This is a genomic window from Pseudomonas grandcourensis, assembly GCF_039909015.1.
GTDB classification, from domain to species: domain Bacteria; phylum Pseudomonadota; class Gammaproteobacteria; order Pseudomonadales; family Pseudomonadaceae; genus Aquipseudomonas; species Aquipseudomonas grandcourensis.
On record NZ_CP150919.1, the window covers coordinates 2,565,051 to 2,621,271 of the forward strand.

At 60.7% G+C, this 56,221-nt stretch carries 53 protein-coding genes and 1 pseudogene (2 of these 54 only partly in view); 18 read left to right on the forward strand and 36 right to left on the reverse strand.

Features of this window, described 5'->3' with window-relative positions; translation table 11 throughout:
- From AABM52_RS11525 to AABM52_RS11565, 9 genes are all read right to left on the reverse strand, one after another.
- Positions 1-901, reverse strand: partial view of an O-antigen ligase family protein gene (locus AABM52_RS11525; protein WP_347911863.1) — the 5' portion only. 467 nt of this gene lie to the left of the window's left edge; 901 of the gene's 1,368 nt are visible here — the first part of the coding sequence; the start codon lies at positions 899-901; its stop codon lies off the left edge, out of view.
- Entirely contained in the window at positions 898-1,992 is a 1,095-nt protein-coding gene (locus tag AABM52_RS11530) for a glycosyltransferase family 4 protein (protein ID WP_347911864.1), read from the reverse strand. Before AABM52_RS11530 ends, AABM52_RS11525 begins: the two co-directional genes overlap by 4 nt.
- Entirely contained in the window at positions 1,989-3,581 is a 1,593-nt protein-coding gene (locus AABM52_RS11535; protein WP_347911865.1) for a Wzz/FepE/Etk N-terminal domain-containing protein, read from the reverse strand. The genes AABM52_RS11530 and AABM52_RS11535 overlap by 4 nt, the downstream gene beginning before the upstream one ends.
- 17 nt (positions 3,582-3,598) lie before the next feature.
- Positions 3,599-4,633, reverse strand: a complete 1,035-nt coding sequence (locus tag AABM52_RS11540) for a polysaccharide biosynthesis/export family protein (RefSeq protein WP_347911866.1) — start codon at positions 4,631-4,633, stop codon at positions 3,599-3,601.
- A 22-nt stretch (positions 4,634-4,655) separates the two neighbouring features.
- Positions 4,656-5,303, reverse strand: a complete 648-nt coding sequence (locus tag AABM52_RS11545; protein ID WP_347911867.1) for a CpsD/CapB family tyrosine-protein kinase — start codon at positions 5,301-5,303, stop codon at positions 4,656-4,658.
- A complete protein-coding gene (locus tag AABM52_RS11550) occupies positions 5,303-6,049 on the reverse strand; it encodes a sugar transferase (RefSeq protein WP_347911868.1) in 747 nt (248 codons plus the stop codon). Before AABM52_RS11550 ends, AABM52_RS11545 begins: the two co-directional genes overlap by 1 nt.
- A gap of 166 nt (positions 6,050-6,215) precedes the next feature.
- Entirely contained in the window at positions 6,216-7,220 is a 1,005-nt protein-coding gene (locus AABM52_RS11555; protein ID WP_347911869.1) for an NAD-dependent epimerase, read from the reverse strand.
- On the reverse strand, positions 7,217-8,569 hold the full coding sequence (locus AABM52_RS11560) for a UDP-glucose/GDP-mannose dehydrogenase family protein (RefSeq protein WP_347911870.1): 1,353 nt from the start codon (positions 8,567-8,569) through the stop codon (positions 7,217-7,219). Before AABM52_RS11560 ends, AABM52_RS11555 begins: the two co-directional genes overlap by 4 nt.
- Positions 8,570-8,999: 430 nt before the next feature.
- The gene (locus AABM52_RS11565) at positions 9,000-10,079 is read right to left on the reverse strand and encodes an AraC family transcriptional regulator ligand-binding domain-containing protein (RefSeq protein ID WP_347911871.1); all 1,080 of its coding nucleotides are present in this window, start codon (positions 10,077-10,079) and stop codon (positions 9,000-9,002) included.
- 71 nt (positions 10,080-10,150) lie between these two features.
- On the opposite strand from AABM52_RS11565, the gene AABM52_RS11570 reads away from it, so the two are divergent.
- Positions 10,151-11,065 carry a LysR family transcriptional regulator gene (locus AABM52_RS11570; protein ID WP_347911872.1) on the forward strand — a complete coding sequence of 305 codons (915 nt, stop codon included), beginning with the start codon at positions 10,151-10,153 and terminating at the stop codon, positions 11,063-11,065.
- A 46-nt stretch (positions 11,066-11,111) separates the two neighbouring features.
- Here the strand turns inward: AABM52_RS11570 and AABM52_RS11575 are convergent, their stop codons facing one another.
- Positions 11,112-12,029 carry a LysR family transcriptional regulator gene (locus tag AABM52_RS11575; RefSeq protein WP_347911873.1) on the reverse strand — a complete coding sequence of 306 codons (918 nt, stop codon included), beginning with the start codon at positions 12,027-12,029 and terminating at the stop codon, positions 11,112-11,114.
- A 97-nt stretch (positions 12,030-12,126) separates the two neighbouring features.
- On the opposite strand from AABM52_RS11575, the gene AABM52_RS11580 reads away from it, so the two are divergent.
- On the forward strand, positions 12,127-12,966 hold the full coding sequence (locus AABM52_RS11580; protein ID WP_347911874.1) for a helix-turn-helix domain-containing protein: 840 nt from the start codon (positions 12,127-12,129) through the stop codon (positions 12,964-12,966).
- 380 nt (positions 12,967-13,346) lie between these two features.
- A pseudogene (locus AABM52_RS11585) lies at positions 13,347-14,345 on the forward strand (IS110 family transposase); the annotation flags it as partial.
- A 414-nt stretch (positions 14,346-14,759) separates the two neighbouring features.
- Here the strand turns inward: AABM52_RS11585 and AABM52_RS11590 are convergent.
- From AABM52_RS11590 to AABM52_RS11605, 4 genes are all read right to left on the reverse strand, one after another.
- Complete coding sequence (locus AABM52_RS11590) at positions 14,760-15,821, reverse strand: tryptophan 7-halogenase (protein WP_347911876.1); 1,062 nt, start codon at positions 15,819-15,821, stop codon at positions 14,760-14,762.
- Positions 15,803-17,980, reverse strand: coding sequence for a hypothetical protein (locus AABM52_RS11595; protein ID WP_347911878.1), 2,178 nt, complete (start codon positions 17,978-17,980; stop codon positions 15,803-15,805). Before AABM52_RS11595 ends, AABM52_RS11590 begins: the two co-directional genes overlap by 19 nt.
- Positions 17,981-18,115: 135 nt before the next feature.
- Complete coding sequence (locus tag AABM52_RS11600) at positions 18,116-19,432, reverse strand: HAMP domain-containing sensor histidine kinase (RefSeq protein WP_347911879.1); 1,317 nt, start codon at positions 19,430-19,432, stop codon at positions 18,116-18,118.
- A complete protein-coding gene (locus AABM52_RS11605) occupies positions 19,429-20,169 on the reverse strand; it encodes a response regulator (RefSeq protein ID WP_095946382.1) in 741 nt (246 codons plus the stop codon). The genes AABM52_RS11600 and AABM52_RS11605 overlap by 4 nt, the downstream gene beginning before the upstream one ends.
- A 306-nt stretch (positions 20,170-20,475) precedes the next feature.
- Here AABM52_RS11605 and AABM52_RS11610 point away from each other — a divergent pair, with 306 nt between their 5' ends.
- The 3 genes from AABM52_RS11610 to AABM52_RS11620 are packed head-to-tail and all read left to right on the forward strand — an operon-like array spanning position 20,476 to position 22,317.
- The gene (locus AABM52_RS11610; RefSeq protein WP_347911880.1) at positions 20,476-20,739 is read left to right on the forward strand and encodes a DUF2790 domain-containing protein; all 264 of its coding nucleotides are present in this window, start codon (positions 20,476-20,478) and stop codon (positions 20,737-20,739) included.
- Positions 20,740-20,787: 48 nt separating this feature from the next.
- A complete protein-coding gene (locus AABM52_RS11615) occupies positions 20,788-21,042 on the forward strand; it encodes a hypothetical protein (RefSeq protein ID WP_347911881.1) in 255 nt (84 codons plus the stop codon).
- A 57-nt stretch (positions 21,043-21,099) separates the two neighbouring features.
- The gene (locus AABM52_RS11620; RefSeq protein ID WP_347911882.1) at positions 21,100-22,317 is read left to right on the forward strand and encodes a cytochrome c biogenesis protein DipZ; all 1,218 of its coding nucleotides are present in this window, start codon (positions 21,100-21,102) and stop codon (positions 22,315-22,317) included.
- Positions 22,318-22,334: 17 nt separating this feature from the next.
- Here the strand turns inward: AABM52_RS11620 and AABM52_RS11625 are convergent, their stop codons facing one another.
- Positions 22,335-22,796 carry a GNAT family N-acetyltransferase gene (locus AABM52_RS11625; protein ID WP_347911883.1) on the reverse strand — a complete coding sequence of 154 codons (462 nt, stop codon included), beginning with the start codon at positions 22,794-22,796 and terminating at the stop codon, positions 22,335-22,337.
- A 76-nt stretch (positions 22,797-22,872) separates the two neighbouring features.
- Positions 22,873-23,850 (reverse strand): AraC family transcriptional regulator, encoded by a 978-nt coding sequence (locus tag AABM52_RS11630; protein ID WP_347911884.1) that lies wholly within the window; start codon positions 23,848-23,850, stop codon positions 22,873-22,875.
- 179 nt (positions 23,851-24,029) lie between these two features.
- Between AABM52_RS11630 and AABM52_RS11635 the strand changes: the two genes are divergently transcribed.
- Both AABM52_RS11635 and AABM52_RS11640 read left to right on the forward strand, forming a co-directional pair.
- Positions 24,030-24,299, forward strand: coding sequence for a DUF4242 domain-containing protein (locus tag AABM52_RS11635; RefSeq protein ID WP_095968203.1), 270 nt, complete (start codon positions 24,030-24,032; stop codon positions 24,297-24,299).
- Positions 24,300-24,343: 44 nt separating this feature from the next.
- A complete protein-coding gene (locus AABM52_RS11640) occupies positions 24,344-25,156 on the forward strand; it encodes a class I SAM-dependent methyltransferase (protein WP_347911885.1) in 813 nt (270 codons plus the stop codon).
- A 203-nt stretch (positions 25,157-25,359) separates the two neighbouring features.
- Here AABM52_RS11640 and AABM52_RS11645 read toward each other — a convergent pair whose 3' ends face one another.
- On the reverse strand, positions 25,360-25,722 hold the full coding sequence (locus AABM52_RS11645) for a DUF6124 family protein (protein ID WP_347911886.1): 363 nt from the start codon (positions 25,720-25,722) through the stop codon (positions 25,360-25,362).
- 417 nt (positions 25,723-26,139) lie between these two features.
- Between AABM52_RS11645 and AABM52_RS11650 the strand changes: the two genes are divergently transcribed.
- From AABM52_RS11650 to AABM52_RS11660, 3 genes are read left to right on the forward strand one after another with little or no spacing between them, the layout of a single operon-like run.
- Positions 26,140-26,802 carry a hypothetical protein gene (locus tag AABM52_RS11650; RefSeq protein WP_347911887.1) on the forward strand — a complete coding sequence of 221 codons (663 nt, stop codon included), beginning with the start codon at positions 26,140-26,142 and terminating at the stop codon, positions 26,800-26,802.
- Positions 26,799-28,217, forward strand: coding sequence for a PAAR domain-containing protein (locus AABM52_RS11655; RefSeq protein ID WP_347911888.1), 1,419 nt, complete (start codon positions 26,799-26,801; stop codon positions 28,215-28,217). Before AABM52_RS11650 ends, AABM52_RS11655 begins: the two co-directional genes overlap by 4 nt.
- Entirely contained in the window at positions 28,214-28,603 is a 390-nt protein-coding gene (locus AABM52_RS11660) for a hypothetical protein (protein ID WP_347911889.1), read from the forward strand. Before AABM52_RS11655 ends, AABM52_RS11660 begins: the two co-directional genes overlap by 4 nt.
- A gap of 551 nt (positions 28,604-29,154) precedes the next feature.
- On the opposite strand, the gene AABM52_RS11665 is transcribed toward AABM52_RS11660, so the two are convergent.
- A complete protein-coding gene (locus AABM52_RS11665) occupies positions 29,155-29,541 on the reverse strand; it encodes a DUF488 family protein (RefSeq protein WP_347911890.1) in 387 nt (128 codons plus the stop codon).
- 2 nt (positions 29,542-29,543) lie between these two features.
- Positions 29,544-30,266, reverse strand: coding sequence for a phosphatidylcholine synthase (gene pcsA, locus AABM52_RS11670; RefSeq protein WP_347911891.1), 723 nt, complete (start codon positions 30,264-30,266; stop codon positions 29,544-29,546).
- A 257-nt stretch (positions 30,267-30,523) separates the two neighbouring features.
- On the opposite strand from pcsA, the gene AABM52_RS11675 reads away from it, so the two are divergent.
- Positions 30,524-31,255 carry a tellurite resistance TerB family protein gene (locus AABM52_RS11675; RefSeq protein WP_347911892.1) on the forward strand — a complete coding sequence of 244 codons (732 nt, stop codon included), beginning with the start codon at positions 30,524-30,526 and terminating at the stop codon, positions 31,253-31,255.
- Between the two features lie 102 nt (positions 31,256-31,357).
- On the opposite strand, the gene AABM52_RS11680 is transcribed toward AABM52_RS11675, so the two are convergent.
- From AABM52_RS11680 to potE, 8 genes are all read right to left on the reverse strand, one after another.
- On the reverse strand, positions 31,358-32,032 hold the full coding sequence (locus AABM52_RS11680) for a DUF3313 domain-containing protein (protein WP_347911893.1): 675 nt from the start codon (positions 32,030-32,032) through the stop codon (positions 31,358-31,360).
- A 50-nt stretch (positions 32,033-32,082) separates the two neighbouring features.
- On the reverse strand, positions 32,083-33,351 hold the full coding sequence (locus AABM52_RS11685) for an OmpP1/FadL family transporter (protein ID WP_347911894.1): 1,269 nt from the start codon (positions 33,349-33,351) through the stop codon (positions 32,083-32,085).
- Positions 33,352-33,419: 68 nt separating this feature from the next.
- Positions 33,420-35,033, reverse strand: a complete 1,614-nt coding sequence (locus AABM52_RS11690; RefSeq protein ID WP_347911895.1) for an arylsulfatase — start codon at positions 35,031-35,033, stop codon at positions 33,420-33,422.
- 217 nt (positions 35,034-35,250) lie between these two features.
- Positions 35,251-35,532 (reverse strand): DUF3303 domain-containing protein, encoded by a 282-nt coding sequence (locus tag AABM52_RS11695; protein ID WP_046040318.1) that lies wholly within the window; start codon positions 35,530-35,532, stop codon positions 35,251-35,253.
- A gap of 203 nt (positions 35,533-35,735) precedes the next feature.
- On the reverse strand, positions 35,736-36,275 hold the full coding sequence (locus AABM52_RS11700) for an HD domain-containing protein (RefSeq protein WP_347911896.1): 540 nt from the start codon (positions 36,273-36,275) through the stop codon (positions 35,736-35,738).
- Positions 36,275-36,676, reverse strand: coding sequence for a hypothetical protein (locus tag AABM52_RS11705; protein WP_347911898.1), 402 nt, complete (start codon positions 36,674-36,676; stop codon positions 36,275-36,277). The genes AABM52_RS11700 and AABM52_RS11705 overlap by 1 nt, the downstream gene beginning before the upstream one ends.
- Before the next feature lie 180 nt (positions 36,677-36,856).
- Positions 36,857-39,142 (reverse strand): Orn/Lys/Arg decarboxylase N-terminal domain-containing protein, encoded by a 2,286-nt coding sequence (locus tag AABM52_RS11710; protein ID WP_347911900.1) that lies wholly within the window; start codon positions 39,140-39,142, stop codon positions 36,857-36,859.
- On the reverse strand, positions 39,139-40,548 hold the full coding sequence (gene potE, locus AABM52_RS11715; protein WP_347911901.1) for a putrescine-ornithine antiporter: 1,410 nt from the start codon (positions 40,546-40,548) through the stop codon (positions 39,139-39,141). The genes AABM52_RS11710 and potE overlap by 4 nt, the downstream gene beginning before the upstream one ends.
- Positions 40,549-40,732: 184 nt before the next feature.
- Here potE and AABM52_RS11720 point away from each other — a divergent pair, with 184 nt between their 5' ends.
- Positions 40,733-41,062, forward strand: a complete 330-nt coding sequence (locus AABM52_RS11720) for a hypothetical protein (RefSeq protein WP_347911902.1) — start codon at positions 40,733-40,735, stop codon at positions 41,060-41,062.
- A 123-nt stretch (positions 41,063-41,185) separates the two neighbouring features.
- Entirely contained in the window at positions 41,186-41,602 is a 417-nt protein-coding gene (locus AABM52_RS11725; RefSeq protein ID WP_347911903.1) for an organic hydroperoxide resistance protein, read from the forward strand.
- A gap of 87 nt (positions 41,603-41,689) precedes the next feature.
- On the opposite strand, the gene AABM52_RS11730 is transcribed toward AABM52_RS11725, so the two are convergent.
- The 6 genes from AABM52_RS11730 to AABM52_RS11755 form a co-directional block, all read right to left on the reverse strand.
- Positions 41,690-42,199, reverse strand: coding sequence for a copper chaperone PCu(A)C (locus tag AABM52_RS11730; RefSeq protein WP_347911904.1), 510 nt, complete (start codon positions 42,197-42,199; stop codon positions 41,690-41,692).
- 1 nt (position 42,200) lies between these two features.
- On the reverse strand, positions 42,201-42,806 hold the full coding sequence (locus tag AABM52_RS11735; RefSeq protein WP_347911905.1) for an SCO family protein: 606 nt from the start codon (positions 42,804-42,806) through the stop codon (positions 42,201-42,203).
- Between the two features lie 320 nt (positions 42,807-43,126).
- Positions 43,127-44,011, reverse strand: a complete 885-nt coding sequence (locus tag AABM52_RS11740; RefSeq protein ID WP_347911906.1) for a ChaN family lipoprotein — start codon at positions 44,009-44,011, stop codon at positions 43,127-43,129.
- A gap of 52 nt (positions 44,012-44,063) precedes the next feature.
- The gene (locus AABM52_RS11745; protein WP_347911907.1) at positions 44,064-44,831 is read right to left on the reverse strand and encodes a heme ABC transporter ATP-binding protein; all 768 of its coding nucleotides are present in this window, start codon (positions 44,829-44,831) and stop codon (positions 44,064-44,066) included.
- A complete protein-coding gene (locus AABM52_RS11750) occupies positions 44,831-45,814 on the reverse strand; it encodes an iron chelate uptake ABC transporter family permease subunit (protein WP_347912617.1) in 984 nt (327 codons plus the stop codon). The genes AABM52_RS11745 and AABM52_RS11750 overlap by 1 nt, the downstream gene beginning before the upstream one ends.
- 50 nt (positions 45,815-45,864) lie before the next feature.
- A complete protein-coding gene (locus AABM52_RS11755; RefSeq protein WP_347911908.1) occupies positions 45,865-46,068 on the reverse strand; it encodes a hypothetical protein in 204 nt (67 codons plus the stop codon).
- Positions 46,069-46,183: 115 nt separating this feature from the next.
- On the opposite strand from AABM52_RS11755, the gene metE reads away from it, so the two are divergent.
- The 3 genes from metE to AABM52_RS11770 all read left to right on the forward strand — a co-directional run bounded on the left by metE (position 46,184) and on the right by AABM52_RS11770 (position 51,582).
- Positions 46,184-48,472 carry a 5-methyltetrahydropteroyltriglutamate--homocysteine S-methyltransferase gene (gene metE, locus AABM52_RS11760; RefSeq protein WP_347911909.1) on the forward strand — a complete coding sequence of 763 codons (2,289 nt, stop codon included), beginning with the start codon at positions 46,184-46,186 and terminating at the stop codon, positions 48,470-48,472.
- An 852-nt stretch (positions 48,473-49,324) separates the two neighbouring features.
- Positions 49,325-51,382 carry a carbon starvation CstA family protein gene (locus tag AABM52_RS11765; RefSeq protein WP_347911910.1) on the forward strand — a complete coding sequence of 686 codons (2,058 nt, stop codon included), beginning with the start codon at positions 49,325-49,327 and terminating at the stop codon, positions 51,380-51,382.
- 2 nt (positions 51,383-51,384) lie between these two features.
- Positions 51,385-51,582 carry a YbdD/YjiX family protein gene (locus AABM52_RS11770; RefSeq protein WP_046042517.1) on the forward strand — a complete coding sequence of 66 codons (198 nt, stop codon included), beginning with the start codon at positions 51,385-51,387 and terminating at the stop codon, positions 51,580-51,582.
- Between the two features lie 62 nt (positions 51,583-51,644).
- Here AABM52_RS11770 and AABM52_RS11775 read toward each other — a convergent pair whose 3' ends face one another.
- On the reverse strand, positions 51,645-51,851 hold the full coding sequence (locus tag AABM52_RS11775) for a hypothetical protein (RefSeq protein WP_347911911.1): 207 nt from the start codon (positions 51,849-51,851) through the stop codon (positions 51,645-51,647).
- A gap of 309 nt (positions 51,852-52,160) precedes the next feature.
- On the opposite strand from AABM52_RS11775, the gene katG reads away from it, so the two are divergent.
- Complete coding sequence (gene katG / locus AABM52_RS11780; protein ID WP_347911912.1) at positions 52,161-54,356, forward strand: catalase/peroxidase HPI; 2,196 nt, start codon at positions 52,161-52,163, stop codon at positions 54,354-54,356.
- A 196-nt stretch (positions 54,357-54,552) separates the two neighbouring features.
- On the opposite strand, the gene AABM52_RS11785 is transcribed toward katG, so the two are convergent.
- Both AABM52_RS11785 and AABM52_RS11790 read right to left on the reverse strand, forming a co-directional pair.
- Positions 54,553-55,749: a patatin-like phospholipase family protein gene (locus AABM52_RS11785; RefSeq protein WP_347911913.1), complete on the reverse strand. Its 1,197-nt coding sequence runs from the start codon at positions 55,747-55,749 to the stop codon at positions 54,553-54,555.
- A gap of 234 nt (positions 55,750-55,983) precedes the next feature.
- Positions 55,984-56,221: the end of a helix-turn-helix domain-containing protein gene (locus tag AABM52_RS11790; protein WP_347911914.1), read on the reverse strand. 329 nt of this gene lie beyond the right edge of the window; 238 of the gene's 567 nt are visible here — the last part of the coding sequence; the start codon falls outside the window, past its right edge — the gene reads right to left on this strand; its stop codon occupies positions 55,984-55,986.

The window sequence follows — 56,221 nt, forward strand, 5'->3', positions numbered from 1 at the left end:
CCTGGCTCTTGGCCCCGGAACTCAGGATGCTCAGCGACTGGATGCGCTCCACGTAACCGGCCGGCATCGCATAGAGCCCCAGCGGAATCACAATCGCCAGGCCGAGCATGGCAAAGCCCAAGTGGCGCGGACGAATGCGTGGCAACTGCGCACGGTAATGCCATGCGCCGATCAACAGGCTGAGGAACAGCACCACCAACCCTGAACGGGATTCGGTCTTGGTCATGCCGCCCAGCAACAGGAGGGTGCAGGCCCCCCAGAACAACCGGTGCAACAGGTTATGGCTGCGCACCACCAGCAACAACGCCATGGGGACGGCGAAGGCGATCAGCAGGGCAAAGACGTTCGGGTCCTTGAGCAAGCCGGAGGCGCGTCCCTCGTCCTGGTATTTGACGGAGAACATGGCCATGGCGCAGGTCACCGCCACACTGATGGCAACCAGCCGGGCGAACATGTCGAGGTTCAACTCACGCCCCACCAGCAGGGTGATGACAAACAGAATCAGGCCGACGCTCAATTCGCGCAGGTGGCCCAGGGAGATGCCCATGTCGTCGGTGTTCAACAGGCTCAGCAGGTACAGCAACATGAACCCGACCAGCAAACGCCAGATATTGCTGCGCAGGCGGTCGGGCGGTATCTGGTGGATCGCCAGTTGCAGCATCAGGATCAGCGCCAGCGAGGCCCCGAGGAACTTGGAGCCCGACAGCGCGTTGTCCTTGAACAGACCCTCGAACGGCAGGATGGCGACAATGCCCAGCAGGCCCCAGGCGGGCTTGCGGTACAGCACCGCGACACCCACCAGGCCCAGCACCGCGCCCGGCGCCAGATACGGATAGGGGCTGGCCAGCAAACCGAGGCAGACCAGGCCGAGCAAACTGACGATCGAGAGCGGAAAGATCACGCGCGTGCCTCCCGTGCAGTGCGGATATAAAGCTGCGACCAGCGTTCGGCCAGGGCCTTGAGGTCGTAGCGATCCCGTTGCGTACGTTTTGCGTTGTCGATCAACTCGCCGGCCATGTCCGGGTCACCCAGCAGCGCGCCGATCTGGCGGGCGAGGGCGGCGCTGTCGGTGGGCGCGGCGAGCAGGCCGTTGTGGCGGTCCTGCAAGACATCGGGAATCCCGCCGACGCCGAAGGCCACCACCGGCACCCCGGCCTGCATCGCTTCGAGCAGAATCATCGGCGTGCCTTCGGTGCGCGAGCTGATCACCAAGGCATCGAGTTGCCGCCACCAGGCAACCATGTCGGTCTGGTAGCCCGGCAGTGTGATCCGCGACTGCAAACCGGCCTCGTCGATCCGTGCCTGCAGGCATTCGCGCTCCGGCCCGTCGCCGAGCATCACCGCATCCAGTTGCGGGTACTGCCGACACAAGGGGATCAGGGCATCGAGAAACAGGTCAGGGCCTTTTTCACTGCTCAAGCGTCCGACGTAGCCGGCCAGCCAGCGTTGATGTGCGCCGCTGTGCGGCAGCAGGTCGTTGGCCGCCGGCAAACCGTTGGGGATCACCTGCAGTTTGTCCGTGCGTACATTGGCCTGGCGGTGCAGCGCGGCAATGCTTTCGGCGACACACACCACCCGGTTCACCGAGGCCGTGCGGCACAGTTGCAGGCTCAGCCAGGTGTAGAACTTCTGCTTGCGACTGCGCGGGGTGAAGCCGTGTTGGGTGATCACCAGTGGCAGGCGCAGCAGCGTGGCGCCGACCCAGCCGAACAGCAGGCCCTTGAAGTTGTGCGTATTGATCAATGGCCGCAGGTCCCGTCGCTGGCGCAAGTGCCCCAGCAATGCGCCCAGGCCTGCACAACCGAGGCAATCCACGCCGGCCTGGCGAAAACGCGCGATCAGTTCTGGCGGCGCATCGAGAAACAGCACCAGGTGCTGCCCCGGCGTCGCCAGGCAATGATCCAGCAGCATCCGCTCGGCCCCATAGAAGCCGCCGCTGCTGAGCAAATGAATGATCGGCAGGTCACGGGTGGTGCCGAGCGGCGCGTTCAATTGCGCACCCAATGCACGAGGGCCGGAACGCTCCAGTTCTTGTGCGGATTGTTCGGCTGGGTGCTTTGGTCGTTGATCACCAGCAGCACCGGCAAGCCCAGTTCATGGGTGATTTGCCCTGGGTGCTTGAAGCGGTGGTCGAAGAACTCACGCACGTAGACCAGGGCAATCGCCAGCAGCAAGCCGGTGAACAGGCCGAACGGAATGATCAGCAACGGCTTGGGGAACGCCGCTTCGGTCGGCTCGAACGGTGGGCTGAGCACCCGTGCGTTGGACAGGTCGTTGTCCAGCGCGCGCGCCGTGCCGCTTTCGGCGAAGCGCTGGGCGTAAGTGGAGAACGCCGCGTGCAGCGCGTCGATCTCGGTGTCCATCTGGCGCAGCTTGCTCTGGGTTTCCTGCAACTGATGGATGCGGTTCTTGAACTCGGCAATGCGCGCGGTTTTCTGGCCGATGACCGAGCTGATCGTTTCCAGGTCGCTGGTGCGCTCCTGGATCCGGTTGCTGACAATTTTCAGGAATTGCCCACGGGTCCGGGTGATTTGCTCACGTGCCAGCAGCATCGGCTCACTGCCGGGTTGAAAGATCGACAGGTCGCTCATGTAGCGGCCGACCAGGGTCGTCAGTTGCTCACCCAGTTGCTTGATCTCGCGGTCTTCGAAAGCGACGTTGTCGACCGTGGTGGTGAAGGTGTAGGGGAAGGTGTAGTCGTTGAACCGGGCGCTGTTGGCGGTGGCCAGGTTGGTTTTCAGGTAGTCGAGCCAGCGCTGGCTTTGCAGCAGGCGGTCCTGGTAGAGGTTGAGCGCTTGCTCCTCGGTGTTGATCGCGTTGAGGCGGAAGGTGATTTCTTCCTTGGGGTCGGACGAACCGATGCTTTCGAGCAAGGCCAGACGATTAGCTTCCAGGCCGTCGAGACGCACCTGATATTGCAACTTTTTTGTTTCGTAGAAGCTCTGCGGCAGGTCGATCGATTGCATTTCCTGGCGGCTGACCAGGTAGTTCTGCAGCAGTGCGGCGACGAATTGGGTGCCTTGGGCCGGGTCAGGGAAGCTGTAGACGATCGAGATCACGTTGGAGCCCGGCAAGGTTTCGACCTTAAGGGCGTCGGACGCTTCCTGGGTGAGGGTATCGAGCAGGGTGTCGCGCACCGGATCGGTTTGCAGCCCGAGCAGGCTGCGAACCGGGTTGACCACGTGTTCGCGAATCGGATTGGTCACAAACCGTTTGATCGGCTGCATCACCAGTTTGCTGAAGACGCCCACGGGCGGTGTGTACTCGCCCTTTTCACGCAACTGGCCGATGGTCTGGCGGATCAAGGCCGGCGATCGCAGGATATTGCTCTCGGTCTCCATGTCCGCCAGCGACGGCGGAATGAAGGACGCGTTTTCCTGATTGAGGGTGCTGGTGGCATCCCCCTGGGAAAGTTTCTTGGACTGCACGATCACCTGGGCGGTGATATCGAAGCTCTGCTTGAGCATCAGCGGCAAGACCACGGCGATCACTGCAAAGACCAGGAAGACTCGCTTCACCAACTGCTTGTTGGCGAAGAAAATCCTGAAGAACTCATGCAGGTAGTTTTCCTTTGGATTCATGACGGGGCACCTGTGAGTTAGTTGCTGCTGCTGTTGTCGTTTTTGTTGTCGACGCGGTAGCTGAAGCTGAAGCCCACGCCCTGGAACAACACGACGTCCGCCAGTTGCCGTGCGAGCTCACCGGCGCTGGCCAGCTTGGTCTTGGGCACGTACAGCATGTCGTCCGCTTGCAGGTAGGCGATCTGGGAAGCGTTGCCGGACAAGGCTTTTTCCACGTCGTAACGATGCGCGACCACCTGGTTGCCGTTACGCCGCATGATCATCACCGAGTCCAGGCGAGCCTTGATGTTGGAACCGCGGGCCATGGTCAGGGCTTCGAGCACCGACACCGGACGGCGGATCGGGTAGGAGCCCGGCTGGCCGACTTCACCCAGTACATAGATTTCGTTGCCGGCGGTGGACTTGAGCAACACGTCCACGGTCATGCGCCCCGGCAAGGTGGCGTAGCGTGTATTGAGGTAGGCCTCCAGTTGGTTGACGGTCATGCCTTGCAGCGGCACGGCGCCGATTTCCGGGAAACTGGCGTAGCCATCGGTGCCCACGGTGATTTCCCGGCTCATGCCGGTGCCGGGGTGATTGAGCGTGGACTTGAGGTTCTGTTCATTGGTCAGCGGGCTCACCAGGTTCACCGACAGCTGATTGCGGTTGGGCTGGAACAGCTGTTTGCGGTCGTAGGCGCGCTGAATCGCCGCACGAGCTTCATCGCGGGTCAGCCCCTCGATTTTCACCGAGGTGTTGGCCCCTGGCAGTTCGATGGTGCCATCGGGCAGCACCAACTGGTTGCCGTTGAGTTGGCTGGCGGCGGTGAAGTTCAGCGCGATCATGTCTCCGGACTGCACGCGATAGGCGTCCGAACCGCTGGTGCTGATGTGGAAGATCACGTCCAGCACATCCTGTGGGCGCAGAGTCTGTTCGACCTTGGGCACGTCGGTGGCCTGGGCGTTGGCCGGTGGAGCCGTGAGGATTTGCACCGGCATGCTTTGGGACTGGTCGGAAGTGCTGGAGCAACCTGCGAGGGGCAGCAACAGCAGGACAAGCATCTTGGCGTTCATGGCGTCATCCTTATCTGGTTGCTCACAGGTTTTTGTACAGCCACTTGGGCATGTAGTACTTGCGTCGGTTGAACACGCTGCCGACCAGTTTCGCGCCGGCTTGGCTCAGGCGCTGGGCCGCGGCCTGGGCCACTTCCCAGCGGGTGTCTTCCGAACGCACGACCATGACCACGCCATCGACCTGGGTGCTGATGACCAGGGTGTCGGAAGCCGAATACACCGCATCGCCGTCGATCACCACGAACCGGTACTGGCTGCCGAGTTGATTGAGCAAGGGACGCAGGCGTTCGGCTGTCAGGTGTTCGTTGCCACGGGAATGGCGGCCGAACGGCAGCACGTGAAAGGGCAGGCTGGAGACGTCCACCACACAGTCCTGCAACAAGGGCGGGCTCTGGTCATTGAACAACAGGTCGCGAAACCCCCGTTCCCGGGTCAGCCCCAACTGTTGCGTGAGGTTGGTCGCCGACTGGCTGGCGTCCACCAGCAGCACCAGGCCGCTGCTCATCTGCGCCAGTTGACTGGCCAGCGCCAGGGCGCTGGTGGTGGTGCCGGCGCCGGGGTTGGCGGAGGTGAGGAAAAGGATCCGCAGGTCCTGGTCGAGCACGGTCGATGTCAGGTTGGACTCGCTCGGGCTGGCAATGCTGAGGCTTTTAGCAGTTGAACCGTCCATTAACTCGCTCCGTGGCCGCTGAATACTTTGAAAGGGGTTTTCAACAGAATCTTCAAATCAAGCAGCAGGCTCTGTTGGGCGATGTAACGCAGGTCCAGCTCAACGCGCTGGTCGAAGTCGATATTGCTGCGCCCGGAGATTTGCCACAGGCCGGTCATGCCGGGGTAGATGCTCAGGCGCGCGAGGTGGTTGTCCTTGTAGCGGTAGGCATTGAACGAAGTCGGCCGCGGGCCTACCAGGCGCATGTCGCCGGTCACCACGTTGAACAGGTTCGGCAGCTCGTCGAGGCTGGTGCGTCGCAGGAAACCGCCGATACCGGTGATGCGCGGGTCCTTGTCGATCTTGAAGTCGATGGCGTCGGCGCCGTGCTTGTTCAGGTACCGCAGGGACTCCTTGAGCTCCTCGGCGTTGGAGACCATGGTGCGGAATTTGTACATGCCGAACAGGCGGCCGCGGTAACCGGTGCGCTTCTGCACGAACATCACCGGCCCCGGGCTGGTGAGTTTGACGGCCAGCGCCAGCCCCAGCAGCACCGGCGCGATCAGCACCAGGATCAGCAGCGCACCGAGGCACGCCATTACGCGGTTGGTGCGCGACAGGGTCCACGGCCGGCCACCGTCGCGACCGGTCGCCCAGCCGCGGCCCTGCATGTGGATGGCAGCGTCCATGCGCATGCGGTGCTCGGGGTCCATGCGCTTGTCCCTGCGCATTGTGTCCAAGGGCAGACTTTTCTCATGACCAGTCATAAATCCTCCGCAGAGTTCAGCCGCGTGCGGCATGGGCGATGCGCAGTTAGTTAGTGTTGATCAGATTATTGCTTAGTTAATTAGTTTTGATCGGATTGTTGCTTAGTTAATTGGTATTAATCAGTTAATTATTTTGTTAGTTGGTGCTAACTATTTAATTACTTGGTTAGTAGTAAGCGCGGAACCAGGCAACGAAGCGCCCAAGTCCCTCATCCAGCTCGATCCTTGGCTGGAAATCGGTCGCGCGGGCCAGGTCGCTGGCATCGGCGCAGGTGTTGAGGACATCGCCGGGTTGCAGAGGCAGTAGCTCGACCCGGGCTTTTTGCCCCATGTGTTTCTCCAGTAACGCCAGATACTCCTTGAGCGCCACCGGATGCTGGCCGCCGATGTTGAAGATCCGCCAGGGCGCCATGCTCGTGGCCGGGTCCGGTTGCTCGCGGTCCCATCGAGCGTTGGCTCGCGGCGGGCTATCGATCAGGCGCGTGATGCTCTCGATAATGTCGTCGATGTAGGTGAAGTCCCGCTGGTGTTCGCCGTAGTTGAACAGCTTCAGTGGTCGTTCTTCGGCGATGGCCCTGGCGAACTGGATCGGCGACATGTCAGGCCGTCCCCAAGGGCCGTACACCGTGAAGAAGCGCAGGCCGGTACAGGGAATACCGAACAGGTGGCTGTAGCTGTGGGCCATCAGTTCGTTGGACTTCTTGGTCGCCGCGTACAGCGACAGCGGATGATCGACACCATCGCGTACCGAGTACGGTGTGTGCTGGTTGGCGCCATACACCGAACTGGACGAGGCGTAGATCAAGTGTTTGACCGGGTGCTTGCGGCAGCTTTCAAGGATGTTCAGGAAGCCGCTCAAGTTGCTGTCCAGGTAGGCCCGGGGATTTTCCAGGGAGTAACGCACACCGGCCTGGGACGCGAGGTGGATCACCACTTCGGGTTGTTCTTCGGCAAACAGCGCCTCCATGGCCGTGGCATCGGCCAGGTCAATCGTTGAGAGCGCGAAAGGGCGTGCCTGCTCCTGCACCCAACGCACACGATCGTGCTTGAGTTGCGGGTCGTAGTAGCTGTTGAAGTTGTCCAGGCCGAACACCTGGTGTCCATCGCGCAGCAGTCGCAGCACGCAATGGGCACCAATAAAGCCGGCCGCTCCGGTGACGAGAATCTTCATGGACGCAAGGCCTCGGGCACGATGTGGCGCAAGCCAATGCCGCAGTAGTGCAGGCCGGCGGCCGCCACTTGTTCCGGGTTGTACAGGTTGCGTCCGTCGACGATCACCCGTGCACGCAGCTTGCTCGCCAGCGTGTCGAAGTCGACCACGCGGAAGTTCTTCCACTCGGTGCAGATCACCAGGGCGTCGGCGTCCTCGAGCGTGTCATCGCGGGTGGCGCACAGATGCAGGTCGTCGCGGTAGCCGTAAAGGCGCCGGCATTCGGACATGGCTTCCGGGTCGTAGGCCTGCACGCTCGCGCGTTCGGCCCAGAGGGCTTCCATCAGGTAGCGGCTGGGTGCTTCGCGCATGTCATCGGTATTGGGTTTGAACGCCAGGCCCCACACGGCAATGGACTTGCCGGCCAGCCCGCCGGGAAATTGCGCCTTGAGCTTGCTGAACAGGATATGCCGCTGGTGGTCGTTGACGTCCGTCACGCTGCGCAGCAGCTTCAGTGGCATTCCGGCGTGTTCGGCGGTGTGCAGCAGGGCGCGCAGGTCCTTGGGAAAGCACGAGCCGCCGAAGCCGCAACCGGGGTAGATGAAGTGGTAACCGATGCGCGGGTCCGAGCCGATGCCTTTGCGCACGGCTTCGATATCGGCGCCCAGCAACTCGGTGAGGTTGGCCAGTTCGTTCATGAAGCTGATGCGCGTGGCCAGCATCGCATTCGCCGCGTACTTGGTCAGCTCGGCGCTGCGGTTGTCCATGAACATCAACTTGTCGTGGTTGCGGCAGAAGGGCGCGTAGAGATCGCTCATCTGGTCACGGGCTTCGTCGTCACTGGTGCCGACGATGATCCGGTCCGGGCGCATGCAGTCGACCAGGGCGCTGCCTTCCTTGAGAAACTCCGGGTTGGATACCACCCGTACCTTCAGCGAACCTTTGCCGCGACGCTGCAGTTCTTCAACCGCCGTGGCACTGACCTGGTCGGCCGTGCCCACCGGCACCGTGGACTTGATGATCAGGGTACGGTCGGCCTCCATTAAATTGGCAATCTGCCGGGCCACGTTCAGCACATGGCTGAGGTCGGCCGAACCGTCTTCGTCGGCAGGGGTACCGACGGCGATGAAGATCAACTCGGCGTGCTCCACCGCATCGCTGGCCTGGGTGGTGAAGAGCAGGCGACCGGCCTTGATGTTTTCTTCAAGGGTGCTGGAAAGCCCCGGCTCACTGATCGGTGGCACGGCCTGTTGCAGTTGCCGGATCTTGTTCGGGTCGATGTCGACACACAGGACACGATGCCCGACATCGGCCAGTGCCGCAGCTTGAATCAGGCCGACGTAGCCCGTACCAAATACGCTCACGTCCATATTGGCGTGCCTCGTAAGACGGTGGAGAGTTGCGAAGTAAAACTGTCAAAAGGGGTATAGACGAGCCTTGGTAAACCGTGTCGGCAAACCGGCTGTTGGATGGGCAAGACCTCCGAAAAAGTTGGAGGCTATTTGCCATCAAAGTCGCACCACTATTGGGTTTCCCCCCGACTTTGGGCGTTTTACGAGAATTTCATGAAAACGATGGACGGTCGTAAGTCTTGAAATACAAGGGCTGTAGCTGCTCTGGTGTGTCAGATTTGAGCCACCTGTTTTTTGACGCTTTATCCCGAAGTCCGCCAGTTCTTATGCGAAGGTGGCGCGGTGCTATCATCAAGGGGCGACCGACGAACTATTGGCAATCAACTTGGAAAAACGTTGCTAACACAATGAAACGATCGGTCGACGGCGGTGCCCGGAGCAGGCAGTTTTATGAATGGGGCGCAGCCATGGGCAGGCACGGGTCAGTTGCTCTACCTTGCCGGTTTCGCCAGGCACCCGGCGCGCACCCCAGCCACCGCAGGCAGGCACGGTTGAAGCTTTGCACATCGCTGTAGCCGAGGCGGTCGGAAATCTCCACCAGCTCCAGGTCCGTTCCCTGTAAAAAGTCTTCGGCCCGGTAGCGGCGGTATTCGTCGAGCAACTCTGAAAAACTCCAGCCCAACGCCTTCAAACGTCGGGCGGCGGTGCGCTCGAGCAAGTGCTGGGAGGTGCAGAATTGCTGCCAGTTGGCCCCGGCGAGGTCGCCGATCAAATGGTCGCAGACTTGCTCCAGCAAGGTCGGTTCGCTGTTGCGTCGGGTCTGCTCCAGCAGCTCGACCAGCGTGTGTTCCAGGTCATGATTACCCGGCGTCAACGGGATGACGAACAGTTGTGGATCGAGGCGGATCGAGTGCTGCGCCTGCCCCCATTGCACCGGTGCGCGAAAGGCTTGTTGATGTTCCTGCGCATTGGCTGTGCAAGCACCGGCCAGCCCGACCCCCAGAATCGGATCACGCTCCAGGCCGCTGGCGAGGAATTTTCGCCGCAACATGCTGCACAGGCTGATGAGGATGTAATCGGTGGTCGCCGCACTGGTTTTCACGCTGCCACGGTCGAGCAGGTGCAGTTCGACGCTGTCGTCGCCGCGCACGATCTGCGCCTGGAAGTGCCCGTTGAAAAACGGAAAGAAGCGCACGAAATACTGGCAGGCGCTGTCCAGTGAGGCGGCCACGTCGAACAGGTACGTCAGGCCATTGGTGGCGGTGGAAACGAAACGCCGGCCGGCCGCCAGGCCGATCAGCGGGTCGCCGGTCTGCTCCAGGGCAAACGCCCAGAAGCGCCGCGACATGAACAGTGGAATGCGCATGAATGGCGTGCGCAACTCGAACAGGCTGCGGCGAAACAGGCCTTCGATACTGTCCCGGTCCACGCCACGGGCCAGCAACTCTTCGATGGCCGGCAGCAGGGTCGGCGCATAGAACGCATTGGGTATCGATTGATCGTGCAGTGGCTGATCGCTTTTTGTCATGTAGGGCTCACAGCTTGTTCCGGAACACTGGTTAGGCTGCCCGACGTTAAGCGATTTGCCGGAGCAAGACCATGCTTGATTTACGCCAGCTCGATTTGAACCTGTTGCTCGCCTTCGATGCGATTTACCAGCAGCGCAGCGTCACCCGTGCGGCCGAGGTGATGTGCCTGTCGCAACCGGCCATGAGCAATGCGTTGCGTCGTCTGCGGGAATTGTGCGGCGATCCGCTGTTCATCAAGAGTCGCCTGGGGGTGACGCCGACACTGGTCGCCCATCGTCTGGCCGACTACGTGCGTGCCGCACTCGAGTCGTTGCGCGATGGCTTGCGCATGATTCCCGCCGCGCGGCAGAACAATCCGCTGCTGCGCATCAGTTGCCTGGATTGCCTGCAACCGGTGCTGCTCGATGCCTTGCTCGAATCGCCCCACGCCGATTGGCAGGTGCGTTATTTCCAGCCCCGGCGCCGCGACGCCTTGCAGGACCTGGCCAGCGGCAAGCTGGATATCCTGATCGACCTCGACCAGCCGCTGGCAGGGCTTGCCGGCTTGCACAAACAGGCACTGCCCGCCGACCATTATGTGTTCGCCTATGGCGCCGCGCTCAAGGAACCGCCGCGCACACTGCAGGCGTATCTGGAGCAGCCGCAGATCCAGGTGTCGAGCCGCCGCGACGGGCTCAGCCCGGTGGACTTGCAGCTTGGCCTGAAAGGCCTGCGCCGCAATGTGGCGATGAGCACCCAAAGTACTCTGGCGGCAAAGCTGATCGCCGATCGCCAGCCGTTCGGCATCAGCCTGCCAAGCCGGGTCGCCAACGTGTTGGGCCTGCAACACGTACCGCTGCCCCTTGACGAACCGGTGGAATTGAAGCTGGCGCTGTACATCGAGTCGCGCTATCGCTTCGAGCGCAGCCGCGAAGAGGCGATGCACTGCCTGCTGCGCGCCCTCGGTGAGCCCCGGGCATTGCAGGCGCTGGTGCGGCGTGCGTGATGTGCAGGCAGCAACGCCAAACCCTGTGGGAGCGGTGGTTGCTCGACTAATTCGACGCCAGCAAGCGCCGGTCAACCGACAGCACCGCATCGACCATCGCCAGCGCGGCCGGTGTCAGGGAGTGGCCGGCGCGGCTGACGATGCCGTAGTGCAATTGCAGGCCGGGATCCTCCTTGGGCACATCGGCAAATTCCAGCAGGCGAATCAGGCCCTGGTCCACCAGTTCGGCCAAGGCTTCCACTGTGGCGATGCCCACCGCGTCGGAGCGCATTACCACGCGGCGGATCGCATCGAATTGCGCGCATTCCACGCTTGGGTTGAAGTCCGCCTCGCCTTGCACGTCGGCGAGGATCTTGCGAATCATCGGCGGTATTCGCGTGCCGACCACCGCGTAGTCGAGCAGGGCGCGCAGGGACAGGTTTTGCTGTTGCACCAAGGGATGGCCGACACGGCAAAAGAACCGCCCGCGTCGAGGGCGCAACAGCTGAACCTGGTACTGCGGGTCGCCGGTGAAGTACCGCGCGTCGGCCACGAGGAATTCGATCTGCTGCTCACGAAGCCAGACCGCCAGTTGCTCCCAGTCGCCCTGGTGGAAACTGATGCGGATCGCCGGGTGCGCCTGGATGAATTGCGCCAGCGCCTCGGGCACCAGCACCTGGGCCGGATACGGGCCGCAGCCGAAGTGCAACTCGCCACCGGTCAGGCCGTTGTATTGCGTCAGTTCGTTGTGCAAGGCCTGGCTGCCGGCGAGCAGGCGCCGGGCGTGTTGCAGCACCAGTTCTCCCTGGCCCGTCAGGCGGAATTCGCGGCTGCTGCGTTCTACCAGCGCGCAGTCGAGGTCGCGCTCCAGGGTCTGGATGCTGCGACTGAAGGCGGGTTGGCTGAGGTTGATCGCCTCGGCGGCCCGGCCGAAGTTGCGGTAATCGGCCAGGGCGACAAGGTGGCGGAGTTGTCGTAGGTCCATCATGCGCCTCCTGCATTCTGCGGATACTTTTAATGCATTGGATCGATAGCACAGAGGCTGGCATAAGTACATTCCTGTCTTCTCGCCGTAACCTGCCATGACCAGCGAACCGTTCATTTCCAGCGCCTTCACCCGCACCATTCTCAGCCATGCCCGGCAATACGGACTGTGCCAGGACCAACTGCTGGAACGAGCCGGCATCTGCCTGTCGTTACTCGAGGGGCAGGACCTGCATGTGCCCGTGCACCTGGTCGAACGCCTGTGGAGTGAATGCGAACGTGCGGGTGCGGGGGTGTCGTTTGGCTGCGATCTGGTCAACGGCATGGCGACCACGACGCTGCGGGGGTTGAACATTCTGCTGGACTCCGCCGCGACTCTGCGGGCGAGCCTGACGTGTTTCACCGATTTCCTGCCACGGGTGACCAACTACGTAGTGGCGGAACTGGAGGAGGGTGACGGACAGGCCCGCTTGCACTTGCGCAGTGTTGACCGGCAGCCGCATTTTTTCGGCCTCGATGCTGCGACACTGACGTTGGTGCGCAACATCGCCCGACGTTTGGGGCGAGCGCCGGCCGAGGTGTTCGTCGCGGTCCACCTGACGCCGCAACAGGCTGCCGGGCAATGGTTGCGTAGCGCTGGTGTCGAGGTACTTGAGGGTGCACATCCGTGTCTGAGCCTGCCAGCGGCCAGTCTTGATGAGCCATTGCTGGGGGCCAACGGGTTTTTGCATCAGAGCATGTTGCGGCACTGGCAGACTGCGGCGGCGCAGCATTCGCGCAGTGACAGTCTGGAGATGGCGCGGCACTGGTTGACGGCGGGGGATCAGCCGATCGAGCGGATTGCCGAGCGGTTGGGGTATCGGCAGCCGAGTAACTTCATTCGAGCGTTTCGCAAGCAGTTCGGGATTACGCCCAAGCAGTTTCGCCTTGGTTTGTAGTTTTGGTTGAGTACATATCCGTTGCTGCGGTCATGACCACTTGCGGCTCCGCTCTTACAGCGTGTCACTTTTGGCAAACGCGGTGCGTGTCAACGTACCTGTCGCCTCACTACTTTCAGAAGACCATAACGTCCCTGGCTTCTTGGCGTTCTGGGTTCAAATAAACGGCGCTGCGCGCCAATCCCCGGATAAACACCGGAACGAGGCCTCCCGAGGGGGCGGGTGGATCAAGATCAAAAGCTGCAGGCGAGCTAACGCTCGGCCTGATGAGTGGTGAAGAGCGAAGGTGTACGCCGATCAACTAATGAAATGGCTACCCCCCGCTGCCCCCTGTGATCGCCCATTAAGCTTTCACAGGGGGCTCATCGGAGATCATTGCCATGAACAACGTAGCTATTGCCGCCATCGACCTCGGAAAACATTCCTTTCATCTTCATGCTCAAGATGATCGCGGCCACGAGGTTCACCGCAAAAAGTTTACGCGCGCAGCACTCACCCAATATCTGGCGAAACTGGAACCCTGCACCGTCGTGATGGAAGCCTGTGGCGGCGCCCATTTCATGGCGCAGGAAGTCGCCAAGCTGGGGCATACGCCCAAGCTTATTGCGCCACATCTGGTACGCCCTTACGTGAAGAGCAACAAGAACGACTTCGCTGATGCCGAAGCGATCTGCGAGGCGGCGACTCGCCCCACAATGCGCTTCGTGCACCCCAAAACCCAGGCTCAGCAGGCGCTGGCGATGCTCAATTCTGTGCGTGAGTCGTTCATCAAAGACCGTACCGCCACCGTCAATCGGATTCACGCAGCCCTGCTGGAGGTGGGTATCAGCCTGGCTCCCGGCTTCAAATCCATCAAAGAGCTTCCAGCATTGCTTGAGATGAGTTCATTTTCCGGCCCCATCAAAAAAATTCTGATGGGGTTGCATGAGCACTTCAACTATCTGGATGGGAAGGTCAAAGCGCTGGACAAGGAGGTGGAATGCCAAGCCGCTGAAGCTGATCTGGCGGCTCGTTTGATGACCATGCCGTGTGTCGGCCCGATCACCTCCAGCGCCTTGGCTGCCGAGTTGGGCGATGGCAAACAGTTCAAATGCGGCCGAGGCTATGCGGCGTCGATCGGGCTGGTACCCAAACAGCACGGCACGGGCGACAAAACCGTGTTGCTCGGCATCAGCAAGCGCGGCGATCGAAATCAGAGGCGCCTGCTCATTCAGTGCGCCCGTGTGTACTTGATACAGCTGGAACGACAGAAAGGCGCCTTGGCGGACTGGGTCCGCCAACTATTAGCTTCCCGCCATCACTCCAATCTCGTGGTCTGCGCACTGGCCAACAAGCTGGCAAGAATCGCCTGGGCGATAGCCGCACACCACACTGAATTCGATGCGGGGCCAGCCGCGATGAACGCCTGCCCCCGCTGTCACCCGAGCACCACCCACCTGGTTTTGCGATGCTGGATAACTGATGACGTGAACGGCCAACCGGCCTGACGACAACCCTGGGCTCCTACACGGCTGTAAGGCCGTTCAACTAATTAGGGTCGTTGGGCATCGATTCTCATCGAGGCGCGGGGCGACACCCCCACTCAGACGCCGGATAGATGAAAGCAAGCCAAACACGACATCAAAAACAGTATTGCAGAAAAGGGGGTAACCATAGATGTAGGAGCGAGCCTGCTCGCGATGACGGCCTGCCAGCCGACCATTCTTTATGGCAAGGCCGGTATCCTCACCCTTAAGCCAAACCCTTCTGCCCTGGCAACTTCGGCTCCGCACACCACCCGCCACCCTCAAGAGTCAGCTCACGGATCGAGCAGAGTGCTCCAGCCAATCTGGCGGGCAAGGATGAGCGCCATAGAAGCGGTGCATTTGCATCAGGTCACGCTCGAACCAGTCCCGGACCCAACGGCTGTACTGCGCCTGCGCTTCGTATTGGACATCAGGCTGTTGGAGGCAGTCGAACACTGCCTGCGCCGCCTGCATACCGGTCATCAGCGCCTTGAGTACGCCATGCGAAGCCGCTGGATCGAGCACGCTGGCCGCATCGCCAACCGTGAAAAAACCTGCACCTGCAAGCGCCGCGCTGATGCGCCAGGACACATCGGCACCTCGAATGGAGCCTGCGAATGGCAACCGTTGCAGGTGTTCGGGCACGCTTCGGGACTTGGGCGAAGACTTGTCAAAACACAGGCGCGTCCAATGCAGCAACTGATCTTCCACACGGGCCACCCAGGTCCAGCCATCGGGGTCGGCCCGCAGATGCGGGGTTTGCTCATAGGGATCGATGCAGCCTTTGAGGTAACCGTATCGGGCGATCAACTGCGGCGAATGGCGACGCACCTTTAACGAGAATTGCCGGCTCAGCCAACCCGTCGCCCCGCTGGCGTCGATCAGGTAGGGCGCGAACAAAGGGCCTGAATCGGATTCCAGGCCAATCACTCGCCGGTCGTGGGTCAACAGGCGTCGGGCCCGGCACGGTTGCAGCACCCTGACGCCCAGCATCTCAGCCCGTTGCAGCAATTCCGCGTCCAGTCGCGCCCTGGCAATTTGAAAGCCAAGCCAGGGACCGGCAAGGTCCTCGCCAAAACCACTGAAGCGAGGCGGGCCGTCCCACTGCACCCATTGCCCGGGAAAACGAATCGTCCCCTGGCTACACACTTGATCGGCCACCCCCAATTGTTGCAGCAAGGGCTCGATACCCGGGTGCAGGCTTTCGCCCGGACGAAACCGTGGAAAGCCCTGGCCCTCGAGCTGTGCCACCCGCAGTCCACGCTGCGCGCAACTGATTGCCGCGGCACTTCCCGCTGGGCCACCCCCGACCACCAGCACATCAAAGTGATTCACTTGGCGATTTGCCAAGACGATTCGTCGTGTTTGACCAGGATCGCTTCAGCACTGACCAACAGGGTCGCCAGGTGCAGGATCTCTACATTGCGCAGTTTGAAGTCGCTATCCGGGGTCGAGTCGAGTCCTCGCTTGTACATCTGATAGCGATGCACCCATCCGTTCAGTTGCAGACCGGCTTCCTGCTCGGCAGTGTCGAGTTCCGGATTCGGCCGCTGCACGAGGGTGAATGACAATAACGGCCACGTATTGCGCAGCGGTTTGTCATTCCCGACTCCCAGCACGTTGTACACCCGATGCATTGACAGCACCCGGTCTTCGTAATCCTGCAGGGTGGTGTTGCCCGTCATTTGCAGGGAGAAGCGTCCATCCAGTGCCACCTGGGTGTAGTCGGTGTATTCGTAGGCGTGGTATTGGACTATCCAGTCCCCCGCTTGCTGTACCAGGCGTGGCCCTCGCTGGTTATCCCAAGCCGGGGCGCCGGTCTGGCCGATTTCCTGGTCAGTCAGCGGGATGATGGTGTGCAGCCTGCCCCGTGGTTCAAAGGTGCGCACCGAATCCGGCGCCACACCCGGCCAGTAGGAACCAAGGGCTGCGCAAATACGCACATCTTCGGTAAAGGGGCTGGCCATCTGGTATCCGCTGAGGCAATCCAGCGGGGTCCCGCCTCCGGATTGTTTTCGAATCCATCCGACTTCCCAGCCGGGGCCGAAGATGCCGGCTGCGGCATCCGGCAACGAGGACGGGCGCATGACCGCTGGCCGTTGCTGGCTGGGAGACAACGTCGAGCCCGTTTCACGTGGCAAGGCCACGATGGCGGTGACCCCGCGATCATCCTCCGAAAAGGGTTGATCCTTCAGGCTCAGGTTGGCGCGGTACCGAACATTGGACAGCGCCTCCAGTCGCGCATGCCAGATGTCCGGGGAGGGCCGGGTGGGCTCTGTATTTGCCCAGCGTATGAGTTGACGCTGGCTGCACAGCGGAAAGAAATCCGGGGCGCCGATCACCGAATACGCCGCCACTGTTGGCAGAACACTCTCCAATGCAGGGCAACGAGCCCGAACCCAGCCATCGGCTGTGCCGTCATGGTAGTGCAGAGCCTGATAGCCTCCTTGCTTGACCCGTTCCGCCACGCCCTTTTGGTCATTCAGGTTCTTGAAGCTGCCGTCCTCCAGCACCTTATGTCGACCATGCACCATGCCCGCGGTGTTGGGTGGCAGCTGAAATGCCAGGGGTTTTTCCTGGTAGATGGCCTGTTCAACCAACCGGGGCCTGGGCTGCGGGAGCAGTAGCCCCGGCCCCAGATCTGCTTGCGTAGCCCAATCAGCCAGTCCATCAGTGATGACGAACGGCGGCTGGCTGATTTCGGGCTCCTGCCAGCCTGTGCCGGTATGGCGCAGATGAATGTGCCGTAACTTCTCGTTGATCTGGTGGTTTTCCAGCTCAAGTGTCAGGTCCATCCCGGCCAGGCACTGCGTCCCCTCGAAGAGTTTGTGCAGCGGCACCCAGAAATCCAGATCGGCATCAACATCGACTTGAAAATCCATCGGCCCGAAACGTGCGGCGTCACCCTTGTGTTGCATGGCGATGTAAGCGCTGTAACGCACGGGCATGACCCTGATGCCGTGCACGTCATCATCCACGAACGGCAGGAAACACCGCCGTTGGGCGTCGTAGCGGGCGGAGGCGGTGCCGACGCGGGTGATGCCGGTACGGGAGAAGCACAGGTCGGCGTGTTCACCGTGCACGGTGTCGCCGGCGCAACGGTACTCGCTGGCAAACACCACCAGCGCCAGCGGTGCGCCCTTGGCTTTTTGCTGGAGGTCTTCGAGTGTGGGTGGGCTCACGCCATAGACATAATCAAGAATCGCTTCAATTTCGGCAGGTGTCGGATACAGCAGCAGAGGTAGACCGGCTCCGTCGGCAGTGACCTCGGGAGAGGCCAGCGCGTGATACAGCAGGCTGCGCGATGGCTGGCTGGACTCAATCGCCCGGTTGCCGGCGCTGGAAAAGTCCTCAAAGCCTGGAAGGTTGCGGTCGATGGTCAGCGGTTTGATCAGCTCGGTGTCGAGCGGTACGGCGAGGATGTCCAGCCCATGGCGCAGCAACAGTGAATGCCAGCCGCCAGGCGCCAGTCGCGTGCACGCCCGGGTCACTGAGTCGAGCAAGTCCATTGTGGTTTCCCGTTGATCCTGTGGACGGACATTGCACAGGAGCCCAGGGATAGCTGGCTACTGTCAGTTCTGACAGTGCTGACCAATGGTCGGCCGCCCTCGGTGTAAATAGATTCCACAGAGGGGGCGAGACATTCAGTGAAGCAGCGGCAACTTCAGCTCCGCACACAACCCGCCACCTTCACGATTGCTCAAGGTCAACGACCCTCCAATCGCGACCGCCAGCTGCTGGGCGATCGCCAGCCCCAGCCCGGTGCCGCCGGTGCTGCGGTTGCGGGAGTTTTCCACGCGGTAGAACGGTTCCATCACTTGCTTGAGTTCTTCCTCGGCGATCCCCGGGCCACGGTCAAGGATCCTGATCGACAGGTTGCCATCGGCCCGTTTTTCCACCTGCAATTCAGCTGCACCGGCAAACTTCAATGCGTTGTCCGTCAGGTTGACCAGCACCCGGCGCAAGGCGTGTGGGCGGGTGTCGATGACGGCTGCGCTCTTGCCGGTGAGCTGAACGTCCTTGCCCATGTCCTGATAGTCGAACACCAGGCTGTCGAGGAACGAGTCGAGGTCGGTGCGGCGGCTTTCTTCGGTGGCGCCGTGGATGCTGCGGGCGTAGGCCACGCCTTCGCGTACCAGGTGTTCCATCTCGCCCAGGTCGTTCCACAGTTTGTCTTTTTCGCTGGAGTCATCCATGAACTCGGCGCGCAGTTTCATGCGGGTGATGGGGGTTTGCAGGTCGTGGGAAATTGCCGCGAGCAATTGCATGCGCTCCTTCAGGTACGCCGCGATGCGCGCCTGCATCGAGTTGAAGGCCTTGGCGGCGTGGGCAACTTCGCTCGGGCCTTTTTCGTCCAGGAGTACCGGGTGGGCGTTGGGGTCCAGGGTTTCGACGGCACCGGCGAGGCGGGTGAGGGGGCGGATGGCGATTCTCACCGCCAGCCAGGAACAGGCCAGCATCAGCGCCAGTTGCCCGAGCAACACGATGGGCAGCCAGGGCGACAACGGCACCATCGCCGGGCGGACGTCGATGGTCAGCGGGCTGCCATCCGCCAGGTTCAAGTGCACTTGAAAATGTTTTTTCGGCCCGGGGATGTCGGTAAAGGTCATCGGGTAATCGTGGCCGATGGCGTCCTTGATCGAGGCAATGGCAATGGGCGCATCGGGCATGTCGGTGCGGATGGGCGTGCCCGGCGAACCCTCATTGAGCATGTAGCTGTAATTGCGCCGTTCCAGTTGTTGCAGCCAAGCCGCTCGCTCATCGGCGGGCAAGCGGTCGAGGATGGCAACGGAGGTGGAAACGTCGGTTTCCAGGTTGCCGAGCATGGTGTTTTTCGAGGACTCATAGCGTTCGTAGTACTGCGCGCCGAAGGACAGCGCCTGGGCGAGGATCAGGCCGATCAGGAAAATCAGCGACAGCCGCGAGGCCAGGGTGCGCGGCCAATGCAGCGCCAGGGTCATGATTGATCGCCCAGGATTTCCACCGGCAGGGAAAACACATAGCCTTCGCTGCGCACGGTCTTGATGTAGGCCGGTTCGCGGGCGTCGTCGAGCAAGCGCTGGCGCAGGCGACTGACCAGCAGATCGATGGAACGGTCGAACAGGTCGGCGTCGCGGCCCTGGGTCAGGTTGAGCAATTGATCGCGGTTGAGCACCCGTTGCGGATGGTCGAGAAACACCCGCAACAATCGATACTCGGCACCGCTCAGGGCCACCATGGTGCCGTCTTCATCGAGCAGGTGACGGGCCGAGGTGTCCAGGCGCCAGCGGCCGAAGGCCAACAGGCGGCTGGCTTCGGTCACCACCAGGTTCGGCGGCAGCATGCGCGTGCGTCGCAGCACCGCGTTGATCCGCGCCAGCAGTTCACGGGCAGCGAATGGCTTGACCAAGTAGTCGTCGGCGCCCATTTCCAGGCCGAGGATGCGATCGGTTTCATCGTTGCGGGCGGTGAGCATCAGCACCGGCGTGGCCTTGTGTTTGCCGGCGCGCAATTCGCGGCAGAGCACCAGGCCATCGTCCCCCGGCATCATGATGTCCAGCACGATCAGGTCCACCGGGGTGGTTTCCAGAAACGCGCGCATCTGCCGACCATCCGCCACGACGGTGGTGCGCAGGCCGTTCTTCTTCAGGTAGTTGCCAACCAGTTCGCGGATTTCGCGGTCGTCGTCAACGATGAGGATGTGATCAACGTGATCCATTGGGCCAAACCTCTGATAAATGGGGAATGCCACACAGTCTATCGAGCCTCGGCGGGCTCGCCTGCCGCCCTTTGTATTGCAGTGTATCTGGCTTGCCTGCGGATACACACGAAGGCAAAAAAGCCGATTTCCTGCGGTTTTGTATGCCTGTGTATCCAGACGCCGTTCTGATACGCAGCGATTGATTCACGCCGATTCCCGACACAGACGAGATACCTCGCAGGCTTTTAATAGGTTCCATCGAGGCAAGCCAGATCGCCTCGGATCAATCAACGATCAACCTGTTGAAACCTTGAGGAACTCGCCATGAACACCAAAGCCATCTATGCCGCCTGCCTGTTTGCCGCCCTGAACATCTGCACCCTGTCGGCCCGTGCCGAAGCCGATGTTGCGCCTAAAACCTACACCTACGGCACCCAACTTGACATCAAGAAAGTGGTGTCGCTGACCGAAGACGCAACGCCTTCCTGCGGCGTGGTGAATGCGCGGCTGACGTACCTCGACGCCCAGTCGAAAACCCAGGTGCTGGATTACCGCAAATTCGCCGACAACTGCAACTCGGAAAACTGAGTGTTGCGATCAACCACCGCTAAATCCATTTGAAACAGGAAGGACATCATGAACAACGTTTCCCGCTTTTTGACCGCCATTGCCTTTTCCGTCGCCGGTGCGGCGGCCCATGCCAACGCCGCTGTCGAGCAAAGCGCCTGCGCCAGCAACACCTGCTTCCAGCTCACGCCCGTGGCGGAGAAGGGCACCCAAGGCTTCCTGGCGCAGGACGGTTCCAGCCGCACGCCGCAGGGGCAGATGCTCGCCGAAAATGGTGCCAGCCGCACGCCTCAGGGGCAGTTGCTGGATGAGCAGACCGCTTGAGAACACCCCGATCCACAGTGGTGATGTGTTGCCCTCTAATTTGTATTAGGTGATCCCATGTTACTCATCGCTTTCCTGGGCGGCATATTGACCGTCCTCAGCCCGTGCATCCTGCCGGTCGTGCCGTTTCTGTTTGCCGGGGCCGACCGTACACGCTCCTCGATCCTGCTGACCCTCGGCGGCATGGTCCTGACCTTTGCCCTGGTCTCCAGCCTGGCCGTGGTCAGCAGCGAGTGGGTGATCCAGGCCAGCAACACAGGCCGCCACGTCGCGCTGCTGGTGATGGTGTTGTTCGCCCTGTCGCTGATATCTGCACGGGTCGGTGACTGGCTGGCGCGGCCCTTCGTGCTGCTGGGCAATCGCATCGACCCGAACTCGCGCAAGATGTCCGGGCCGTTGGCGTCGATCATGATCGGTGTCGCCACCGGGCTGCTGTGGGCACCCTGCGCCGGGCCGATCCTCGGGGTGATTCTCACCAGCGCCATGCTGCAAGGCGCGAACGCCGGCACCAGTCTGTTGCTGGTAGCCTATGGCGCCGGCAGTGCGCTGTCCCTGGGTACCTTGATCTTTGCCGGGCGCGGCCTGGTCAATCGCTTGAAACCGTCGATTCCGGTCACCGGCTGGTTGCGCCGTGGCGCCGGGGTTGCGGTGCTGTCCGGTGCGGCGGTGATTGCAACGGGGGCCAATGACCTGTTGCTGGCCAACACTTCATCGGAAGGTGTCAGCAGCGTGGAGAAAGGCGTGCTGGAAGCCGTGCCGAAAGTCGTCGATTACCTGGTCAGCAAGGTCAAGGCCGACAGCACCATGGGCGATGCCCAGGGCGCCATGCCCTCGCTGTCCGGCGCGGTGGGCTGGCTCAATTCGCCAGCACTGACCAATGAAACCCTGAAAGGCAAAGTGGTGCTGGTGGACTTCTGGACCTTCGACTGCATCAACTGCAAGCACACCCTGCCGTACGTGAAGGACTGGGCGAAGAAGTATGAAAAGGACGGGCTGGTGGTGATCGGTGTGCACACGCCTGAATACGGCTTTGAACGCATCATCGACAACGTCAGGGCCAAGGTGAAGGAGTACGGCATCACCTACCCGGTGGCGATCGACAACAACTACGCGATCTGGCGCAACTTCGACAACCAGTACTGGCCGGCGCACTACCTGATCGATGCCAAGGGGCAGGTGCGTTACACCCACTTCGGTGAAGGCAGCTACGACACTCAGGAGAAGATGATTCAGCAGTTGCTGGAGGAGGCCAAGGCTGGCGCGCCAGCCGCGTAATCCGCTCGATCAATGGCTCACAGGTCTCGCGCCATGAGCCATTGATCTTTTTCCCATGCCTGAAACCGCTCTTGCACCACCCAACCACGCTTGGCGTAATAAGCGCTCTGGTCCTGGGTGTGCAGGTAGATTCTCTTCTCGCCGCTGGCCTTGGCTTGCGCGCAAATCCCTTCTATCAATTGCTCCGCCAGACCCTTGCCGCGCGCTTCGGGGGCGACGAACACACAAGCGAGCCAGGGTCCCAGATCCGTGCGATGGGCCAGGTCAGCCCTGGCCAGTGCCGCGCCGCCCAGCAACTCGTCATGGTCGAGGGCGATCAGACATTTCCAGTCGCCGTTGTTCTGGCCTTCGGCGAACTCTCGTTGCCAGTCGGGCAGGGGCTGTCCGGCGTATTCGTAGTGGAACTGCCGGTGGATCCACGAAGCGAATGTGTTGCTGTGCTGCATATGTCGAGCAAGCCAGTCCAGGCGGGGTGCCATGTTGTGAGTCCTTTCAGATGTCGGTCGCTGGGTGGCGAGAGTAACGGGCCTGGGCGATGCTGTCGCCCCCGCCGGTTCAGCGACTGCTCAAGTGATTCGAGGCGGCCTGACCGCGCCGCCACGCCGCCGGTGGCGCACCGTACTCGCGACGGAAGGCGCGGCTGAAAGCGGTATCGGTCTGGTATCCCACTTCTTCGGCGATGCGCGTCAATGAGCTGTTGCTGCTGCGTAACAGGTTGGCGGCGAGCAACATGCGCCATTGCGTCAGGTACTGCATCGGCGACACCCCCACCAGTTGCTGGAAGCGTTCGGCCAACACCGATCTTGAGGTGCTGGCGGTGCGCGCCAGTTCGTCCAGTGTCCAGGCGTGGCAGGGTTTTTTGTGCAAGGCGTTGAGGGCGGCGCCTACGATGCGGTCGCGCACTCCGGCCAGCCAGCCGGTGCGGCCTTCGCCCTGTTCGTTCATGTACAGGCGCAACACTTCGATGAACAGCACTTCGGCAAGTTTGGCCAATACCCCTTCACCGCCAGGGCGGGGCGAGCGGGCTTCGGCGAGGGCATAGCGCACCGAGGATTCCAGCCAGATACCGGCATCCGAACCGCGCACATTGACCCGCACCACGGCCGGCAAGCCCTTGAGCAACATGCCCGCCAGGCGCGTATCGCACGCCAGGTAGCCGCACACCAGGCGGGTGAGCGCGCCACCCCCGCCATAGCTCAATTGCCGGGGCCGGCGCGCCAGCACCGCATCCAGCCGCGCACCCGTGGCCGGGGGCAATCCGGGATGTGAGCACATGCGATGGGCATCGCCCTGGGGGAAAATCACCACGTCGCCCGCACTCAGCAGCAGCGGCGGGTCATCGCCCAATTCCACGTAGCACTCGCCCTCGGTGATCAGATGAAAGATCACCACCCGTTCCGCATCGGGCTCCAGAAACGGCGCGGCGGTGTCGGCGCTGGGCGACTGGTAGCACCAGGGCGCGGTGAACCGGGCGTTGATAAAGATCGCGCCGACCAGGTGCACGACGCGCAGGGTCTGTGACAGAGCGTCCATTGGGGTTTCCCCGTGGGAGGTTCCTGATTGTGAGCGCGCCTGCGCGCTACGTGGAATCTCCGGACGATCGGGCAGGGTTGGGCGACGATCGGACAGGACGCCGGCGCCTGTCAGGACGATAGTTTGTCTACGGGGTCAATACCGGCCCTGCCACCCAGAACAAGAAAAGAGAGGTTGCCATGCCGAAGTTCGTGATTGAGCGCGAGATCCAGGGCGCCGGAGCATTGTCGGAAAGGGATTTGAAAGCCGCTTCGCTAAAGTCCTGCCAGGCGTTGCGTGAGTTGCCAGAGGTGCAGTGGCTGCAGAGCTATGTCACCGGTGACAAACTTTACTGCGTGTACATCTCGCCGAACGAGGCGCAGATCCAGGAGCACGCCAGGATCAGTGGTTTTCCCGCCAACCGCATTTCCCAGGTCATGAACATCATTGATCCGACGACGGCGGAGTAACCGCGACCGGCCCCGACTCGTGTTTCAACCCAGAGACCGTCTCCATGAGTACACCCATTGATCTGACTGCCTTGAAAAACCGCCAGATGGCCTCCTGGGCCAGCGGTGACTACGCCGTGATCGGCACCACCCTGCAGATCGTCGGCGAGCAACTGGCCGAAGCCTGCGACCTGTTGTGCGATGAACGCGTGCTCGATGTTGCCGCCGGCAACGGCAACGCAACCCTCGCCGCTGCCCGCCGTGGCTGCAAGGTGACGTCCACCGACTATGTCGCCGCCTTGCTCGAACGCGGTGAAGAAAGGGCGCGGGCCGAACGCTTCAACGTCTCCTTCCAGGTCGCCGATGCCGAAGCCTTGCCCTTTGCCGACGGCAGTTTTGATGCCGTGCTGTCGACCTTCGGCGTGATGTTCACGCCGGACCAGCCCAAAGCCGCCGCGGAACTGGCGCGGGTTTGTCGCCCGGGCGGGCGGATCGGCCTGGCCAACTGGACCCCGGAAGGATTCGTCGGCCAGATGTTCAAGACCCTGGGCCAGCACCTGCCGCCCCCTCCGGGTGCCAATCCACCCTCACGCTGGGGCACCGAAGCCTGGTTGCACGAGCATTTCGACGAGCGTGAATTCCTGCTCCAGGTGACGCGCCGCACGTTCAATTTCCGCTATCGCTCAGCGGCGCATTTCATCGACACCTTCCGCCAGTGGTACGGACCGGTGCACAAGGCCTTCGCCGCGCTGCCCGCGGATGGCGCCAAGGCATTGGAGACTGACTTGACCGAGCTGATCAACCGAATAAACCGTGCGGGTGACAAATCGCTGGTGGTGCCGAGTGAATACCTGGAGGTGGTGATTACGCGGCGTTGAACGGCCACGCACAACCCCTGTGGGAGCGAGCTTGCTCGCGATGGCTGCGGTCCAGTCGCAGCTACTGTGACTGATCGCTTTCGCGAGCAAGCCTGCTCCTACAAGCAAATACGGCGCCCGAAGGTGCCGTTTTTGTTCGTGCCTGTTCCTGAAAACGGGGATCAGAAAATCAGTTCAAGCGACTCGGTCAAAGGCAGAGGCAGTTACTCAGGTGGGCCAAGTTGGTCCAGCGCGCGGTTCACCGCCAGCTCGCCCAGCATGATGACTTGCGCAATGCCGAGCAGGGAATTGCGCCTGGGGCCTTCCATATGATCCGCCAAATCCATGGTCATGACATTGGCCGAAGCCAGCGATTCGCATGCATGGGTCAGCAGGGTTTCTGCATCGAGCTCTGGGTTGACAAAGAACATCGTGCCGACTGAGCGCGGAATGTCCATGATGGGGACGTCTGGCTTCAGGTCATAGTCGAGGGGCTGCTCGGCGTCTACGTGAGGTTTTTTTGAATCGGCGTTTTCGTACGGGGATGGCGGATCGGTCTCCGACGGATTGGGTGTGACCTTGAACATAGATGGAACTCCGACGCTATTTAAAAGGAGCCATCACCGCCTCGCTACCAAACGAAGGGTGGCGACCATACGAAGGTTGGTAGACCGGGCATCGGAACCGGCGCCCCCGAAGGAGCCCTGCGCATGGTCACCATAAAAACACCGCCCAGACATTGGGCAATAAAGGTGACGCTATGCGTCGATGCTACGGGCCTACCAAGCCCGATCACTGATTTTTCAATGACCGGCAAACGATAGAATCCAAGCCCACGACGCACAAGCCGGCGGATTCTGTCGCACCGGTAGGCAACGGCGCAAGTTGGTGTAGCTTTCAGGAAGTAATTTCCTAAGTTATTTAACAGGCGCGTTTAAATTTCTTTGAGTGGGCTTCCACTGCGCTAAAAATTAACTTTTGGAACTACCGCTGTAGGAAATGGGTTGTTTGTTATTGCGAAAATTCCTATTCGTTCATTTGGCTATGCCATTGGATTGCTTTCAGCACGCGCTCCACCGTCTTATTCGTCGTCGCCCAATATTCTCTTTGCTCAGCACTTCTGCCGAGAGGGAAGGCAACTCAAACCGATGACGATCAGGAAGTGGCAAATGAATGCACCTGTGCACCCCTTGTATACCAACGAAGTTTCTCCTGAATTTCTCCGCAGTCTTGACACCCCCCATTTCACTGAAGAACGACTTGCGCAATTTTGCGACGAAGCTCTGGCAGTTGTTCGCCAGGGGCAGGCATACATGGAAGCTCATCCCGCTCACGCCATTTACCGAATCGCAACCGAGGGCAGTCAAACCCGCGATGGCGGGGTGATCAAGCAGGGAGTTGCTCCCTTGGAGTTCACATTAGAGAGCGGCCAGAAAGTACGTGCGGCACAGAAAGGCGATTACGTCGTGTACGCCGATGGGAGTACGGCACAGATCGTGACGGGCGCGGGACAAGGAAATAGCGATGTGGCGCTGGTCGGTAGCTGTCTTTGCAATGGCGACGAGATCATCAACACTTTGCAAGGCGGTTTTTTGTTAGTGGGGCGTGAAGGTGTCGCGATGGCCGAGGATTTTCTGCCCTCCATCCAGCAGGTAGAACATCAATGAACGAAGGACATTTCATTGGTCTGCATGATAAGACCACCTGTGGCGGCAAAGTCCTGGATGGTCATACCAGCGTCATGATGTACGGAATCGCCCATGCCCGCGAAGGTGATCGGGTTACCTGTGGCGAGGACGGCAAGACTTATAAGATCGTCGGTGGGATTTCCTACATGGTCAGTCATGGCAAAGCCATAGCGGGCACGCTGGATAGCCACAGCGATTGCCCCTGCAAAGCCCGGCTGATCCCTTCTGTGGTCACGGCCACCTATCGCAGCGCTAACTCCGCACCCCGAACTGGCAGGAGCGTTGTGCAACCAACTGCTAGTGCTGCAACCGGTCAACCGGCTGCGCCACGTCAATCTGGTTTCGCCCCTTCGAACCCTCCAGCGCCAGCGATATTCAATCGCGCGGAACCTCAAGAGCCGGGATTCTATGTGGTGCCCAAAAGCATGACCCGCGAAGCCTTGGAGGCCACGCTGTTCGCCACGCCCGATGCCGCCGTGATGCGCAAATTTCGGGCACTCAACCCAGCATCAGACAACATTAAAGCCGGCTCGCTGATCGTGCTGGGCGATCCGAACAACACCTCCTGCACCTATCAGGAAGCACAACTGATGCAGGCCGCGCAGCAGGTCAAGTTGGCACTCGATCCCCTGACGCCGGAAGAAGCCGAATTCATGTTCCGCCACGCGGCTGAAATCGCCAGTTTTACCGGCGAGACTTCGACCTGGCTCGGCGTCAGCGCGGTGGTGATGGAAAAACACCTGGCCCGACTGCGCGACACCCTGCAAGCCATGGAACGCCTGCATCAGGACAGCTATCGTCAGCACGGCCATCTCAAATCGCCGCAGTTTTTCGCCGAACGCCAGCGGCTGCTCGCCCAACTGGATGCCCACCTGCTGAACTCCACTCGCCTGCGTGGCCAGACTACCTTGGGCGATCACCCCAAGTTGAAGACGGCCCTCGGCATTTCCAGTCGTAGCCTGGTGCACCATTGGGACAAGGCCGGGGCGCCGGGCCAGATACCGGGTTATGCGACTCATGTGAGTGCGACCAGTCGGGCTGCCAAATACATGCAGAACGGCGGTTATATCGGTATCGGTATTGGTATTGGTGGGGTTTCTTCGCTGTTGGCTATTCAGGAGGTTTGTGTTGGTGACTCTGGTGCGGCTTGTGAGAGGGTTAAGTTCACTGAGGGTGGCAAGTTCGTGGGCTCGACAGGCTTGGGGTATTTGGGAGGCGAATTGGCACATGTGGCCAGTCCCACTATCTGTGCTGCGCTTGGCGTGACTACAGCTATAGGGGGTGTTGTCTGTGTCGCGGCTGTAGTTGGAATTGGCGCATTGGTGGGAACGAAAGTTGGTGGTATGGGAGGAGAATTCACCGCTGAAAAAATTTACGAAGCAACGCAGCCATGATCAGTATCGACACTTGGTCTCCCTTGGCTGCGATCATTGTCGTTGGTGGCCCAATTCTGCTGTGTTACGTGAGTTTCTTTTACAGTCTGTACCTGAGCCGTCGTCACCTGGATCGCTTTCTGCAAGCCTTGAGCGGTAGTCGCCAAATCGTGATTAGCGCCGCAGGACTGGCGCAGAGCGGATGGTTAAATCGGCTTTTGTTAGTCGCAAAGATCACGTTCATGGTGATGTGGCCCGGTCCCGGACTTCGTTCGGGAGATCTTGATCCCGATGATGTCCGCAACTTTCCTGTAGGCCTGAAACGCTTGCTAAAGGTCAAGGCTATCCTGACGTGTGTCATTTTGATTTGGGGAGCGTTTGCGTTCGCGCTGGTGAAATTCAAGTAATTATGCGCATCGATTCCAGATTGAAGACGGCCCTCGGCATTTCCAGTCGAAGCCTGGTGCACCGCTGGGACAAAGCTGGTGCGCCGGGGCAGATTCCGGGTTATGCCATTCCTGTAAATGCGACTAGTCGGTCCTTTGATTAGTGGCACTATTTGCCTTGCACTTGGGGTTACCACGGGAAAAGGTAGTGTTATCTGCGGTGGGGACAGAAGCAGGTAGCATGGGGGGCGAATTAATAGGTGAGAAAATATTTGAAGTAAAACAGCCATGACCAGCATCGACATTTGGAATCCGTGGATTGCAATTATTGTTGCTGGCGGTCCAATTATGCTGGGCGCTGTGAGCATCGCTACTGCTTATACCTGAGTCGCCGCCATCTGGACGCCATGATGGAAGCCATTGAAACACCAAACGCAAAAACGGCACCGAAAGGTGCCGTTTTTGTTTGGGCCCGTTCGCGATGGCGGTCATCCAGTCGCAAGTGCTGTGTCTGATACACCGCTATCGCGAGCAAGCTCGCTCCCACAGGGGTTGTGTGGTGGTCATGGCATCTAAATCACTACGGCACCACGGGCCTGCAGCAACTCGCGCAACACCGACCGATGACAATGCGCTTCATCCTCGCAATAACAGCCCACGGCCAGGGACGTCTGATGGGACAACGCGGCCAGCAGGTCGAGCATCTGACTGGCAGCGGGCTGGCTCATCTCGGCCTTGAACTTGCGCCGGAACACCTCCCAGGCCTTGGCATCTAGCGCAGCCTTGGCTTCGGCCACCAGCTCCGCGCTGGGCGACAGCAACGGTTGCCAGACATCATAAAAGTCCCGACGGGCAAATTCGGCTTTCGGTACGCCACGGGGAGGGCGGCGTACCGTGCCCAGGCGCAATCCTTCGTCGGGTCGGCGGGTTGAACCGAGTTGAACGATATGGACCGCCATGGCTACTTGAGCCCCGATCCGTCGAACCACTCCAGCGCCGTGCGCCACAGGCAGATGCCCAGGAAGTACGCCGACATCAGCAGCCACAGCCCCATCACCAACGGGTTGATCACCGGGTGGTTGAGCACCAGCGACAAACTGCACAGCAACCAGATGGCCGTCACCGCAATATTGATCGGCATGAACCGGCGCACGCGAAACGGGTGCAGGAATTTCATCCGGGTCACCGTCAGCAGCGCCAGGCCGATGACCGTGACGAAGGTGATCCACGGCGACGGGGCGATGATGTACAGGCACAGGGCGACCACGTTCCAGGCGGCGGGGAAACCCTGGAAGTAGTTGTCGGTGCTCTTCATGTTGACGTTGCAGAAGCAGAACAGCGACGACACCAGAATCAGCGACACGCTCAGCAGCAAGGTGTAGTCCGGCAGCGGGATGTAGCGATAGATGAACAGTGCCGGGATAAACACGTACGTCAGGTAGTCGATCACCAGGTCGAGGATCGAGCCATCGAAGCTCGGCAACACCGACTGCACGTTGACCTTGCGTGCCAGCGCACCGTCCAGTCCGTCGACGATCAGGGCGACACCCAGCCACAGCAGGCAATGGGTCGGCTGGTTGTCCAGCAGGGACAGGGTGGCGAGGAAAGCGGTGACCACACCAGTGGCGGTAAAGCCATGGGCGCCCCATGCTTTGAGCCTGGCGATGTACAGGGTTGAAATCACGGGGGCGTTCTCCAGTGAATGAAGCAAGCCAGTTGTCACTCCGCGTACGGGGCGGTGGCAAACCAGTTCGGGTTGCAGGTATCGACCGGGTATCCGGGAATAAGGTTCACCACTCATGAATCTTAGCTGCGCCGCAAGAAAATACCCCGTACGAATCCGGGATAGCGCGGGTGGGTCAGCCCAACGGTGCTGGCACATTCGCCTGCGGGGGCTATCGTTGCCTGACTGGATAAACGCCCTTCAAGAGGATAAACGTCATGAACACCAGCGATCTGCTCGAACAATTACTGCGCGCCGGCCAGGGCTCGATGGCGCAACAGGGTGGCGGTGGCGCGTCGGCCCAGGGCGGGCTCGGCGATCTGGGTGGATTGCTTGGCGGCTTGTTGGGCGGTAGCGGCGGTGCGGGTGCCGGTGGCGGTGGTGCAGGGTTGGGCGGTTTGCTCGGTGGTTTGCTCGGCGGCGGTTCGCCGATGGGCGGTGCACCGCAAAGTCGTTCCGCCGGCGGTACCAATTATGCAGCGCTGGCGTCCCTGGGCATGATGGCGTTCCAGGCGTACCAGGCCTGGCAACGCAGTCAGGCGTCGGCGCCGCAAGAAGCGCCACGGACCGTGGACTTGCTGGCCGGCCCGGAGGCCGAGGAGCACAGCCATGCGATCCTGCGGGCATTGATTGCCGCGGCCAAGGCCGATGGCCGCATCGATGACGCCGAGAAGCAGATGATCAGCACTGAAATCGGCCGTCACACCGACGATCCGCAATTGCAGCAATGGCTGGACGATGAAGTCGCCAAGCTACTTGACGCCAATGAAGTGGCGCAGTCGGCCACCGACCCCGGCATGGCCTCGGAGATGTACCTGGCCAGTGTGATGCTGGTGGACGACCAGCAGGATGCCGAGCGCAACTATCTGGATGAACTGGCCGCGGCGTTGCAGATCGACCCGCAATTGCAATTGCATCTGGAGCAGCAGGCCAAGAGCGTTGCGGTCTAAATCGCCTTCGGCAGCAGAAACCTGGGGATGAAGGAGTGACCGCAAGAGTCAGGAAGGAACTCCAGGTGGCGAGGGAGCAAGCTCCCTCGCCACAAGAGTGTGTTACTTGAGGAATGCCTGGAAGTCGGTACCCATTTTGTCGATCGCCGCCTTGAAGTCCTTGGCGGTAATCTTCTGGCTTTCGTTTTCCAGGGCGGTGCCAAACACCTTGCGCACCACTTTGGCCACGGTCTGGTTGCTCTTCGCGTCGACGAACTCGGCTTCGATGAACAGGGTGGTGTCCTGGTCACGGTGACCGGTGGCTGCCTGAGTCGCCCCGACTATGGCCGCGACGGGGACCACTTCATACCACTTCATGCCTTCGTTCTCGGCGTTCACCCCGGTAATCGCCGCACGCATGATCAGGGGCCTGGAACCGGCCGGTGCGGACGAGGAGTTGGACACTACGCGGTACTTCTGACCCAGGGAGGCCTTGGCCTTGCTGGTCATGTAGTTCTGAATGTCGGTCAGGGTCTGCTGGTTCACACGCTCATCGGGTTTTGGCGCAGGGTAAAGTTCCAGTTTGTTGAACACCACGGTGTCATAGGCATTCGGGTTCCACGAAGGGCTGACCCAACGCATCGCGGTACCGCCGCTCGGTGTTTGGACTTCCTGCAGGTTGTTGTAGTTGGACAGGAAACCTGAGTATTGCTCCTTCTCAGTCACTTTCGAAGTGCAACCGCCTAGCAACAGACTGGCCAGCGCGGCGCCGACGAGCAGTTTTCGGGATAGATTCATAGTGGTGTTTACTCCTTGGATGAAATCGTCGTTCTTTCGTTTACAAGACATCAGAATCGCCAGGTCATGTTCCCGGTCAAGGCTTGAATCCAGGCATTGTCGAATTGACCGGATACTCGATCGCCCGATACGGATTTGGTCTGCTCAACCGGCATGTCGCCGAGCCAGACCATGGCCCAACTGACGTTGACATCGGTGTCCTTGTTCAGAGCATAGGTGGCTCCCGTGGCAATGCGCCAGGATTCGTTCATCGGCACGACCACGCTGCGGTTGCTGTCCGAGACGGCGCTGCTGTCGTAGGCCACGCCGAAGTTCCACAACCACTGCTCGGTGGCCTGGTATTGCGCGCCAAGGGAGAGGTGCCAGGTGTCCTTGAAGCCGGCGTCGACCGTTTTCGATTGCGCTCCAAACGCGGTGGTGTCGACCTCTACGGCGATGTCGCCGAACTCCGACCAGTCCTGCCAGTTGGCCGAGGCCAGCAGCGCCCATTGCCGGTCCAGTTGCTGGAACAGGCTCAGGGTGACGGTTTGCGGCACCTTCATGTCCAGTTCGGTATTGGTGTTGTTCACGCGGTCCAGCAGCCGGCCATCGCCCTTCACGTCGAGCCGGTCCTCGAAGTCCAGGTCGACCTGGCTGGTGTAGGTCAGGCCGATGCGCGTGCCGGGTTGCGGGGCGTAGATCACGCCCACGTTGGCGCCATAGCCCCAGGTGTTGTCCCGGTACTTGTATTGGCCGTCAGCGCGATCAGTGAAGCCGAAAGGGGAGCGGTCGATGGCGGTGTCCGCCTTCAACATGCCGTACATGGCCTTGATGCCCAGGCCCACCGACCATTGCTCGTTGAAGCGATACGCCACACTCGGCACCAGCGACAAGCCGAGCAGGCTGGAGTTTTGTGCGAAGTAGCGGCCGGACCAGTCGTTGTCGTAATTGACTGCCAGGCCGAAGTCACCGTACTGGCCGAAACCGACGCTCCAGTGCTCGTCCAGTTCATGGCTGATGAAAAAGCTGCCACCGGGAATAGGGTCGAGGGCATTGCCACTGCCGGTGCCCGGGGTGTTGGTGCCGGCGTCGCGGTCGAAGCTCAGGTCGCCGTACAGAACCTGCAGGCCGGCGGTGATTTGCGTACCGGGCAGAAAGCTCATGCCTGCGGGGTTGCTGGCGATGGTCGAGGGGCCTTGGGCACGGGCGGCGGCACCGGCGTTGGCCAGGCCGGCGTTATCGGTGCCGATTTCATAGAGCATGATGCCGCCGGCCCAAGCTTGCTGACAGCACAGGGCAAGCAGCGCAGAGGCGGGCAGGATGGCTGTTTTTGTCGGCATTGAAATCCCTCGGCAATTGTCCATTTCGAATACGGGTGGACTGCACCAGCCACCCGTGGATTCGGCTGTTACTTGGCCATCTCTGCCCGAGCTGCGGCGATCTTGGCTTTAACCGAGTCGAGGTTGAAACTCGCGCCTTTTTGCATCGGCGGGTACTCGATCGCTGTTTCCGCCAGTTTGGCCACCTGTTGCTGGACGAACACGAAACGCCAGAACTGGAACTTGAACCAGTCAAAGTACTGTTGCGAACCCTGCGCGGCCTGATTTTCCGGCCAGCCCATGCGCTCGAACGGGTCGAGTCGAAGATTGGTCAGGATCGGCACGTCCACAGCAACTTTAGCCCCCATCCAGCCACCCGGTTGGTCAATGAAGCGATATTTGTAGTCGTCTATGCGCACGGCACCCAAGGAGCTCTCTCCAAAGTAGAAGATTTCATGCCGGTTCGACGGACCTTTTCCGGTGATCATTGGAGTTTGATCATAGCCGTCCAGATGAACTTTGTAGGTGGTGTCGCCCAATTGTTTGCCTTTGAGCAGTTCGGCGGTGATGTTCGGGTTGCCCGCGGCCGCGACCAGAGTCGGGAACCAGTCCATGCCGGACATGATGCCGTTACCGATCTGGTTGGCCGGCACCTTGCCCGGCCAGCGAATGATCGCCGGCACCCGGAAGCCACCTTCCATGACCGTGCCTTTGCCCATGGCGAACGGGGTGGTGCCGCCATCGGGCCAGGTGAAGTTTTCCGCACCGTTGTCGGTGGTGAAAATCACGATGGTGTTGTCGTCCATGCCGTCTTTCTTCAGCTTCGCCAGGACATCGCCGACGATGTCATCGAGCTGCGCCATGCCGGCTTCCTGTTCCGACCAGCCATTCTGCGAGTTGCGCATGGTTTCGTACTTGTCGGACAGGTGCGTGACGATGTGCATGCGGGTCGGGTTGAGCCAGACGAAGAACGGTTTGCTGTCCTGCTTGGCCTTGTCGATGAACGAGAAGGCCTTGTCGCGAATTTCCTCGTCGACGGTTTTCATCCTTTCCGGATAGAGCGTGCCGGCGTCTTCGATTTTCTGCTTGCCCACCTTGCCCCAGCGCGGCATCACGGTCGTGTCATCGGTGGTTGAGGCCCAGCTGTGGACCATGTTGCGCGGGCCGACACTGTCCAGCAGCTCCTTCGGATAATTGGGGTGCGCCGGGTCTTCCATGGCGTCGAGGTGATAGAGGTAGCCGAAGAATTCGTCGAAACCGTGGACGGTGGGCAGGAACTGGTTCAGGTCGCCCAGGTGGTTCTTGCCGAACTGGCCGGTGGCATAACCCATGGCCTTGAGTGCGGTCGCGATGGTGACGGCTTCGGCGGGAATCCCCACGGGCGAGCCGGCCTGGCCCACGGTGGTCATGCCCGTACGAATCGGCAGTTCGCCGGTGATGAAATTGGCGCGTCCAGCGGTGCAACTGGCTTCGGCGTAGTAATCGGTGAAACGCATGCCTTCATTCGCCAGTTGGTCGAGGTTGGGGGTTCTGCCGGCCATCATGCCCTGGTTGTAGACGCCGATATTCGACCAGCCGATATCGTCGCCCATGATCACCAGGATGTTGGGGGCTTTGTCGGCGGCCAGGGTCTGACCGGGAAACGCCATTGCAGACAGCAACAGGGGGACTGCAAACATCGAGGATAAAGTTGTCCGGTTCATATCGAGCTCCTGCGTACTAGCGTGAGTACATCCAGACGAGCCCCCAACCGTCGTTGAAATGCGTTACCCCCCCGCGAAGAGCGTAGGTTTTAATTGCGAAATATCCAGTAATGAATAGTCGGAAAGTTAGTGTTTCAGGCACTTTTCTGCGAAATGGCTTTCCGGCAAAGCAGCCGCTCAAGTCGGGCGACGAGCGATACCCGCCGCCCTCCCTTTGTCATTTCCGGTCGGCAGTGGCGGCCAGCAATGGCGCGATTTGCTCATCGGTCAATGCGGCGTGCACGTCCATGCTCATCAGGTCGTTCCACTCCAGCACCCATTTCTGAATCGGCACAAAATCACTCGCCTCGGCAATGCCGAAACCGGCCGAGCTCCCTACCGCGTGCCAGCGCCCGTGCATGGTGACGCCTGCGGGCGGTGCGCCACCGGTCTTGAGAAAACGCGCGATTGCGGCATCACGGTTGTCCGGGCTGATTGTCCAGCTGACGATGAATAACATCGGCCACCTCCTGTTGCACATCGGCACCTGTTGTCTGCGCGTACCTGGCTGGCGCCGGGGCCGTGGCCACGCTTGGGTTTCCAGTTTCGTCCTGGCTGGCTTGCGGAATAATCTCCCAAGGAAGGCATAGCAGTGCCCCGCGATTCATGTATGACCGCCGATCCTGTTCCGGTGCATTTTCGAGGGGGTAACAGACGCCTGTTTCACCAGCGCAACATAGGCAGCGGGCGCAACGGCGAGCGGATGAGCTGCCGGGCTGAAAGCTTCATCAGCATCGAGTGAAAACCGTGATCGGGAAAGGTCGCCTGCACGGTTTTGATGAGGGTTCGCGGCAAGCCGAAACGCACCAGGCCCAGGGACACATCCAGCAGATCGGCCTGGCGAAAGGGTTCGACGCTGTCGGCGTAGGCGCCGCGATACCGGCGCAACTTGTGATGCTCAAGTATCAACGCGCTGACTTCATCCATCAGTTCCGGCCGTTGCTGGTTGTCGAGGTACTCGGTGGCCAGGGCAATGGACGGGGGCAGGTAGTCGAGGGTGTCATCGGTCCAGATGCCCAGGTCATGAAACGCCGCCGCGATCTGTACGGCGTCCGTGGGCAGGCCTTCGGCACCGCGCAGGGCACCATGAAAATTCAGCACCCGGTAAATGTGGTTGCGGTAGCCCTGCAGGTCGGCCCCGATGGCCAGGGCGAACGAGGTGAGAATCTCGTCGGTGAGAGGGAATTCGAGAAGAGGTTTCATCAGGCGTCACGCAACAGGTCGTTGGCATTGAGCAGGTCGTAGGCGATCTCCGGGCGCTTTTCCATGGCTCGGCGGATGGCGGCGGGGATGCTGGCGCGGGTCTTGCGGCACAGCCCCGGCAGTTCGCCAACCTGGATGCCGATGCCGCGCATGGTGCGCACTTCGTTGAAACCGGGGGCGATGTCCACGCGGATGCCCAACTGTTCGAGCATGCGCCGTTGCAGGTGCTCCAGATCGCTCAGGCTCTGCAGGTTCTCCAGACGTTCGATCAGGCGTTTTTCTTCGTTGCGGGTCAGGAACAGAATGCGCAGGTCCGCCCCTGGTGTTTCCAGCAACGGGTCACGCCCGCAGTCGCAGGCGCCGGGCGGGCAGGGTGAGCGGATCGCAGCGGTGGTGGTCATGGGGATCAATCATAGAGCGCTGTGATTGAGTTTGCCCATAGGGATTTTTGGGGGGATGCAAAGCAATGTGGGAGCGAGCTTGCTCGCGATGGCGTCGTGTCAGGCAACAGTGATGTTGACTGCAAAAACGCTATCGCGAGCAAGCTCGCTCCCACAGGTGTTGCGGTGAATCGGTTGGACCTATTTCAGTACCAGCATCCGATAAACGCCGTCTTCGACTTCGATCCCGTGGGTGTCATGGGTGAAGCCGGGGAAGGATTTGTCGAAGGCTTCCAGTGCCTTGAGATACGCCAGCAACGGACCGTCCGCTGGGCCCGCGTTCTCACCTGGCATGAGCAACGGGATGCCTGGCGGATACGGCACGATACCGGTCGCGGCAAGACGCCCGGCGGCTTCGTTGAGCGTCACCAGCTCGATGTCGTTGCGCACCAGTTTTTCGTAGGCCTCCACCGGGCTGAACTCGGCTTTTGGCAGGGTGCCGAAGGCCTGGGACATGTTGGCGGTGGTCTTGTGTTTCTTCATGGCGGCGAAGATTTCGTCGGCCAGATCCTTCAGGCCCATGCCGGCATAGCGATGCTGGTTGGCGTTGTACAGGTCGGGCAGGCACAGCTCGAGCTCGGCGTTGTCGTCGTAGTCACGCTTGAAGTCGAGCAGGGCGTTGAGCAGCGTGCCCCACTTGCCTTTGGTGATGCCGATGGAGAACAGGAACAGGATGGTGAAGTCGGTGGTTTTCTCGACCACGATACCCTGGCGGCCCAGGTACGCTGTGACCACGCAAGCGGGGATACCGGAGGCGAGCAGGCTGCCGTCGTCGCCCATGCCCGGGCTGAGCACCGAGACCTTGATCGGGTCGAGCATGCAGTAACCGTCTTCGATGTCGCCGAAGCCGTGCCACACCGCGTTCGGGTGCAGGACCCAGCAGTTCGGGTCGGTTTTCAGTGTGGCCGGGTCGACTTCATGGAACGGCACGGTCGCTGCGCCAACCTGTACGGTCGGCGGCTGCCAGCAGGTGAAGAACCAGTCGTTCTTGCCCAGCATCTCGTTGTGCATGCGCGAGAGAACCTGGCGGAAGCTGATGGCTTCTTCGATCGACTCGCTGGTGAGGATCTGCCCGCTCGGTGCTTCCATCATCGCCGAGCTGACGTCGCAGGACGCCATGATCGCGTAGTTCGGCGAGGTCGAGGCGTGCATCATGTACGACTCGTTGAAGCGCGCATGTTCGATCGGGTTACGCCCGTCACGCACGTGGATCATCGAGGCCTGGGACAGGGCAGCCAGCAACTTGTGGGTCGACTGGGTGGCGAACACGGTCGGCTTGGACTTGTCGTGATCGGCCGGGTTGCCGTGCATGGCATGGCGTCCGCTGTACAGCGGGTTGAAGCGCGCATAACCGTACCAGGCTTCGTCGAAGTGCAGACGGTCCACGCTTTCGCCCAGCAGCTCTTCGACGCGGGTGACGTTGTAGGTCAGGCCGTCGTAGGTGGAGTTGGTGACAATCGCGTGCACCGGCGTCGGATCGATGCCTGCCTTGACCAGCGGGTTGTCGGCGATGGCGGCTTTCACGCCTTCGGCGCTCAGGGTCTGCGGCAGGATCGGGCCGATGATGCCGTAGCGGTTGCGGGTCGGCACCAGGTAGGTCGGAATCGCCCCGGACAGGGTCATCGCGTGCTCGGCGGACTTGTGGCAATTGCGGTCGCACAGGGCGATCTGGTTGCGCGTGACGCTGGCCATCAGGATGACGCGGTTGGACATCGACGAGCCGTTGGTCACGTAGTACGTGCGGTGGGCGCCGAAGACCTTGGCGGCATAGCGTTCGCCCTGGCCGATAGGGCCGCTGTGATCGAGCAGCGAACCGAGTTCGCCCACCGAGATCGACAGGTCGGAACGCAGCAGGTTCTCGCCGAAGAACTCGTAGAAGGCCCGGCCTGCGGTGCTCTTCAGGAACGCGGTGCCGCCGGCATGGCCTGGGGTGTGCCAGGAGTATTCATAATTGCGGGCGAACTTAACCAGGGCGCCGAACATCGGCGGCAGGGCGGCCTGGCGATAGCGCTCGATGGCCGCCAGGATGCGCCCGCTGAGGAAACGGGAGGTGTCCTCGGGCAGCCAGATGAAGTCGTCGGCGTGTTGCATGACCAGTAATGGAATGGTCGACGCGGTGGTACGGTCGCTGATCAGGAACACCGGCACCCGGGTGTTGCGCTCGCGCAGCTTGACCAGCAGTTTGGTGCAGTCGGCGTGGCCTTCGCTGGTGTCCATTTCCCAGCGGATGAGCACGCATTGAATGGCAGGGTCCGAGCGCAGGATCGAGGCGGCATCGGTGAGGCTTTCCGAGGCCAGTACGCTGACGCCACGTCCCTCTACGTCGTGGACCAGTTGATCCAGGGCGCGGCCAAACACCGTTCGCTTGTCCGGCGGGCTGCTGACCAGTAGCGCCAACATGCCCAGCGAGTGTTTATATTCCGTCATGCTTGAACCTCCAGAGTGGCTTTATTCAGATTGTTCACCGGCACTGGATCTGCAGTGAGGTGCTGCGCGCTGACGGTTTGCGTCGGTACGCTGTTGTTGAGTGCTTCGAGGCGGATCAGGCGGTTGTTGACGAAGCCGAACAGGGTGTAACCAACGATTGTGGCCACGCCGCCCAGCATCAGGGCCTGCTCACCGGAGCTGTAGAGCGCCAGGTAACTGTAGGCCGCTGCGATCAACGCAATGACGTTGGTCGCCAGTGCCTTGCCTTCCGGCACGTTGGAGACTTTCTGCATGGTCATCAGCGCGGCCATGGACAGGATGTACGGCACCAGGTTGGTCACCACCGCGAGGTTGACCAGGGTGTCGAACTGCTTGCTCAAGTCGGGACTGATGGTGAGCAGGGCCAGCGCGGTCTGTGCCGCCAGCAGCACCAGCATGCCGACAATCGGCGTTCCCGCTTTGTTGCCCTTGGCGAAGATCGACAGGAAGTAGCCGGTGTCGGCCGAGCTTTTGTACACCTGGGCGATGGTGAACTGCCAACCCAGCAGCGAACCGATGCAGGCGAGCACCATGGCCGCCATCACGATGTCGCCGACCATCGGGGTGAACATCTTGGCGAACACCAGGCCGAACGGCGCGGTGGACGCGACCAGTTCTTCGTTGCCGACGATGCCGAAGATGACGTTGGTGGAGACAATGTAGATCACCGCCGCACCCAGGGTGCCGCCCAGCACGGCAATCGGTACGTTGCGCTCAGGGTTTTCCACTGCGTCGGTGTTGGCGCACGCCGATTCCAGACCAAGGAAGGCCCACAGGGTGATCGCCACCGAGGCGCCTGCCGCTTCGAACCAGCCCTTGTCGTGGGGGTTCCAGCCAGCGGCGTAAACGCTGCTGTCGAACCAGAACCAGCCCACCGTGGACACCAGCACCACCGGTGCAATTACACCCCAGACGGTGATCGCGCCGATCCGGCCGGTAATGCTGGCACCGCCAAAGTTGGCGAAGGTGGTGATCCACAGCAGCGCAATAGTCGCCAGGCCTACTTGCAGTGAATCGAGTTTTATCCCGAACAACACCTGAATATAGCCGACCGCGGTAATACTGATTGCCACGTTGGCAATCAACAGTGAGAGGCCGTAGGTGTAGTTGGTGATGTAGTTACCTGCTTTACCGAAGGTGTACTCGGCATAACCGCCCATGCCGCCGGTCTTGCGGCTGAGCATCCCGCATCGCGCAAAGGCGTAGGCCAGAGCGAGGGAACCGGTGGCCGTTATCAGCCAGGAGAGAATCGAAATTGCACCGACTTCCGCTAATTTCGTCGGTAGTAGCACAATGCCTGAGCCCAACATGTTGACGGCGGTCAACATTGTCAGTTGCCCCACACTCATTTTTTTTGCGACTGACATTCCGTTGCCTCACTTAGTTGGCGATTGAGAACCTTAGCTATAGCAAAGGTTTGAAATCTCGCAAGAAATCGACGACCGCCCATCCCGCTTTTTCATTTATTTGAAGAAAAGGCAGGATGCTGGCCCCCAAGTTTCAAAGTTCTCTGCAAAATTACTTCGTTTTCAAATGGTTAGATAGGTCGAAATGCGCAAGATATGGATCGCATTAGTCCCGCTAATAGTTGCGGGTATAGCCAACTCGGCTCAAGCAAAAGAACTGGCCGCCAATGATCAGTACATGTGCAGTTGGGGCGCTGGCACCGCTGCAAGGGCACAGGAACTGAAGCTTTCAGGCGTTTCCTTGTATGCCGCCCGCCAGAAAATCCAGGCCTACAAGTTCGCCAAAAGCTGGATGCGCATGATGGCAATGGGCATTACAGAGCAAACTTATGACAGTCCGTCGCGATTGAAACCGACTGCTGTACGCCAGAGCTTTTATGAAGACTGCGTCAGGTACAAGTTGGCGCGTAAATAAAGAAGAAGCGGACGCCGGTCGGATTAACCGCGGTGTGGGGCAGCGACGTCTATATTGATTGACCATCCCAGCGACCCAACGGGGTGTAGAACCGGTTTCTTACAACTCAATCAGGAGGTCACCATGAGCCAGATCGATAAAGTGTTGTACACCGCCAAAACCCACACCATCGGCGGGCGTGACGGCGCGTCCCGCAGCTCCGACGGGATTCTCGATGTGAAGCTGTCGTCGCCAGGTGCGGGCGGTGGCGGTACTAACCCTGAGCAACTGTTCGCTGCCGGTTGGTCAGCCTGCTTTATCGGCGCCATGCAGGTGGCGGCCAGGGAAATGAAAGTCGCGCTGCCCAAGGATATGGCCGTCGATGCCGAGGTTGATTTGGGTACCAATGAAGGCGGCTACCTGCTGCAGGCGCGGCTCAATGTCAGCCTGCCGGGGCTGGAACGTGAAACCGCGCAGAAAATCGTCGACACTGGGCACCAGTACTGCCCGTACTCGAAAGCCACGCGCAACAACATCAATGTCGTGCTCAAGCTGGTTTGAGTTGACGTGAAAAAGTCTTGATCAAAAAAAGATCGCAGCCTGCCGCAGGCTGCGATCTTTTTTTTGTGTTGCGATACTGCGGGAAAATCAATTCATCTTGCTATGATCATGCGTCATCGTGCCGTGATCCATGGTGCCAATCGCCTTGGCAACGGCTTCAACCTGAATCGACTCTTTCTCGCCCTTGGCGTTTTCGACGGTCAAGGTCAGTGGCACCTTGTCGCCTTCCTTGATCTGACCTGTGAGGTTCATCAGCATGATGTGATAGCCGTTGGGATCGAAGCTCACCGCTTTGCCAGCCGGCAGCTCAACGGATTGCACCTGCCGCATCTTCATCACGTCGTCTTTCATGCTCATTTCATGAATCTGCACCAGCTTGGCAACCGGCGTTTGCACGCTCAGCAACTTGCTGTCGCTGCTGGCGGTGACGGTCATGAAGGCGCCGCTCGACGGCTGGCCGGCCACGGTGGCGCGGACCCAGGCGTCGTCGACCTCGGTTTGTGCCAACACCTGAAAAGTCAGGCCGATCAGGGACAAGCCCAACGCCAGTTGCTTGCAGCGTTGTGCGAAACGGTTGTTAGCCTGCGGGGCATTCATTTCAGCAAACCTCCATCACGGTGAGCAGGTCTTCTGCGCACTCTTGGGCCGTCAGGGACGTGGACAGTCCCAGGCGCAGAGTGCCCCGGGAGTCGAAGACATAGCTGGTCGCGGTATGGGAGAGGGTATAGGTATCGCCGCTCGGCACTTTTTCAAAGAACACGCCAAATTCCTTGGCGGTGGCGGCGGTTTCTTCCAGGGTGCCGTACAGCGCTTCGAAACTCGGGTCGAAGGCTTTCACGTATTTGTCGATCATCTCTGGCGTGTCGCGCTCAGGGTCCAGGGTGATGAAGACCACCTGCAGCCTTTCGCCATCGCGGCCCATCAGTTTCTTGGCCTGGGCCGCGCGGGCCAGTGTGGTGGGGCACACGGCCGGGCACTGGGTGAAACCGAAGAACACCATCGGCATCAGGCCGCGATAGCTGCCCAGCATCCGGGTTTCGCCCTGAGCGTTCTTGAGCTTGAAGTTACGCCCCATGATCTTGTCGCTGAGGTCTTTGCCGTACTTGAACGACAGCTTGCTGCTGTCGTCGCAACCGGCGAGCAGGCCCAGGCTCAACAGGCCCATGCCTTGCAGGACGGTTCGGCGGGTATACAAAGTACTCATGAAAAAAGCATCCTGTTGAACAGGCTGAAATGACAGCGTGATGACTGTACAGACGAAAAAATCGGGGAGATGTTAACAAACTGTGCCGGTGGTCGAGGGGCGGATACGACCATTGGACCGGCGCACAGGCGTGACATAGTGTCGCGCCGGAGGTTGAAGCCAAGCCGGCCCCTGTGGCGAGGGGGCTTGCCCCCGTTCGGCTGCGAAGCAGTCGCAAAGCCGGTAAATGCGGTTTACATGACATACCGCATTGCCTGGGTTTGGGACTACTTCGTAGTCCAACGGGGGCAAGCCCCCTCGCCACAATGTTTCGGTCGGCTTTAACGACGCAGCTTCGCGCAATGATCCTGTTCCGGTTGCGCGGCGGTGTACCACACATAATCTGCACTCTCGGCGGTCACGGTCTTGCCCGCTTCGGCCAGGATCAGCACCGCATTCCCTTCACCGGCACCCAGGTCTTTCAGGTGCAGCGGTACCCCCAGATCCTTGCGCACGTGGAAGGCACCGGCCAGCAGCAACGCAGGCGTCGGCGCGGCCATCAGGCGCTCGGCCATGCGCCGGTCACGTTGCTGCTGCACGGCGAGCATGGCGGGCATCTGCGCTTCGGGCAGCAGGCCGCAATGGGATTCGCGGATGTCGTCCAGCAAGGTCGCCTGCACCTGTTGGGTGGTGGACGCTTGCCCCGTGAGTACCGGGCGCTGTTTGTAGATCTGCATGATCTGCGCGCGGTCCAGGTTCGCCGCCAACAGCGGATACGGTTGCCGCAGCGCGTAGGTGACGAGGGCGCCATAAACACTCCAGTCCCAATTGGCCTGCCAGGCCAGTGCCTTGAACGCATCGGCCGGCGGCTGGCCCGCGCGGGTCGCGGCTTGCGCGGCATCGACCCTGGCCTGTTGATCGGGGTTGAGCATCTCCATCAGCAGGCTGCCCTGGGCCCGTTGTGTCGCCAGTTCGCGCAGCAGCCACAATTGCAGGGCGTGGTGGTCCGGGTTGTCGTGCTGTTCACCGACCAGAACACGTGGGGCAGCGGCCAGGCGTTCGACCAGTTCTTGTGGCGTCAGCGTGCGGCCCGTAGCGAGTTCACGGATGACCCCGAGGTCGGTGTGATCACGGCCTTGGGGGGCGATGGGCGCCGGGGGCGGTGTGACCTGATGGGATTGGCAGGCAGCCAACAGGCTGAATGCACAGAGCAACAGAAAGCGCATCGGTTTTCCTTATTGGATAGTTGCCCCCTCGATGACAGAGGAGGGGGCAGTATCAGCGCGCGATGATCAACGGGTGGCCGCGTTCCGGGTGTTGGTGAATCAGCACTTCCAACCCATACACCGCCGCCAGCGCTTCGGCGGTCAGCACCTCTGCCGGTGGACCGTAGGCGTGGGGCAGGCCCTGTTGCAACAACAGTAGTTGATCGCAGTAACGTGCGGCCAGGTTGAGGTCGTGCAGGATCACCAGCACCGCGGCGCCGCGCTCGGCGAAATCACGCACCGCTTGCAAAATGGTGTGCTGGTGCAGCGGATCGAGCATTGACGTCGGTTCATCGAGCAGCAGGGTTTGCCCTTCGGCACCCGGCCAGAGCTGAGCGAGCACCCGCGCCAGATGCACGCGCTGGCGTTCACCGCCGGACAGGGCCAGATAGCTGCGTGCGGCCAGATGAAGGGCGTCGGCGGCTTTGAGCGCCTCGGTGACGATTTCGGCATCGCGCACCCGACCGCTGGCGTGGGGCAAGCGACCCATGCCGACGACTTCATTGACCGAAAACGCAAAGTTCAGGCTCGAACTCTGCGGCAGCACGGCCAGGCGTTTGGCCCGCTCCTGACCCGGCCAGTCGGCGAGTGGACGCTCGTCGAGGCTGACCCGGCCTTCGCTGGTTGCCAGTTCGCCGCATAAAGCGGAGAGCAGGGTGCTTTTGCCGGCGCCATTGGGCCCCAGCACACCCAGCACTTCACCGGGGCGCAACGCGATATCGATATTCGCCAGTACCGTGCGGTTGCCACGACGTACCAGCAAGTTGTTTGCCCGCAGCATCAGGAACGCCCTCGCACCAACAGAAATAGAAAGAACGGAGCGCCGATCAGTGCAGTCACGATGCCGATTGGCAATTCAGCCGGCGCCAACAGCAGGCGCGCCGCCAGGTCCGCCAGCAACAGCAGGCTGGCACCGGCCAGCAACGACGCGGGCAGCAACACCCGGTGATCCGGGCCGATCAGCAGGCGCATCAGATGCGGCACCACCAGACCGATAAAACCGATCAGCCCGGCCGCTGCAACCGCCGCGCCGACGCCAAGCGCCGTACACAACACCAGCTCAAGCTTGATCCGCTCGATATCAAAGCCCAGGTGACGGGCCTCTGACTCACCCAGCAGCATCGCATTGAGCGCCGCCGCCCTGCGGGGCAACCACAACGCCACGCCCAGGGTGACGATCAGCAACGGCCACAAGCGCGGGTAACTGGCGCCGTTGAGGCTGCCCAGGTTCCAGAACGTCAAGGTGCGCAAGGTCGCATCATCGGCCAGATAGGTGAACAGCCCGACCCCGGCACCGGCCATGGCCGTCATCGCCACACCCGCCAAGAGCAGGGTGGCGACATCGGTTTGCCCGTTGCGGCGACCGAAGCGATACACCACCGCCGTGACGATCAAGCCACCGGCGAAGGCGCTCACCGACAGCAGATAAGGTTCGATCGCCGGCGGCAAGCCACCGAGCAGGCTGCCGCCGACAATGGCAAGGGCGGCACCGAGCGCCGCACCGCCGGACACACCGACCAGACCCGGATCGGCCAAGGGATTGCGGAACAACCCCTGCATCGCCACACCGGACAACGCCAGTACCGAGCCCACGGCGATGCCGAGCAAGCTGCGCGGCAGGCGAATCTGCCCGAGGATCAGTTCCGCCTGCTGCGTATCGCCACCGTCAAGCGGCAACCCCAACAGACGCATCCCGGCCAGCAAGGTATCGCCCAGGGGCAGGCTGACCGGCCCAAGGGCCAGGGACAACCAGAACACGAGCACCAGCAACAACAGCAAAAAGATCAACGTCGGACGCGGCCGAAAAATGGCCGTCATGGGTTGATCCCGGCGGTCTGCGCTGTGGCATCCGGGGAGAACGCCGTGGCACAGGCCAGCAGTGTTTTGATACGCATCGGGACTATTCCTAAGCCGATCAGAGGGGGGCGGGCATCGAAACCTTCGTAGCGGGTGATGATGCCATCGACGCCCGGCTTACGCACACGCCACGGTTCGGTCGCGCCGGATCGGGTGTTCATGTACGGCGTCATTGATCATGAGAATAACTCGTGATCATCACGATAAAAATGAGTTTGTCTCACCATGGCTCAACTACCGACAATGGCTCCATTAACCAGATGGAGTTTTATTGTCATGGCATTGGCCCATTCCCTTGGATTTCCGCGCATTGGTCGCGACCGCGAACTGAAAAAGGCTCAAGAGGCGTTCTGGAAGGGCGAGCTCGACGAAGCCGGTCTGCGCACCGTGGGCCGCGACCTGCGCAAGACCCACTGGGATTTGCAGAAAAGGGCCGGCATCGAGCTGCTGCCGGTCGGTGACTTCGCCTGGTACGACCAGGTCCTGACCCACTCGTTGATGTTCGGTGTGATCCCGGAGCGGTTCCGCCCGCACGATGGCAAAGCCAGCCTGCAAACCCTGTTCGGTATGGCTCGCGGTGTGAGCGATAGTTGCTGCGGCGGCGCACACGCTCAGGAAATGACCAAGTGGTTCGACACCAACTATCACTACCTCGTCCCTGAATTCAGCGCCGATCAGCAATTCCAGCTCGGCTGGGACCAGTTGTTCGAAGAAGTCGAAGAAGCCCGCGCACTGGGACACAACGTCAAGCCGGTGATCATCGGCCCGTTGACTTATCTGTGGCTGGGCAAGGCCAAGGGCGCCGAATTCGACAAGCTGGAGCTGTTGGATCGCCTGTTGCCGTTGTACGGCCAGATCTTCCAGCGCCTGGCGGCACAGGGCGTCGAGTGGGTGCAAATCGACGAGCCGATCCTGGTGCTCGACCTGCCACAGGACTGGAAAAACGCCTTTGAACGGGCCTACAACCTGATTCAGCGTGACCCGCTGAAGAAACTGCTCGCCACGTACTTCGGTGGCCTGGAAGAGAACCTCGGCCTGGCCGCCAACCTGCCGGTGGACGGCCTGCACATCGACCTGGTGCGCGCGCCTGAGCAGTACCCGACCATTCTCGATCGCCTGCCGGCCTACAAAGTGCTGTCGCTGGGGGTGGTCAACGGCCGTAACGTCTGGCGCTGCGACCTGGAAAACGCTTTGGCCACCTTGCAGCATGCTCAAGAACGTTTGGGTGATCGCCTGTGGGTCGCGCCATCCTGCTCGCTGCTGCACAGCCCGGTCGACCTGGGGCGTGAAGACAAGCTTGATGCCGAACTGAAAAGCTGGCTGGCGTTTGCCGTGCAGAAGTGTGAAGAAGTCGCGGTGCTGGCTCAGGCGGTCAACGAGCCGGAAGCGCCAAAGGTGCTTGAAGCGCTGACTCAAAGCCGCGCCGTGCAGGCCAGCCGTGCTGCGTCGTCACGCATTCACAAGCCGGCCGTGCAGGCGCGTGTTGCCGCCATCACTGCCCAGGACAGCCAGCGTCACTCGCCGTTTGCCCAGCGCATCGAGAAACAGCACGCCGGCCTGAACCTGCCGCTGTTCCCGACCACCACCATCGGTTCGTTCCCGCAAACCGCGTCGATCCGTCTGGCTCGCCAGTCGTTCAAACAAGGCAAGCTGACCGAGGCCGAATACACCGAAGCCATGCACAGCGAGATTCGTCATGCCGTGCAAGTGCAGGAACGCCTGGGCCTGGACGTGCTGGTGCACGGTGAAGCCGAGCGCAACGACATGGTCGAATACTTCGCCGAGCAACTCGACGGCTACGTGTTCACCCGTTTCGGCTGGGTCCAGAGCTACGGCTCGCGCTGCGTGAAACCGGCGGTGATCTACGGCGACCTGAGCCGTCCGAAAGCCATGACCGTGGAGTGGATCCGCTACGCCCAGGGCCTCACCGACAAGGTGATGAAGGGCATGCTGACCGGTCCCGTAACCATGCTGATGTGGTCGTTCCCCCGCGAAGACGTGAGCCGCGAAGTGCAGGCCCGTCAACTGGCGTTGGCCGTTCGCGACGAAGTGGTCGACCTGGAAGCCGCCGGGATCAAGATCGTGCAGATCGACGAAGCCGCGTTCCGCGAAGGCCTGCCTTTGCGCCGGGCGCAGTGGCAGCACTACCTGGACTGGGCGACCGAAGTGTTCCGCCTGTGCGCCTGCGGCGTGCGGGACGAAACCCAGATCCACACCCACATGTGCTACAGCGAATTCAACGATGTGATCGAGTCCATCGCCGCCATGGATGCCGACGTGATCACCATCGAAACCTCGCGCTCGGACATGGAACTGCTGGATGCGTTCGAAGCCTTCGCCTACCCGAACGAAATCGGTCCAGGCGTGTATGACATCCACTCGCCAAGGGTGCCGGACTCCTCGGAAATGGCCAACCTGCTGCGCAAGGCCGCCAAGCGAATTCCCGCCGACCGCCTGTGGGTCAACCCGGACTGCGGCCTGAAGACCCGCGGCTGGCCGGAAACCGAAACGGCGCTGGTGCACATGGTCAACGCTGCGCGCCACTTGCGCAAAGAATGGGCCTGACGCTGTATTGAGGGCACCACCGAAACCTGTGGGAGCGAGCCTGCTCGCGAAGGCGGAGTGTCAGGCGACATTGATGTCGAATGCGCCGGCCTTATCGCGAGCAAGCTCCCTCCCACAATGATTTGGCTGGTTCACAAAGGTCGTGTTCAACCATTGAACCTGTGGGAGCGAGCTTGCTCGCGATGACGGAGTGTCAGGCGACATCGATGTCGAATGTGCCGGCCTCATCGCGAGCAAGCTCGCTCCCACAGTTGATTTGGCTGGTTCGCAGATATTGAGTTCAACCACTTAACCTGTGGGAGCGAGCTTGCTCGCGATGACGGAGTGTCAGGCGGCATCGATGTTGAATGTGCCGGCCGCATCGCGAGCAAGCTCGCTCCCACAGTTGATTTGGCTGGTTCACAAAGGTCGTGTTCAACCATTGAACCTGTGGGAGCGAGCTTGCTCGCGATGACGGAGTGTCAGGCGACATCGATGTCGAATGTGCCGGCCTCATCGCGAGCAAGCTCGCTCCCACAGTTGATTTGGCTGGTTCGCAGATATTGAGTTCAACCACTTAACCTGTGGGAGCGAGCTTGCTCGCGATGACGGAGTGTCAGGCGACATCGATGTTGAATGTGCCGGCCGCATCGCGAGCAAGCTCGCTCCCACATTTGATCGGGGATGGCCGCGGATCCGGTGGTCAACCCACAGGCGTTCGGCGTGCTCTACGTAGAACTACGTAGACACCACGTACGTAGTAACGCGGATTTATTTGTGGACGACATGCGCAGATATTGGGCCAGCTCCGCACTGCGGACACAATTATAAAAATTACCGCCGCAGTCACTGGCTGTCGGCAGGAGACACGCTATGCCCCGTCTGGCTAAACACCTCGCCTGGTTTGCCGTGGCTGTCCTGGGAGCGATTGCGCTGAGTGTCGTGGCCCTGCGCCGCGGCGAAGCGATCAACGCCCTGTGGATCGTAGTCGCAGCCGTCGCCATCTACCTTGTTGCCTACCGCTACTACAGCCTGTTCATCGCCAATAAAGTGATGCAGCTCGACCCCAATCGGGCTACTCCGGCTGTGCTCAATAACGATGGTCTGGACTACGTGCCGACCAACAAACACGTGCTCTTCGGTCACCACTTCGCGGCCATCGCCGGTGCTGGACCTCTGGTCGGTCCGGTATTGGCAGCGCAGATGGGCTACCTGCCCGGCACGCTGTGGCTGATCGCCGGCGTGGTGCTGGCCGGGGCGGTGCAGGACTTCATGGTCCTGTTCATGTCAACCCGCCGCAACGGTCGCTCCCTGGGCGACATGGTCCGTGAGGAAATGGGCCGCATCCCCGGTACCATCGCGCTGTTCGGCTGCTTCCTGATCATGATCATCATCCTCGCGGTGCTGGCGCTGATCGTGGTCAAGGCCCTGGCCGAGAGCCCTTGGGGCATTTTCACGGTGATGGCGACCATCCCGATCGCAATGTTCATGGGCATCTACATGCGCTACATCCGCCCGGGCCGCATCGGTGAGATTTCGGTCATCGGCGTGCTGTTGCTGCTGGGCTCGATCTGGCTCGGCGGGCAGATTGCCGCTGACCCAGTGTGGGCCAAGGCCTTTACCTTTACCGGTCTTCAGATCACATGGATGCTGATCGGCTACGGTTTTGTCGCGGCGGTATTGCCGGTGTGGCTGATCCTGGCGCCCCGTGATTACCTCTCCACCTTCCTGAAGATCGGCACCATCGTTGCCCTGGCCATCGGCATTCTGGTGACCATGCCCGAGCTGAAAATGCCGGCCCTGACCCAGTTCATCGACGGCACCGGCCCGGTATGGAAGGGCGGTCTGTTCCCGTTCCTGTTCATCACCATTGCCTGTGGCGCGGTGTCGGGCTTCCATGCGCTGATCGCTTCCGGCACCACGCCGAAGTTGCTCGCCAGTGAAGGGCATGCCCGTTATATCGGTTACGGCGGCATGCTGATGGAGTCCTTCGTGGCGATCATGGCCATGGTCGCGGCTTCCGTGATCGATCCGGGCGTGTATTTCGCCATGAACAGCCCGGCTGCCGTGGTTGGTGCCGATGCTGTTGCTGTTGCACAAACCGTCAGCAGCTGGGGCTTTGCGATTACCCCGGAAGCCCTGCAAGCCGTGGCCCACGACATCGGTGAAACCACCATCCTGGCCCGTGCCGGCGGTGCGCCGACCCTGGCGGTCGGTATCGCGCAGATCCTGCACCACGTGTTGCCGGGCGAGAACACCATGGCGTTCTGGTACCACTTCGCGATCCTGTTTGAAGCGCTGTTCATTCTGACCGCAGTGGACGCCGGTACCCGTGCCGGGCGCTTCATGCTGCAGGACCTGCTCGGCTCGTTCGTGCCGGCTCTGCGTCGCACCGAATCCTGGACCGCCAACCTGATCGCCACCGCCGGTTGCGTGGCCATGTGGGGGTATCTGCTGTACCAGGGCGTGATCGATCCGTTGGGCGGCATCAACACCTTGTGGCCGCTGTTCGGCATCTCCAACCAGATGCTGGCCGGTATCGCCCTGATGCTCGGCACCGTGGTGCTGATCAAGATGAAGCGCCAGCGTTATGTGTGGGTGACCTTGCTGCCGGCCGTGTGGTTGCTGATCTGTACCACCACCGCAGGCTTCATCAAGCTGTTCGACGCCAACCCGGCGATCGGCTTCCTCGCCCTGGCGAAGAAATACAGCGATGCCTTGGCCAATGGTCAGGTGCTGGCCCCGGCCAAGACCATCGACCAGATGCAGCACGTGATCTTCAACGCCTACACCAACGCGACGTTGACCGCACTGTTCCTGTTCGTGGTGTTCAGCATCCTGTTCTTTGCACTCAAAGTGGGCATCGCTGCCTGGGGCACCAAGGAACGCACGGACAAGGAAGCTCCATTCCAAGCGCTGCCGGATGCCTGATCATGTTCAATGACCTGAGTCGCCTCGGTAAATACCTCGGTCAGGCCGCGCGCCTGATGGTCGGCATGCCCGACTACGACAACTACGTCGAGCATATGCAGAACAAGCATCCGGACAAACCGGTGATGGACTACGAGGCGTTCTTCCGCGAGCGTCAGGAAGCCCGTTACGGCAGTAAAGCCGGACCGAAGTGCTGTTGAGTGAAATAAAAAAAACGGCTGAAAGGCCGGTTTTTTATTGAGTTCAGGAACACCTCGATGGCTCAGGCCCAGTGGCGATGGGAATCGTCGTCGCCACTGTTGTCCCGGGTCATGGAAACACTCTCGGGCGTTCGTCCCTGAGGCTGATGATCCCGCCTGGCGATCTTGAGTGCCCGGTCGGCGACCTTGGCGTTATGCACCAGGCGGCAGAGCACGGCAACGATGATGATCGACAGCAACGACCAGATCACAATGGCGTTTAGGAGCATGGCAAAACCTCTCGCGGCAAACAATCCTTCCGATCGCCAACATCCTTGTAGCAAATAGTATTAATCCATTGTGGCAGGTGTTCATGAACTTGCACTTTCTTGCTGATTTGCGCTGTTTTTCAGCTATCTCCCCAGATGGAGCGACAGTTTCCCCGACCGGTACTTTAATGGATGGTCTGGAGCGACTGATCGCGAGACTGTCATAGCCTCAAGGCTATGGATCCCATACCGAAAAACTATTTCATCAATCGGTGATCCGGATCCACGCTCAAGGGTGGTTAGCTGAAAACAAAATCAAGAGGAGATGCCATGTCAACTGAATCGAAATGCCCGTTCAATCACGCCGCTGGCGGTGGCACGACGAACCGCGACTGGTGGCCGAACCAACTGAACCTGAAGATCCTGAGCCAACACTCGCCCAAGTCTGATCCGTTGGGGGGTGACTTCAACTACGCCGAAGCCTTCAAGAGCCTGGACTTCCAGGCGCTGAAAAAAGACCTGACTGCGCTGATGACCGATTCCCAGGACTGGTGGCCGGCGGACTTCGGTCACTATGGGCCTTTCTTCATCCGCATGTCCTGGCACGCCGCGGGCACCTATCGCACCGGTGATGGCCGGGGTGGCGCCGGTTCCGGCCAGCAACGTTTTGCACCGCTCAACAGCTGGCCGGACAACGTCAGCCTCGACAAGGCCCGTCGGCTGCTCTGGCCGATCAAGCAAAAGTACGGCAACAAAATCTCCTGGGCCGACCTGATCGTCCTCACCGGTAACGTTGCACTGGAATCCATGGGCTTCAAGACCTTTGGTTTTTCCGGTGGCCGCCCGGATGTCTGGGAACCGGACGAAGACGTCTACTGGGGTTCTGAAAGCACGTGGCTGGGTGGCGACGTGCGTTATGGCAAAGATGCCGGGCAAACTCCCGCAGAGCGCAATCTGGAAAACCCACTCGCCGCCGTGCAGATGGGCCTGATTTACGTAAACCCCGAAGGCCCTGAAGGCAACTCTGATCCGGTCGCCGCCGGGAAGGACATCCGTGAAACCTTTGCGCGCATGGCCATGAACGACGAGGAAACCGTCGCGCTGATCGCAGGCGGTCACGCCTTCGGCAAAACCCACGGTGCTGGTCCTGTCGACCATGTCGGGCCTGAGCCCGAAGGCGCCGGCCTCGAACTGCAGGGCCTGGGCTGGAAGAGCACGTTCGGTACCGGTAGCGGTGCCGACGCTATCTCCAGTGGTCTGGAAGTGACCTGGACGACCACGCCAACCCGGTGGAGCAACAACTACCTGGAAAACCTGTTCGGTTACGAATGGGAACTGAGCAAGAGCCCGGCGGGGGCAAACCAGTGGAAACCGAAAAACGGCGCTGGCGCCGGCACCATTCCGGATGCCTTTGATCCGTCCAAACGGCGTGATCCGACCATGCTGACCACGGACCTGTCGCTACGCTTTGACCCGATCTACGAGCCGATTTCGCGGCGCTTCCTGGCCAATCCAGACCAGTTGGCCGACGCCTTCGCCCGTGCCTGGTACAAGCTGATTCACCGTGACATGGGGCCGCTCACACGCTACCTCGGCCCGGAAATGCCGAACGAAGAGCTGTTGTGGCAAGACCCGATCCCTGCTGTCGATCATCCGCTGGTCAATGACAGCGATGTGGCCGCGCTCAAGGGCAAAATTGCGGCCTCGGGGCTGACAGTTTCGCAGCTGGTATCTACGGCCTGGGCGGCGGCTTCGTCTTTCCGTGGCTCCGACAAACGCGGCGGCGCCAACGGTGGGCGCCTGCGCCTGGCACCACAGAAGTCCTGGCAGGCCAACCAGCCCGCGCAATTGGCGACGGTGCTGGCGAAACTCGAAAGCATCCAGAACGAGTTCAACAGTGGCGGCAAGAAAATCTCCCTGGCCGACCTGATCGTACTCGCCGGTGGCGTGGGCGTGGAGCAGGCCGCGAAAAATGCCGGCCACAGTGTGACGGTGCCTTTCACGCCGGGACGCATGGACGCCAGCCAGGAACAGACCGATGTCGAATCCTTCGGTTTCCTTGAACCGATTGCCGACGGTTTCCGTAATTACCTGAAGCAACAGTACCGTGTGCCAGCCGAAAAACTGCTGATCGACAAGGCGCAACTGCTGACGCTCAGCGCGCCGGAAATGACGGTATTGCTGGGTGGGCTACGGGTGTTGAACGCCAATGTCGGCCAGAGCAAACACGGTGTCTTCACCTCACGGCCGGAAGCGTTGACCAATGACTTCTTCGCCAACCTGCTCGATATGGGGGTGGAGTGGAAGCCGGTGTCGGATGCCCAACAGGAGTTTGAAGGGCGTGATCGCAAGACCGGTGCAGTGAAGTGGACGGGGACCCGGGTTGACCTGGTCTTTGGTTCCAATGCGCAGTTGCGTGCGTTGGCCGAGTTCTATGCTACCGCCGATGCGCAACAGAAGTTCGTCAAGGACTTCGTCGCTGCGTGGACCAAAGTGATGAACCTGGACCGCTTCGATCTGAAATAGGGGAGGTTGTCGTAACGTTGGTACTGCCGGCAAAAAGTACCCCGGCTCGCCCTCCGGCTCCTGCATTGGCGGAGGGCATCCAGCGATCAAAAATCCTGGCGATCATGGTCCGGTCTTTGTGGCCGAGTTGCTTGGCTATCGACTGTGGACTCAACCGGTCAATGCACCCGATTGCCTCAATCTTTCAGCGGTTGTTTCAGCGTCTGGTGCTTTCCAGGTGTGGCGATTTATGCCACGGATAGCCCTTCGCGCTGAGTTGAAAGGCGTAATCGAATAGACGCTTCATGTACTCGCCATCGAATTTCCGATCGTGCGCAAAATCAAAGTCAGAGCCGATGTACGCAAGATTGAAATCCGCTCCATCCTGTTGCGCCATGCGGTAAATACGCTCCAGGTCGCTGATCCCCTGAGTTTGAATCAAGGCACTGATGGCTCGACCGCCGATGCTCAATGTTCGGCGCTTGGTCCCGGACCACTGTGGCTCCAGTGTGCCGTTACGAATGACATAGAAATGACGGTCGAGTCGCACAGGTACTCCGGTGGCTTTGCTCAGCACCAGCACAGTACTGGGTGGGTAAAGAAACACTTGAGTGATGACCCCTCCGTCCACGTGCATTTCCTGGAACTGTTTGCCGTCAACCTCCACATCGATCATGACCGGTGAGACTGCACCGGGAATACTCATTGACGCGAGCATGATGTTGCGAAAGAGGTCGAGCGCTCCCGGTGCCTGGCTGGAGGCAATCGCGCCCATGTTCCAGGTGACTGGCCGCCCCGAATCAAGGTCAGTTGTACCGATCAGCAGAATTCGTCCTTTGGCGTACTCCGTCGCGATCGCCGCAAGAATCTGTGCTGTGACGTATTTTGCGATGAGCCGCGACAGTGGTTTGCTGTCCGCTATACCGTCGCTGGCAAGACGGGTTAATACGCTTCGCGAGTGAAAAATGTCTTTTGGACCGATTGCGTTGGAGACGTACCGAATAACGCCGTCGTACTCGGCCCCCAGGTAAGCGAACGGGGCGACCAGGGCGCCTGCGCTAATGCCTGTGACGACCTTGAACACGGGGCGAGTCCCATGCGTCGTCCATCCAGCAATCAGTCCCGCTGCGAAGGCGCCCGCATCGCCGCCACCGGAAACCGCCAGCATATTTGCCAGCGGAAGGATATGGTTCGGCTTCCCGGCCTTGGCGAGAACCTCGCTCTCACGTTTGTTGGACTGAACCGCATCCTCCATGAAAGGCGTCAGGTCGTGGTCCAGCCTGTAGCGAGCATCGGGAATGCCCGGGATGACAGCCTTTTCCGTCAAGGTTGGCGGAACCGCGTCTCGGCGAGGCATACACGCTTGAAGAAACAGGTCAAAAGAGGCGCCAGGTCTGAGCGGGAATGGTTTCAAAACGCCTCTCCAGGCCCTTGCCGTCAACAGCAAGTGCGCTCATCGTCCCCGAGAAAGTCTCTACCCGTGGTGCCCGAGATGACGACACGCCAGCCGCCTGCGGCATGTCATTCGAACGCCAGGCTGCTCATTCTGCGCTCCTTTACTTGATAAAAAAACTCATTGGCCGCGCGCGCCAGGTTTTATACAAAAACCTTTGGCGTGATGCATATCGGAGGCTGGTGACGTTCGATTCTACTGTTTTTCAGTGCTGACAGACCAGGCATCAATCACCGATTGCAGAAACTGCTCCGACAATCGAGGGTTGTCCAGGGCCCTGGCGATCAGTATCGCTCCGGTAATCGATGACAGGATACGCAAGGCCTCCTGGTGTTTTTCATCATCGGTTTCGCCATCAACCAATGGCAACAGCGTTTCGATCAGGGTCTGCACGCCTTGGGTGAATGAGTGGCTGACGGCACCGCCGTTGCGC

What these genes read in the sequence shown, in the direction of transcription:
- AABM52_RS11560 (WP_347911870.1), bottom strand. Translation starts at nt 8,569, where the DNA reads ATGGACGTGAGCGTATTTGGTACGGGCTACGTCGGCCTGATTCAAGCT.
- AABM52_RS11550 (WP_347911868.1), bottom strand. Translation starts at nt 6,049, where the DNA reads ATGACTGGTCATGAGAAAAGTCTGCCCTTGGACACAATGCGCAGGGAC.
- AABM52_RS11570 (WP_347911872.1), top strand. Translation starts at nt 10,151, where the DNA reads ATGCTTGATTTACGCCAGCTCGATTTGAACCTGTTGCTCGCCTTCGAT.
- AABM52_RS11720 (WP_347911902.1), top strand. Translation starts at nt 40,733, where the DNA reads ATGCGCAAGATATGGATCGCATTAGTCCCGCTAATAGTTGCGGGTATA.
- AABM52_RS11625 (WP_347911883.1), bottom strand. Translation starts at nt 22,796, where the DNA reads ATGGCACCCCGCCTGGACTGGCTTGCTCGACATATGCAGCACAGCAAC.
- AABM52_RS11545 (WP_347911867.1), bottom strand. Translation starts at nt 5,303, where the DNA reads ATGGACGGTTCAACTGCTAAAAGCCTCAGCATTGCCAGCCCGAGCGAG.
- AABM52_RS11730 (WP_347911904.1), bottom strand. Translation starts at nt 42,199, where the DNA reads ATGAATGCCCCGCAGGCTAACAACCGTTTCGCACAACGCTGCAAGCAA.
- AABM52_RS11640 (WP_347911885.1), top strand. Translation starts at nt 24,344, where the DNA reads ATGAGTACACCCATTGATCTGACTGCCTTGAAAAACCGCCAGATGGCC.
- AABM52_RS11695 (WP_046040318.1), bottom strand. Translation starts at nt 35,532, where the DNA reads ATGTTATTCATCGTCAGCTGGACAATCAGCCCGGACAACCGTGATGCC.
- AABM52_RS11605 (WP_095946382.1), bottom strand. Translation starts at nt 20,169, where the DNA reads ATGGATCACGTTGATCACATCCTCATCGTTGACGACGACCGCGAAATC.
- AABM52_RS11710 (WP_347911900.1), bottom strand. Translation starts at nt 39,142, where the DNA reads ATGACGGAATATAAACACTCGCTGGGCATGTTGGCGCTACTGGTCAGC.
- AABM52_RS11610 (WP_347911880.1), top strand. Translation starts at nt 20,476, where the DNA reads ATGAACACCAAAGCCATCTATGCCGCCTGCCTGTTTGCCGCCCTGAAC.
- potE (WP_347911901.1), bottom strand. Translation starts at nt 40,548, where the DNA reads ATGTCAGTCGCAAAAAAAATGAGTGTGGGGCAACTGACAATGTTGACC.
- AABM52_RS11540 (WP_347911866.1), bottom strand. Translation starts at nt 4,633, where the DNA reads ATGAACGCCAAGATGCTTGTCCTGCTGTTGCTGCCCCTCGCAGGTTGC.
- AABM52_RS11595 (WP_347911878.1), bottom strand. Translation starts at nt 17,980, where the DNA reads ATGGACTTGCTCGACTCAGTGACCCGGGCGTGCACGCGACTGGCGCCT.
- AABM52_RS11645 (WP_347911886.1), bottom strand. Translation starts at nt 25,722, where the DNA reads ATGTTCAAGGTCACACCCAATCCGTCGGAGACCGATCCGCCATCCCCG.
- AABM52_RS11535 (WP_347911865.1), bottom strand. Translation starts at nt 3,581, where the DNA reads ATGAATCCAAAGGAAAACTACCTGCATGAGTTCTTCAGGATTTTCTTC.
- AABM52_RS11655 (WP_347911888.1), top strand. Translation starts at nt 26,799, where the DNA reads ATGAACGAAGGACATTTCATTGGTCTGCATGATAAGACCACCTGTGGC.
- AABM52_RS11705 (WP_347911898.1), bottom strand. Translation starts at nt 36,676, where the DNA reads ATGACCACCACCGCTGCGATCCGCTCACCCTGCCCGCCCGGCGCCTGC.
- AABM52_RS11555 (WP_347911869.1), bottom strand. Translation starts at nt 7,220, where the DNA reads ATGAAGATTCTCGTCACCGGAGCGGCCGGCTTTATTGGTGCCCATTGC.
- AABM52_RS11580 (WP_347911874.1), top strand. Translation starts at nt 12,127, where the DNA reads ATGACCAGCGAACCGTTCATTTCCAGCGCCTTCACCCGCACCATTCTC.
- AABM52_RS11565 (WP_347911871.1), bottom strand. Translation starts at nt 10,079, where the DNA reads ATGACAAAAAGCGATCAGCCACTGCACGATCAATCGATACCCAATGCG.
- AABM52_RS11690 (WP_347911895.1), bottom strand. Translation starts at nt 35,033, where the DNA reads ATGAACCGGACAACTTTATCCTCGATGTTTGCAGTCCCCCTGTTGCTG.
- AABM52_RS11685 (WP_347911894.1), bottom strand. Translation starts at nt 33,351, where the DNA reads ATGCCGACAAAAACAGCCATCCTGCCCGCCTCTGCGCTGCTTGCCCTG.
- AABM52_RS11630 (WP_347911884.1), bottom strand. Translation starts at nt 23,850, where the DNA reads ATGGACGCTCTGTCACAGACCCTGCGCGTCGTGCACCTGGTCGGCGCG.
- AABM52_RS11745 (WP_347911907.1), bottom strand. Translation starts at nt 44,831, where the DNA reads ATGCTGCGGGCAAACAACTTGCTGGTACGTCGTGGCAACCGCACGGTA.
- AABM52_RS11700 (WP_347911896.1), bottom strand. Translation starts at nt 36,275, where the DNA reads ATGAAACCTCTTCTCGAATTCCCTCTCACCGACGAGATTCTCACCTCG.
- AABM52_RS11725 (WP_347911903.1), top strand. Translation starts at nt 41,186, where the DNA reads ATGAGCCAGATCGATAAAGTGTTGTACACCGCCAAAACCCACACCATC.
- AABM52_RS11575 (WP_347911873.1), bottom strand. Translation starts at nt 12,029, where the DNA reads ATGGACCTACGACAACTCCGCCACCTTGTCGCCCTGGCCGATTACCGC.
- AABM52_RS11735 (WP_347911905.1), bottom strand. Translation starts at nt 42,806, where the DNA reads ATGAGTACTTTGTATACCCGCCGAACCGTCCTGCAAGGCATGGGCCTG.
- AABM52_RS11765 (WP_347911910.1), top strand. Translation starts at nt 49,325, where the DNA reads ATGCCCCGTCTGGCTAAACACCTCGCCTGGTTTGCCGTGGCTGTCCTG.
- AABM52_RS11740 (WP_347911906.1), bottom strand. Translation starts at nt 44,011, where the DNA reads ATGCGCTTTCTGTTGCTCTGTGCATTCAGCCTGTTGGCTGCCTGCCAA.
- AABM52_RS11675 (WP_347911892.1), top strand. Translation starts at nt 30,524, where the DNA reads ATGAACACCAGCGATCTGCTCGAACAATTACTGCGCGCCGGCCAGGGC.
- AABM52_RS11600 (WP_347911879.1), bottom strand. Translation starts at nt 19,432, where the DNA reads ATGACCCTGGCGCTGCATTGGCCGCGCACCCTGGCCTCGCGGCTGTCG.
- AABM52_RS11635 (WP_095968203.1), top strand. Translation starts at nt 24,030, where the DNA reads ATGCCGAAGTTCGTGATTGAGCGCGAGATCCAGGGCGCCGGAGCATTG.
- katG (WP_347911912.1), top strand. Translation starts at nt 52,161, where the DNA reads ATGTCAACTGAATCGAAATGCCCGTTCAATCACGCCGCTGGCGGTGGC.
- AABM52_RS11680 (WP_347911893.1), bottom strand. Translation starts at nt 32,032, where the DNA reads ATGAATCTATCCCGAAAACTGCTCGTCGGCGCCGCGCTGGCCAGTCTG.
- AABM52_RS11770 (WP_046042517.1), top strand. Translation starts at nt 51,385, where the DNA reads ATGTTCAATGACCTGAGTCGCCTCGGTAAATACCTCGGTCAGGCCGCG.
- metE (WP_347911909.1), top strand. Translation starts at nt 46,184, where the DNA reads ATGGCATTGGCCCATTCCCTTGGATTTCCGCGCATTGGTCGCGACCGC.
- AABM52_RS11660 (WP_347911889.1), top strand. Translation starts at nt 28,214, where the DNA reads ATGATCAGTATCGACACTTGGTCTCCCTTGGCTGCGATCATTGTCGTT.
- AABM52_RS11620 (WP_347911882.1), top strand. Translation starts at nt 21,100, where the DNA reads ATGTTACTCATCGCTTTCCTGGGCGGCATATTGACCGTCCTCAGCCCG.
- AABM52_RS11775 (WP_347911911.1), bottom strand. Translation starts at nt 51,851, where the DNA reads ATGCTCCTAAACGCCATTGTGATCTGGTCGTTGCTGTCGATCATCATC.
- AABM52_RS11755 (WP_347911908.1), bottom strand. Translation starts at nt 46,068, where the DNA reads ATGAACACCCGATCCGGCGCGACCGAACCGTGGCGTGTGCGTAAGCCG.
- AABM52_RS11665 (WP_347911890.1), bottom strand. Translation starts at nt 29,541, where the DNA reads ATGGCGGTCCATATCGTTCAACTCGGTTCAACCCGCCGACCCGACGAA.
- AABM52_RS11615 (WP_347911881.1), top strand. Translation starts at nt 20,788, where the DNA reads ATGAACAACGTTTCCCGCTTTTTGACCGCCATTGCCTTTTCCGTCGCC.